The organism is Streptomyces sp. LARHCF249 (assembly GCF_052871255.1).
Map to the genome: position 1 here is coordinate 13438 of NZ_JBIXJQ010000001.1, position 57671 is coordinate 71108.

The 57671-nt window shown below is 67.3% G+C and carries 39 protein-coding genes and 10 pseudogenes; 11 read left to right on the forward strand and 38 right to left on the reverse strand.

The window, feature by feature from the left end; translation table 11 throughout:
* Both ACIPUC_RS00090 and ACIPUC_RS00095 read right to left on the reverse strand, forming a co-directional pair.
* Positions 1-447, reverse strand: a 447-nt coding sequence (locus tag ACIPUC_RS00090; protein WP_446585913.1) for a hypothetical protein, incomplete at its 3' end; no start/stop codon positions are given.
* Between the two features lie 750 nt (positions 448-1197).
* Entirely contained in the window at positions 1198-1338 is a 141-nt protein-coding gene (locus tag ACIPUC_RS00095; protein ID WP_446585914.1) for a hypothetical protein, read from the reverse strand.
* A gap of 146 nt (positions 1339-1484) precedes the next feature.
* Between ACIPUC_RS00095 and ACIPUC_RS00100 the strand changes: the two genes are divergently transcribed.
* Both ACIPUC_RS00100 and ACIPUC_RS00105 read left to right on the forward strand, forming a co-directional pair.
* A complete protein-coding gene (locus tag ACIPUC_RS00100; protein ID WP_446585915.1) occupies positions 1485-2513 on the forward strand; it encodes an AraC-like ligand-binding domain-containing protein in 1029 nt (342 codons plus the stop codon).
* Between the two features lie 192 nt (positions 2514-2705).
* Entirely contained in the window at positions 2706-3257 is a 552-nt protein-coding gene (locus ACIPUC_RS00105) for a hypothetical protein (protein ID WP_446585916.1), read from the forward strand.
* A gap of 255 nt (positions 3258-3512) precedes the next feature.
* On the opposite strand, the gene ACIPUC_RS00110 is transcribed toward ACIPUC_RS00105, so the two are convergent.
* The 10 genes from ACIPUC_RS00110 to ACIPUC_RS00155 all read right to left on the reverse strand — a co-directional run bounded on the left by ACIPUC_RS00110 (position 3513) and on the right by ACIPUC_RS00155 (position 16043).
* Entirely contained in the window at positions 3513-3998 is a 486-nt protein-coding gene (locus tag ACIPUC_RS00110; protein ID WP_446585917.1) for a hypothetical protein, read from the reverse strand.
* A complete protein-coding gene (locus ACIPUC_RS00115; RefSeq protein ID WP_446585918.1) occupies positions 3995-4495 on the reverse strand; it encodes an ATP-dependent DNA ligase in 501 nt (166 codons plus the stop codon). Before ACIPUC_RS00115 ends, ACIPUC_RS00110 begins: the two co-directional genes overlap by 4 nt.
* A gap of 27 nt (positions 4496-4522) precedes the next feature.
* Entirely contained in the window at positions 4523-5422 is a 900-nt protein-coding gene (locus ACIPUC_RS00120) for a site-specific integrase (protein ID WP_446585919.1), read from the reverse strand.
* A gap of 309 nt (positions 5423-5731) precedes the next feature.
* Positions 5732-6577 carry a hypothetical protein gene (locus tag ACIPUC_RS00125; RefSeq protein ID WP_446585920.1) on the reverse strand — a complete coding sequence of 282 codons (846 nt, stop codon included), beginning with the start codon at positions 6575-6577 and terminating at the stop codon, positions 5732-5734.
* Positions 6578-6593: 16 nt separating this feature from the next.
* On the reverse strand, positions 6594-7082 hold the full coding sequence (locus ACIPUC_RS00130) for a hypothetical protein (protein ID WP_446585921.1): 489 nt from the start codon (positions 7080-7082) through the stop codon (positions 6594-6596).
* 74 nt (positions 7083-7156) lie between these two features.
* The gene (locus ACIPUC_RS00135; protein WP_446585922.1) at positions 7157-7732 is read right to left on the reverse strand and encodes a DUF6262 family protein; all 576 of its coding nucleotides are present in this window, start codon (positions 7730-7732) and stop codon (positions 7157-7159) included.
* A complete protein-coding gene (locus ACIPUC_RS00140) occupies positions 7729-10341 on the reverse strand; it encodes a tyrosine-type recombinase/integrase (protein ID WP_446585923.1) in 2613 nt (870 codons plus the stop codon). The genes ACIPUC_RS00135 and ACIPUC_RS00140 overlap by 4 nt, the downstream gene beginning before the upstream one ends.
* The gene (locus ACIPUC_RS00145) at positions 10338-11516 is read right to left on the reverse strand and encodes a tyrosine-type recombinase/integrase (protein ID WP_446585924.1); all 1179 of its coding nucleotides are present in this window, start codon (positions 11514-11516) and stop codon (positions 10338-10340) included. Before ACIPUC_RS00145 ends, ACIPUC_RS00140 begins: the two co-directional genes overlap by 4 nt.
* Before the next feature lie 290 nt (positions 11517-11806).
* Entirely contained in the window at positions 11807-12649 is an 843-nt protein-coding gene (locus ACIPUC_RS00150) for a hypothetical protein (RefSeq protein WP_446585925.1), read from the reverse strand.
* 160 nt (positions 12650-12809) lie between these two features.
* Positions 12810-16043, reverse strand: a complete 3234-nt coding sequence (locus ACIPUC_RS00155; protein ID WP_446585926.1) for a DNRLRE domain-containing protein — start codon at positions 16041-16043, stop codon at positions 12810-12812.
* 463 nt (positions 16044-16506) lie between these two features.
* Here ACIPUC_RS00155 and ACIPUC_RS00160 point away from each other — a divergent pair, with 463 nt between their 5' ends.
* The 4 genes and pseudogenes from ACIPUC_RS00160 to ACIPUC_RS00175 form a co-directional block, all read left to right on the forward strand.
* A complete protein-coding gene (locus tag ACIPUC_RS00160) occupies positions 16507-23913 on the forward strand; it encodes a ricin-type beta-trefoil lectin domain protein (RefSeq protein WP_446585927.1) in 7407 nt (2468 codons plus the stop codon).
* A 56-nt stretch (positions 23914-23969) separates the two neighbouring features.
* A complete protein-coding gene (locus ACIPUC_RS00165; protein WP_446585928.1) occupies positions 23970-24566 on the forward strand; it encodes a hypothetical protein in 597 nt (198 codons plus the stop codon).
* Positions 24567-24856: 290 nt separating this feature from the next.
* Positions 24857-25105: pseudogene (locus ACIPUC_RS00170) on the forward strand (NF041680 family putative transposase); the annotation flags it as partial.
* A 624-nt stretch (positions 25106-25729) separates the two neighbouring features.
* Positions 25730-26146: pseudogene (locus ACIPUC_RS00175) on the forward strand (IS5 family transposase); the annotation flags it as partial.
* Between the two features lie 215 nt (positions 26147-26361).
* Here the strand turns inward: ACIPUC_RS00175 and ACIPUC_RS00180 are convergent.
* The 4 genes from ACIPUC_RS00180 to ACIPUC_RS00195 all read right to left on the reverse strand — a co-directional run bounded on the left by ACIPUC_RS00180 (position 26362) and on the right by ACIPUC_RS00195 (position 32903).
* On the reverse strand, positions 26362-27081 hold the full coding sequence (locus tag ACIPUC_RS00180) for a transposase family protein (protein ID WP_446585929.1): 720 nt from the start codon (positions 27079-27081) through the stop codon (positions 26362-26364).
* 639 nt (positions 27082-27720) lie between these two features.
* On the reverse strand, positions 27721-30825 hold the full coding sequence (locus ACIPUC_RS00185; RefSeq protein WP_446585930.1) for a lantibiotic dehydratase: 3105 nt from the start codon (positions 30823-30825) through the stop codon (positions 27721-27723).
* 47 nt (positions 30826-30872) lie between these two features.
* Positions 30873-32228, reverse strand: a complete 1356-nt coding sequence (locus ACIPUC_RS00190; RefSeq protein WP_446585931.1) for a lanthionine synthetase C family protein — start codon at positions 32226-32228, stop codon at positions 30873-30875.
* Positions 32229-32276: 48 nt separating this feature from the next.
* Positions 32277-32903 carry a hypothetical protein gene (locus ACIPUC_RS00195; RefSeq protein WP_446585932.1) on the reverse strand — a complete coding sequence of 209 codons (627 nt, stop codon included), beginning with the start codon at positions 32901-32903 and terminating at the stop codon, positions 32277-32279.
* Between the two features lie 187 nt (positions 32904-33090).
* Between ACIPUC_RS00195 and ACIPUC_RS00200 the strand changes: the two are divergent.
* The 3 genes and pseudogenes from ACIPUC_RS00200 (at position 33091) to ACIPUC_RS00210 (ending at position 35406) form a co-directional block, all read left to right on the forward strand.
* Positions 33091-33804 (forward strand): annotated as a pseudogene (locus ACIPUC_RS00200) (transposase family protein).
* A gap of 549 nt (positions 33805-34353) precedes the next feature.
* Entirely contained in the window at positions 34354-34935 is a 582-nt protein-coding gene (locus ACIPUC_RS00205) for a dienelactone hydrolase family protein (RefSeq protein WP_446585933.1), read from the forward strand.
* 336 nt (positions 34936-35271) lie between these two features.
* Positions 35272-35406, forward strand: coding sequence for a hypothetical protein (locus ACIPUC_RS00210; RefSeq protein WP_446585934.1), 135 nt, complete (start codon positions 35272-35274; stop codon positions 35404-35406).
* A 292-nt stretch (positions 35407-35698) separates the two neighbouring features.
* Here ACIPUC_RS00210 and ACIPUC_RS00215 read toward each other — a convergent pair whose 3' ends face one another.
* Positions 35699-35947: a hypothetical protein gene (locus ACIPUC_RS00215; RefSeq protein ID WP_446585935.1), complete on the reverse strand. Its 249-nt coding sequence runs from the start codon at positions 35945-35947 to the stop codon at positions 35699-35701.
* A 173-nt stretch (positions 35948-36120) separates the two neighbouring features.
* Positions 36121-36510, reverse strand: coding sequence for a hypothetical protein (locus ACIPUC_RS00220; protein ID WP_079403197.1), 390 nt, complete (start codon positions 36508-36510; stop codon positions 36121-36123).
* Positions 36511-36685: 175 nt separating this feature from the next.
* Here ACIPUC_RS00220 and ACIPUC_RS00225 point away from each other — a divergent pair.
* Positions 36686-37099, forward strand: a pseudogene (locus ACIPUC_RS00225) (helix-turn-helix domain-containing protein); the annotation flags it as partial.
* A 282-nt stretch (positions 37100-37381) separates the two neighbouring features.
* Here ACIPUC_RS00225 and ACIPUC_RS00230 read toward each other — a convergent pair.
* Entirely contained in the window at positions 37382-37534 is a 153-nt protein-coding gene (locus tag ACIPUC_RS00230) for a hypothetical protein (RefSeq protein ID WP_446586794.1), read from the reverse strand.
* Between the two features lie 77 nt (positions 37535-37611).
* Between ACIPUC_RS00230 and ACIPUC_RS00235 the strand changes: the two are divergent.
* Positions 37612-38367, forward strand: a pseudogene (locus ACIPUC_RS00235) (transposase).
* A 77-nt stretch (positions 38368-38444) separates the two neighbouring features.
* Here ACIPUC_RS00235 and ACIPUC_RS00240 read toward each other — a convergent pair.
* The 19 genes and pseudogenes from ACIPUC_RS00240 to ACIPUC_RS00330 form a co-directional block, all read right to left on the reverse strand.
* Positions 38445-38951: a S1 RNA-binding domain-containing protein gene (locus tag ACIPUC_RS00240; RefSeq protein WP_446585936.1), complete on the reverse strand. Its 507-nt coding sequence runs from the start codon at positions 38949-38951 to the stop codon at positions 38445-38447.
* A gap of 63 nt (positions 38952-39014) precedes the next feature.
* A complete protein-coding gene (locus ACIPUC_RS00245; RefSeq protein ID WP_446585937.1) occupies positions 39015-43634 on the reverse strand; it encodes a putative T7SS-secreted protein in 4620 nt (1539 codons plus the stop codon).
* Complete coding sequence (locus ACIPUC_RS00250; protein WP_446585938.1) at positions 43634-44203, reverse strand: hypothetical protein; 570 nt, start codon at positions 44201-44203, stop codon at positions 43634-43636. Before ACIPUC_RS00250 ends, ACIPUC_RS00245 begins: the two co-directional genes overlap by 1 nt.
* 268 nt (positions 44204-44471) lie before the next feature.
* Positions 44472-44846, reverse strand: a complete 375-nt coding sequence (locus ACIPUC_RS00255) for a hypothetical protein (protein ID WP_446586746.1) — start codon at positions 44844-44846, stop codon at positions 44472-44474.
* A 36-nt stretch (positions 44847-44882) separates the two neighbouring features.
* Positions 44883-44981: pseudogene (locus tag ACIPUC_RS00260) on the reverse strand (ATP-binding protein); the annotation flags it as partial.
* A gap of 840 nt (positions 44982-45821) precedes the next feature.
* Positions 45822-46658 carry a hypothetical protein gene (locus tag ACIPUC_RS00265; protein ID WP_446585939.1) on the reverse strand — a complete coding sequence of 279 codons (837 nt, stop codon included), beginning with the start codon at positions 46656-46658 and terminating at the stop codon, positions 45822-45824.
* 86 nt (positions 46659-46744) lie between these two features.
* Positions 46745-47272: a SigE family RNA polymerase sigma factor gene (locus ACIPUC_RS00270; RefSeq protein ID WP_446585940.1), complete on the reverse strand. Its 528-nt coding sequence runs from the start codon at positions 47270-47272 to the stop codon at positions 46745-46747.
* A gap of 568 nt (positions 47273-47840) precedes the next feature.
* A complete protein-coding gene (locus ACIPUC_RS00275) occupies positions 47841-48095 on the reverse strand; it encodes a hypothetical protein (protein ID WP_446585941.1) in 255 nt (84 codons plus the stop codon).
* Positions 48096-48755: 660 nt separating this feature from the next.
* Positions 48756-49757, reverse strand: a pseudogene (locus tag ACIPUC_RS00280) (IS110 family transposase); the annotation flags it as partial.
* Positions 49756-50067 (reverse strand): annotated as a pseudogene (locus tag ACIPUC_RS00285) (DUF3618 domain-containing protein); the annotation flags it as partial. The pseudogenes ACIPUC_RS00280 and ACIPUC_RS00285, both read right to left, overlap by 2 nt.
* Positions 50064-50480 carry a phage holin family protein gene (locus tag ACIPUC_RS00290; protein WP_446585942.1) on the reverse strand — a complete coding sequence of 139 codons (417 nt, stop codon included), beginning with the start codon at positions 50478-50480 and terminating at the stop codon, positions 50064-50066. The gene ACIPUC_RS00290 and the pseudogene ACIPUC_RS00285, both read right to left, overlap by 4 nt.
* Before the next feature lie 89 nt (positions 50481-50569).
* Positions 50570-50764 carry a YegP family protein gene (locus ACIPUC_RS00295; RefSeq protein ID WP_446585943.1) on the reverse strand — a complete coding sequence of 65 codons (195 nt, stop codon included), beginning with the start codon at positions 50762-50764 and terminating at the stop codon, positions 50570-50572.
* Between the two features lie 84 nt (positions 50765-50848).
* Complete coding sequence (locus tag ACIPUC_RS00300; RefSeq protein ID WP_446585944.1) at positions 50849-51376, reverse strand: phosphatase PAP2 family protein; 528 nt, start codon at positions 51374-51376, stop codon at positions 50849-50851.
* A gap of 65 nt (positions 51377-51441) precedes the next feature.
* A complete protein-coding gene (locus ACIPUC_RS00305; protein WP_446585945.1) occupies positions 51442-52476 on the reverse strand; it encodes a YihY/virulence factor BrkB family protein in 1035 nt (344 codons plus the stop codon).
* A gap of 648 nt (positions 52477-53124) precedes the next feature.
* Positions 53125-53632: pseudogene (locus tag ACIPUC_RS00310) on the reverse strand (transposase); the annotation flags it as partial.
* 1442 nt (positions 53633-55074) lie between these two features.
* Entirely contained in the window at positions 55075-55407 is a 333-nt protein-coding gene (locus ACIPUC_RS00315; RefSeq protein ID WP_446586747.1) for a Ku protein, read from the reverse strand.
* A 386-nt stretch (positions 55408-55793) separates the two neighbouring features.
* A complete protein-coding gene (locus ACIPUC_RS00320; protein ID WP_446586748.1) occupies positions 55794-56210 on the reverse strand; it encodes a heat shock protein transcriptional repressor HspR in 417 nt (138 codons plus the stop codon).
* Between the two features lie 273 nt (positions 56211-56483).
* A pseudogene (locus tag ACIPUC_RS00325) lies at positions 56484-56924 on the reverse strand (heat shock protein transcriptional repressor HspR); the annotation flags it as partial.
* Positions 56921-57538 carry an RNA polymerase sigma factor gene (locus tag ACIPUC_RS00330; protein ID WP_446585946.1) on the reverse strand — a complete coding sequence of 206 codons (618 nt, stop codon included), beginning with the start codon at positions 57536-57538 and terminating at the stop codon, positions 56921-56923. The pseudogene ACIPUC_RS00325 and the gene ACIPUC_RS00330, both read right to left, overlap by 4 nt.
* Positions 57539-57671 lie beyond the last annotated feature (133 nt).

Consider the following 57671-nt stretch of genomic DNA (forward strand, 5'->3'; position numbering starts at 1 on the left):
GTACAGATGGGAGATCCGCACCACCTTGCCCGGGAGGTCCTGCAACCGGGGATGGCTGACCGGACCGCGGACCGCCGCGTTGGCAGGGTCGTCCTCGGAGGGGTCCGGCTCTGGTTCCGACACTACGAACAGCGTGCTGGGGTCTGCACTCCAGTTGCCGCTCGCGGCCTGGCCGACGGCTTGGCGCAGCGAGCTGGCCGGGGCGTCCGGCATCTCGGCCGTGAGGGCCTTTAGCTCATCCTCGACAGTGGTGACGTCGCGGCAGGCGAGGACTCGGCGCAGGATACCGACCGCCTCGTAGGCGTGGTCGGGGTCCTTGCAGGTCAGGACAGCGGTCAGGGAGCTAGGGCCGTTGTCGTGAGCCAGCAGGGCCATCACACGGCTCTTGCTCAGCGTGTGTTCGCACAGGAAGTCGATAGCCCGGGCAGCGGAAAGCGATGAAGCCATCGCGGGACTCCTAGGGGGGAGTGCTCGGCGCGCACCGAAGAAGAGGCACCACCGAGACAGCAGGGAAGCCCGCTGGTGGACACGGTACGAACGTGTCCCCGGACGGTGACAAGAAGTTTTGAGGGGCCAGCTGGTGCCTCCGCTACGAACGAAGACCGGGCGGGAGTTTCGCACGGTCCCGACAGAGGTGCACTGGATCCACGCGACGAGTCGGCAGCCCCAACGCACCCTGCGAGTTAGCGAGTTAGCAAGGTGCCTTCATGGTCGCACAATGAGCGCCAAGTTCTCACCTGTTTGCCCAAAATGATCACGGCCTGTCCGGTCTCGCTGAAGGTGGGCCAGTCTCACTCAACCTGAGCCACCTCCAAGTTGACTGAGACACCGCAGGTCACGAGGCTGACCCAACTCCGGATTTCGGTGAGATGCCTCAACTTGAGTGCGTGCCTGCTCCGCATCCCCGGGTTGTGGCGGCCGCTGAGCCGACCGTCGCGGACATCGTGCGGGCCTGTCTGGCATTTGGAAGCGGTATGCCGGTGGTGTACATGTCCAGTCTTCCAGCGTTCCGCGGCTACTGTCGGGCTGCCACTGGGCGTGGGTGTAACCGCATAGTCTGCGGCCCGTGACCTGATGTCTTAGCCTGCTCGCTTCACCCGGGGTTGGACTGGATCGTGATCGGAAAGCGAAAGCCCCTTCTGAGCTGGGACGAGAGGCTCGTCCAAGGTCACCGTCGTACCAGCAGGAAGGCACTTTCTACGGCACGACCCGGTCCCGCCCACGCTTGTCGCCGGCGCCGACGATCACGATGGTCCGGAGCTGGTCGTTATGCAGTCCGAGGCGGTGGCCCACTGCAATGCTCACTGCCTCCAGCAGGATGTCCAGTTCTCGACGCATGGTCGGTGACGTCGGGTCCGGCCGTACAACCCTGCAGCACCTTCTGGTGTCAAGAATGGAGCTTCATGCCAGCGGTCCGATAGTTCCTGCGCCACGAGCCGGTCCGCTGGCTCACGGGGTGTCCGTCAATACCGGGGGGCCAAACAATGGTGGATCTGTTGCTGCGGACTGAGGACCTGCCGCCGAAGGAGCGCTTCGAGTTCTGGCACGAGACCGTTCAGCAGTCGATCGTGCCCATCGAGGTTCGCAGTGAACACACGGCGGACTTCAGGGCGCGCATGCGTGTAGTGGACCTCGGCGCGGTCCAGGTATCGCATGTGACGCACCCGTCCTTGGTGGCGCACCGAACGGCCCGGCTGATCCGCGCGTCGGATCCCGATCTCCTTCACTTCGGGCTGAACCTCCGCGGGCACGTCGATATGTCGCAAGGCTCGATCGACCATCGACTGGAGGCGGGTGGCTTAGTCCTCTACGACAACTCGCATCCCTATCGGATGGCTGCCCATGGGAAGGGAGACCGTCACGCGGGCGTGATGTTGGCGTTTCCCCGGACACTCCTCCCGCTTCGGGCGGCCGAGGTGGAGAAGCTGCGCATGGTGCCGTTACCCGGCTCACACGGGCTGGGTCGGCTGATATCACGGCATGTGCGGGAATTGGCCAAGGGAAGCAGCCACTACCGCCCGGCCGACGGGACGCGGCTGGCCACCGTGACCCTGGATTTGGTCGCGGCTCTGCTCGCCCACCATGTGGAAGCAGACAGCCGGATGCCGCCCGAGTCCCATCAGCGGGTTCTGTTGGCCCGCATCCATGCCTTCATCCACGAGCACTTGGGAGACCCGGGCCTGTCCCCGGACGTGATCGCGGCCGCGAACAGGGTGTCCACCCGGACCCTGCACCGGCTGTTCCGTGCCAACGACGCGACCGTTGCCGGATGGATACGCGCGCGCCGACTGGATCGCTGCCGGCGTGACCTGGGCGATCCGGCTCTACGGACCCGCCCTGTTCATGCCATCGCGACACGATGGGGGTTCCCGGACCCTGCCCAATTCAGCCGGGCGTTCAAAGCCGCCTACGGGATCAGCCCGCTGGCCTGTCGCGTACGGCTGCAGGCGACCGCGCGGGAGCAGTCCGAAGATGGCGCGCAGTGTCAAGCGCCTGGCACTGACCGTCAATGACTTTCTGTGCCGGTGAAGGTCACACTCGGGGAACCCGGGGAACTCACCTGCACACGCGCATCGTCTGCAACGTCCCCCGGGAGCGTCCGCGCCGCGGATGCTGTCCACTCGTCCAACGAGTGTCATGTCGGTGGGGGCGCTTGGTGGTACGGGTAGGTCCACCGGCTCTCGGATTGAAACGGGGAAGTAGCGTTGAAAGTCAGAAACCCGATAGCTGGAACGGTTCTTGCAGCTTTACTGATGGTCGGGATGATGCTGGTGGCGTCACCCGCGACAGCGGCGGCCTCGGCACAGCCACGCGTGGCGGCGGCCGCAGGCGATGTTCACGTGGAGAACATCGCCGCCTTCGAGCTAAGGAACAGCGACGGGCGCCTTGAGCAGTTTGCCATCGGCCCCGGGAACGCGTTGTTCCACCGATGGCAACTCTCACCCGGCGGCAACTGGAGCGGATGGGCGAGCCTCGGCGGCTGGGTGACCAGCATCGATGGCGCGCGCAATGCCGACGGTCGGCTTGAAGTCTTCGCCCGCGGGGGAGGCAACGCCTTGTACAACATCTGGCAGGTCTCGGCCGGCGGAGGCTGGAGCGGATGGGGAGGCCTGGGCGGAGTCCTCACGGACGGACCGTATGTGTCGGTCCTCTCCAACGGCGCGCTGTCGGTTGGCGGCGTTGGGACCACCGGCTACTGGTACCGGAACTACCAGACGTCGCCCGGCTGCTGCTGGAGCGGCTGGGCCCTCGGGTAGCCGCTGATCTGCGCTTTCGGCTGGGGTTGGCCGGATCGTGGTCGGGAACGAGGAAGTGCCTTCTTAAGACGACGCCCGTCGGCCGTCTCACTCAAGTTGAACCACCGCAGGTCAGGGCATGATCGTGAGTCACGTTGATTGAGACCGGACACCCATAACGGCGTTATCGCTGGCGGCGGCCTAACGGCTTCAGAAACGCAAAAGGCGGCCCCCGCCACCCGGATCGAGCCGGATGGCGGGGGCCGCTTCGGGTGCTCAGGCGCTCAGATCGATGCCGAGTGGGTGGTCGGGCCCGTCGACGGCGGCGGCCAGGCGTGCGGCGGAGTCGCTCTCGTACGGGTCGCTGTAGCTTTCGAGGTCGCTGAAGTCGAACGGCACAGCCGACGCCGCGAGCACTTGCGTACCCGGGGCGGCATGTGTCAGCTGTGCGTTGAGTTGGTCGACATCGCGGTCGGTGTGGGCGCACTGGGTGAACGGGCCGAGGCGGAGCAGGGGGTGCCGGGTGCCGTCGGGGCGCCGGGCTTCGACATGGACGGAGTAGTGCGCTGGCCTCATGCCCCCGCCGAACCGAGGCACGTCCTCGACGCTCACGTCCAGGCGCAGGCGCACGTGCCGCACCGGGTGCCGGTACACGCCCCCGCGGTCGATCGCGACGTCGGCACTGATCTCCGCAACGAGGTCGGGGCGAACAAGGACCGCGTCGAGGGCCTCGCGGCTCCCCCACGCCGAGGAGAACTTCACCCCGGTCCAGGGATGTTCCGGGCCGGCAGCGGTGAGGTGCTCGGCGACCTGCTGGGCCGCGTCCGGGCGCAGCGGTACCGTCCGGCCAACGGCGCGGAGGCGGCCGTGGTGGTCATGGCGGCCGAGGACGAGGAGCTGGGCCGGGCGAGGGCGCTGGTGATGGCGCCGATGATGGCCTCGGTGGTGTCGCGGCGTCTGATCTTGTACCAGGCTCTCGATCCGGGGAGGTAGCGCTGGTTCATTCCCTTCACCAAGATCCCCTCCACTCCGGAGACGTCGGTCCACGTCTCCAGCCACTCCCTTGCCTTGGCGAGGTCGGTGGTCATCGGGCACAGCGTCCACGGCGGGCTCAGCTGGTGGGTGTCGAAGAGGTCCTCGAGGATGCGCCGGCGCTCACGGTAGGGACGGGCGAGGAGGTCGGTGCCGTCCTGCTCACAACCACAACGGCTCCGGCCCCCGCGGTCCTTCCGTGTAGAACAGCATGCGTTCCCTGGCACCGGCCCGGCTGAGCGCGGTCTCGCCCTTCATGCCGTTGTGGCCGCGCCAGTGCACGACCCGGCGCGGGCCGCCCGTGACCATGGTGACCAGCCGCACCCCCGGCACCATGTCGTACCGGCCCATGGCCTGAGCCTGCGGATCACCGCAGCGCGGGCCGCCTCCCTATAGTTCTCGATCTCCCCGACGACATCAGCCGAGACGTAGAACGTCCGCGACTTCTTCGACCGAGTCACCGCGGCCGCAAGGCGCCCCACGTAGTACCGGCCGCCCTCCAGCTGCAGCGAGGGCACCTCGAAGGTGAGCAGCGACGCCCCTTCCAGCCGGCGCATCCCTGAGCTGTAGAGCAGGTGCGCGAAGGCGACATTGCGGTCCTCCAACCGGCCTGTATGCCGCGTCGGCGGCAGTCCGGCCCGGCCATAGCCGCGCAGCCCCACATCCACCCACCGACGGAAAGCTCTCGGCGTGAGCCAGTGCACGTTGCTGCCCTTGGCATCCTTCGCCCTCAGCGCAGCCGCCCTCACCAGCCCTCCGTATCGTCCGAGGACCGGCTGGGTCTCGATGGGGCTGTCCGTGATGAAGCCGTGGGATCGCCTGGTCGCCCACGTGTAGAGGCTGGAGAGAGCGGCCAGCTCGCGGTTCCACTTCGATCCACCGACCCGACGCGGGTTACTGGGCGCTTCCTGCCGCCAGTACTGGTAGTCGTGTACGTCAACCTCTGTGGCCTGTGTCCAGTCCTTCTTTCGCGACCACAGGAAGTTGAAGAACAAGCAGAGATCGGTGGCGTAATTCCGCTTGGTCTCCAGCTCGTAACCGCAAAACGGACGACTGGAGACGTACAGGGCGAGCCGCTCATCAACGCCGTAGTCCGGCCTCAGCAGGATCGGAGTGCCCGGCCGGATCCCCACCGAGGCCTCGCGCTCCGGCAAGTCCTGCCATCCAGCCAGATTCGGTGGGTCCGTCGGATCTCCCGACGGCACACAGAACTGTCGCCACCCCGATATCGCACTCCCTGCTAGACCGGCTTCAACACACCAATCCAACAGGGAAGGTGGAGTAGAGGGGGACCGTGGTCACCCCGCCCTCCCGCTTGTAGTCGACGTCCGCCGAGCCGACCGGGGACAGCCACCCGAGCCGCACCACCTGGTCAAAGTCGACTTTACCGACCACAAGGGTTCACGGATTGGACGTGACCTGGGGCAATACGTCGCGTAGATGTCAGGGACGCGGGGCTGGGGCTAGCTTTCCGCAGCGGCGATGATGGTCTGCGCGATCTTGCGCATGGCGTCCCATCGGTCGTCCAGCGATGACCCGCCGGCCTCGGCGCTGGTGAGCATCTGGTCGATCCGTTCCTGAACGGTCTTCTTGTCGCGCGGGACAAGTTCACCCTGATACTCGTTGATGGCGTTGTTGTAGCCGGTCCAGCGGACTGGGAACGGATCGCCAGAAGCTGTCAGCAGGCAGTCGAGGCCGAAGTAGAACTCCACGGAACACGCGCGACCGTTGATGTCGTATCGGGTGTCACCCGTGGGTCCGAGGGTCGGGTAGTCCTTGACGTAATCGAGATCGGGCAGCAGGCAGACCTTGAACCGTCCGGGCAACGGGGCGCTCGACAGTGTATTCACGGCCTGACGTCCTGCGGCGTCATTGTCGACCAGTGCTATGACGCGGTTCATGATCCCGGCGGCTGCAAAGGCCCGCAGGCTCTTCACCAGCTCAGGGGCGCCACCTGCGGCTTTCGCGTCGGGATCGAGGAACGTGAAGTAGCCCGCGAGGTCGGGGGCGACGATCTGCAGTCCCCGCTTGAGGAACCGGGCGTCGGTCGTCCCCTCGGTCATGACAATGATCGGTCCGCTGCTTGCCATTTCCACCGCCAGCTCCTGGAGCGCGACCTCTGAGACAGTGTCGTGCCGGGTGAAGTAGCCGGCTGACAGGAGATCGTGCAGGTCGAGGCGGACAATTGTGTCGGTCGCCTGGCCGTCGAGGAGTGCGGCGAGCAGTGTCCGGGGGTCCTCGTCGTGTTCCCGGAACAGCTCAAGGGCGTCCAGGCAGGCTGCCTCCAGGCCCGTCAGGGGCTCCTTCACCTCCGTCGACTTGAAGCTAGTGATCAACGCGTGCAGGCCGATCTCGACCGCTTCCTCGCAGTCGATCGTGTGGCGAACGTGCTCGGTCGCCCCCCGGCTCCCGGACGTAGATGGCGTCGTCGCCGTCGAACTCGCGAAGCTCCCGGAGGCAACTGCTCATCTCCTGCTTGGAGCGGTGCGGTGTGAACCCCATCAGGCTCAGTCGCTTCGCCACCGTCTCCACCGTGGCCGAGTAGCCGAAGGCTCTGCTCATGTCACCCTCGACGGCCTCCACGTACTCCTCCCACCCTGGCATGCCCTCGTATGCCTCCGGTGGAGCCCCGGTCTCATCAAGCGGGTCAATCAGGTTGACGTCCCTTGCGTTGATCGCGTCGACCTGGCTCGCCCACTCCTCGTCCATGTACTTGTCATGCTCTTGGAAGATGGTCATGAGCTTCGCTGGGATGTGGTTCTTCCCCGCACTGATCTTGTTTTCTCCGAGGAAGAGGCCCCACTTGTCGCCCACGCAACTCTCCGATCAGCGCTCCACGAATCTGCCTGGCGATCATCACAGTTTCACGCCCCGGCAGGCAATGGACTTCAACGCTGACGGGCTTCGAGGAGTTCAGCCTCAAGTGCGGCGATCCGCTTGTCGGAGAAACGCAGGTTGGAGCGGGCGCCTTCGAGTCGTTCTTGCAGGGCTCGGTGTTCCTGGGACAGCTGCTGGACGCGGCGCTTGAGGGTGGTGTTCTCGGTGGTGATCCGTTGGACGGATTCGCCGGGAACCATCTGTTCGAAGTCTCTGAGCTGTCCCATCAGTTCCCCGATCCGCTGCCGTTGAGCGAGGATCTCGTTGTGGGAGATGGTCAGTTGCTCCTCGGCGTTGAGCGCTCGCTCCCGCCACGATGCCTCGATGCGCTCGTGCTCGTCCTGGGTGATTCGGTCGTGGCGGCTTTTGCTGTCGGTGACGGCGGCCTGGACGAGGCCGCGGGCATCGGCGTTCTCGTAGAGGAACGTGGCGGAGACGCCTGCGCGCTGGGCGATCGCGCGGACGGCGAGCCGGCTGCGCTCGCGCCGGAGCTGGCTGATGGCCTTCTCGACGCGCACGAGTTTGTCCTGGGCCTGGCGTCGGCGGGCGGCCGTCGCTGCTGCGGTTTGGTCGGGGGCGGAGGTCATGATGCATCCGTGCCGTGGTCTTCGTGGAGAACGTCGGTGTCCTCGTGGTCTTCGTGGCGGGCGAGCTCGTGTGCGCGGAAGGCGGTGGACCAGACGCGTCCGAAGTAGTCCTGTGGTCGGCGGAGGTCGAGGGCGAGGGCCTCGTCCAGGAGGCCGACGGCGGACAGGGCCTTCTCCAGGCCGTCGATCGCGCGGGCTGTGGGCTCGAAGACCTGGTGCAGGTAGTCGGCGGTGGCGCCGTTTGGGGCACGTTCGGCGAGCATGCGCCACTGCTCTCGCTTGCGGTGCCAGTAAACGAGGTCGGCCCCGGACAGGACGAACTTGTCGCAGTTGTGGCAGTCCATGTTCCAGGGGCAGGCCTCGCCGTCGACGACGGGTTGGAAGGTGCAGAAGCCGCCTTCGGCCGGGGTGGATTTGCGGGTGAGGTCGATGGCTAGGGCTTCGGCTTGCTCTCGCGTCATGGGTTCGCTGTCGGACAGGAGGAGGCCCGGCTCGGATGCTCCGGGGCCGGCGACCCAGACCGCGTTCAGCGCGTCGTTCAGACGGGGGTCGGTGTTGGCCAGGTGGACGTAGTGCTCGGCCATCTTCTCGGAGACCTGGCCGAGGTAGCGCTTGACGTGCGTGAGGTTGGCGCCGTTGCGCAGCAGATTGGTGGCCAGGGTGTGCCGGGCCTGGTGGGCGACATAGTGCCCGAGGTCGAGGGTGTCCACCCAGTTGCGGAAGCAGCAGCCGAACCAGGCGTGGGTCACGCTGTGCTTCCCGCTGGCGTTGGCTGACCGCCGCGGGAAGAGGGCGAGCTCGTGTCGTTCCTGACTGGTCGGCTGTCGTCCGTGGTGCTGGACGAACCGGGAGATAGTCTTGGCCTGACGGCGTTGGATCCGTTCGTAGAGCCGCTCGGGGATGCGGATGGCCTGGTCGAAGTTGCCGACCTTGGTTTGGTCGTGCCAGAACAGCGGGATGCGGTTGACCTTGCTGACGCACTCCAGCCGGACACTGGAGACTTCGCGGCCGCGACGGCCGGTGAAGACGAGGGCCTCCCAGATATCGCGGATCCCGCGGTCGTCCGGGTCGAAGTCCTCGAGCCGTCTCAGGTTGTCCTCGTTGGCCAGGGCGCGTGCGACGTCGTCAGGGAACGGACGGCGCCGGCCCGACTTCGCAGGGGACAAGGGGATGGCGATGATGAACTCTCGCGCCAGGCCGATAGGTTCGGCGTCGCCGGATTCCAGGGCCGTCCTCAGAACATCGCGGGCGCCGCTGAAGGTGGTCGCCAGGGTGCTTTTGGTGACCGGACGCTGTTCGAATCTGCTGCCGTTCTCGTAGAGGCCGAGGGACTTCAGCCCGTGCTGCTTGCGGTGCCGCTGGTCGTTCACGAAATCCACCGCGTGGTCTTTGGCCAGCAGTCGGGGGTCGTGACCGCCGTCGGGGGCCTGTGCTTCGAGGAAGGCGCTGAGCTCGACGCATCCTCGCCGGGGACGGGTGAGAGTGCTGTTGCTGCGGGGCGGATCGGCGGTGAGCCGGGCGTCCAGTAGGTCCCAGAGGAGGTCGCGGAGCCAGCGCTGCGTGACGGCGGACAGATCGACCACCGTGCCGCGGTCACGGATGCGGACGCCGTAGAACTCGGTGTCGATGAAGCCGGCGTCCTTGGTGTCCTTGCGGGTGAAGTAGACGTGCCGCAGGTAGCCGAGCATGATCTTGACGATGTGCCCAGTGTGCGGTCTTGCCTGAGACAGATCGAAGTCCGCGAGGGAGTTGACGTTCTGCTCCCGACATTCGTCAGCGACGTGCTGAAGCCAGGAGATCGACCAGTTCCGCCCGACGTCTGGCCGTTGCGTGTGACGGAACATCGTCCACTTGATCTCCGCCCTCACCAAAGGGCGCAGGCCCAGCAGGGAGAGCTCGTTCATCCGGGAGACTGGGCGGGTGGCCGCGCACCACGAGCGGAAAGCGGCCTCGTGCGTGTAGGTGACCACCGGCAGGTCGCCTCGCTCAAGGTCCCGCGGTGTCCAGACCGGCGGGAGCGCGGCGCCGCCGGGCTTGCCCGCATTGACGTAACGATGGTGGTGCTGGCGGCAGAGGCCGAGCGGGTGGTCGGCGACCGACGGACAGGGCACGACCTGGCACTTCCCGAACCCCGGGAATGGTCTTTGAGTGGCCAGCCAGGTCTGGAAGTCGGCTTGCCGGCCCTTGTCTCGCCGGATCTTGCGGTAGCTGATCCAGCGTTCCGTGTGCAGGTAGCACATGCCTTCCTGGCCCTTGGCGGGCACGTCCGGACAGAGGAGGCACGACTGGGCGACCAGCCATCTCACCGACATGAGCGGCTTGGCGGACTGGAGAAAGTCACCGATGTGCCCGCCGTTCTTCAGGCAGGCGAGCCACTCGCAGTCGTGGACGTGGCAGAACTGCTTGCCGGTCATCTTCGACCGTCCGCAGTCCGGAACCCGGCACGACCAGCCGTAGGCCGCGTGCGCCGACGGGACACGGATGGCGTCCGGACGGAGCAGCGGGTCGAAGTCCGGTGCGTGGATCAGCGCCTGCAGCATCTCGAGCCGGTCGGTGACCGTGCGCTTCGCATGTGGGCTGCCGGCGGGCACCAACGGCAGGGCGGTCACTCCTCCTCACCCCAGACCGTTCGCAGGGCGTGGATGAACTCCGATGAGTGCTGATCCGGGTGACCGTAGACCTCGTCGACGGTCTGCGCCGAGGCCCAGTTGCCGGCCTCCTTCGCAACGAATGAGTCGTTGCCGGAGGCGTCGAGGATCGCCGAGGTGAAAGTGAGCCGGAAGGCATGCGGCTTGATCCGTCCGGGCAGGCCCGCCCGGCGGCCGGCTCGTCGGAGCATGCCGCGGGCTGCGTCCGCTGACCAGGGCTCGCCGAGGTTCGGACCGGACAACTGGATGAGGAGCATGCCGTGCCCGGCGGCGTACTTCGCGTACTCCGTCGTCATGTACTCGAAGTAGCTGCTGATCATCGCGGGGCTCACCCGGTAGATCTCACCACCGCTGATCACACCACTGGTCATGCGCCAGTCAGGCTTCGTCTTTGCCGCCGCCCGGTTGGGGTTCCCCCATCGGTGGCAGACGTGCAGATGCGGACTCCGGCACTCTCCGCAGGCCGCGTTCTCCCGCAGGTGTAGATCGACCAGGTGCAGCCCCGTCAGGCCCCCGATCCGCAGGCTCGTGTCGGACAGCCAGGTGACGACCATCCTGTCCCGCGCGGTGTTCACGACCGGCAACAACTCCGGGCGTGCCCCGTCCGGAAGCATCTTCGGGTGCCGGCGACGGGTGCCCTGGCGCGGTGCCAGCGGATTCGATGGCACCGAGGCGATCACGTGTCCGAGCAAAGCGCGGTCCCGGTCCCTCTGTATAGGCAGCTCACGCACGTCCAGAGCTGATCGAAGCTCTGGATTGGCCCCGGACCCACATTGATGCAGGTAGAAGCGTTTCAAGCACGAGGCTGCCAACTGGAGGGCTGAGGATCCGTACGGGCGCTTCGGCGGTGTCCGCCATGGCTCACCGAAGGGCATTGCCACCCTGGCGCCGACCGCCCCCATGTAGCGGTGCAGGTCACGCAGCGACACGGCCTCGGTCGCCAGACGCTCCCGAGCCCGCCACCGTAGGTGGTCCACCAGGTAGTACGCATAGGTCTTCTGCGTACCCCGCCCCTCGTACGACCGCAGGAAGCTGTCCGCCTCCTCGTCGACGGAGCCGTCGGGCCGCACGATCGTGTACGACCAGCCCCCGCCCGCCCGCCTCATCGGCTGTACCCGAAGGTCCCCCAGGACCATCCCGCTCCGCACGCCGTCGCCTCCTCGTCCCGTACACCGAGCAGGCAACTGAGCCGGTCAGTAAATGGACACGGGACGACGCCAACAGCGACCCCAACGAGCGAAGCGAACGCCCACAACGCGGTCGGTAAAGTCGACACGGCGGATGCCCAGGCGGCGGGCGGCCTGGTCCGGGCCTAGGGGTACGTGCCGGTCGACCAGGGTCCGGCAGGTCCCGGCGGCGGCCGAGGACGGCCACCTGGTCCGCGTGCCCGTCGGTTGGCCCTCGGGGTCCCGATTACGGCGTTGGCTCAGAGCTCGCCGGCGTCCACGACCTCGCTGGCAGCGGGGGGCCGGATTTGCGTGACGGTTTCGAAGTCATACCACGTGAACTCGGTCGGCTGCCGGCCCGTCTCGGTCCGCTTGAGCAGGTAGGGGCGGCCCTGCGTTGCCACGTAGTCGGTGACGGTGCCGCCGTTGGTACCTGGGTAGGTGAGCATGATCGCGGGCTGGCCGTCGACGGTGGCGGAACCACCCCGGGAGATCTCAGGGGACTCCTTTTCCAGAAGGATGCTCGGGTCGCGCAGCTGGCAGCTGAAGGCGATGGTCTTCGCGTCCGAGTGCTCGGCATCCAGCTTGATCCAACGGTTGCCGATGCGGTTGACCACGACGTCTTCCTGGGCCTTCGTGGCCTTCAGGGTGGCCCGCCACGCCTCCGGGTCGCGCTTGACATGGAGGACCTTGGGCGTGGCATGGATCTCCGTCTTGCCCAAGCCTTCGCCGCTGACCGTGCCTGCGCAATCCACGTTCACGAACGTGAGCTGCATTGTGCCGGTCATCCCGTCGCCAGACGCATGACCTCGGAACTTCTTGAACGTGGCAGTCCGGGTCTCCTCGTATGCGAGCTGTTGGATCTCCTCGGGAGTCTTGCCCGCGAAGGGCTCCGCGGCAGAGCTGCTCGGCGAGGCGGAAGCCGGCCAGCTCGCGCCGTCTGTTGCCGGCTCTGCGGGATCACAGGCCGTGAGGACGAGACAACCAGCAAGCACTACGGCCGAAACGGTGGCGGAACGAGCGAACAAGAAATTTCCTTCGGGTGGTGTGCGCAGGTAGGGAGTGGTGCGCACATGTGGGATGGCATCTGCCGGCGTCGACATGGGACAACCCTCGTCGCCACGAACTCCGCCGCGCGACCTCGTGGGGGCGCACCCCCAGGTGGCGGGGCGGGCCGTGTATGGCGCGATGATGGTTGAGCGATAGCGCCCGGCGGGGGTGTCCTGCCCCGCCGGGCGCTTGCTCGTGCTGCTGTGGTGTGGACTATCCAATGGTGAGGAAGGTGTTCCAGCCGTCTTCGTCGCGGCCGGAGGCGGGGCCGAGGGTGGCGGTGCCGCCTTGGTAGAGCCACTGGTTGCCGAGGGTGTCGACGGCCCAGATGTCGGGGATGCCGTCGCCGGTTGCGTCGGGCGTGCCGAGGATCATGGGGATGGTGGTGCGGCCCCAGCCGGTGGTGGCGTAGGTGTAGTCCACCCCGCCCACGGCGTTGGCTGAGGCGGAGAGGGAGGCGAGGTCGACTCCGCCGTTGGCGCCGGGCTTGCCCTTGCGCAGGAGGAGTCCGCGGCTTGCGTTGGCGTTGTCGCGGAAGAGGAGGTCGGGGACGTTGTCTCCGGAGACGTCGCGGACCCCGATGAGGTCGCGGGGTGCCCAGACGACGCCGGCCATCTTCGTGTGGCTGGTGAAGCTGGATCCGGTGTAGCCGGAGAAGGACCACAGGCTGTCCGCGTCGAGGGCGAACATGTCGGCCAGCCCGTCACCGTTGATGTCCTCCGTGACGATGATCTGCCGGAAAGTCGCTGGGTCGGGTGCGCCGGCAGGGAGGAGGATTTCCATGCGCCGGGCGACGTCGAACTGTCCGGTCCCGATGCCCGGGTAGACGTACAGCTTGCCATCGGGCATGCGGGCGATGAGGTCGGTCAGCCCGTCGCCGGGGAACCAGTCGGTGGAGTGGCCGATGAGCGCACGCCTACCGTTCGCGTCGGTGTTCCAGTGCCCGGTGGCGGGTATCCCGTCAAGGATGGCGCCGGGGATGGACGCGTCGGTGTCTCCGACGGCGTCGCCCGGGTAGGTGCGTAGGCTTCCGGTCGCGTCGATGGCGAAGAGGTCGGGGTGGCCGTCGCCGTTGGCGTCACCGGGCTTGTCCAGGCCGTCTCTGGGGCTGACGAGGAAATCGTAAATGGTCTGGGGCGAGATGTTTCCGTACTTGTTGACCGTGCGGACGTAGAGCTTGTTGGGGCCGGCCGTGTCGACCTGGAGTTTCGCGTAGGCCTTGTCTGCGCTGAGGGGGGTCGGCGAGGTCTTCTTGTCGAAGAGGGGCCGGTTCAGGCTGTACTGGTATTCGTGGATGTCCTCGGCCTTGGCGCCGTTGCCGCTGAACGTGAACACCTGGTCGGGGGTGCCGGCCGGCTTCGCGCTCCACTCGGTGTAGTTCTGGCCGGGTTCCGGGAAGTCGGTCGAGGAGACGGCCGGGTTTTGCGGGACGACGTGGCTGACGGTGAAGGTGCACCAGCCGCCGCCTCCGGAGTCGTACGGTCCGCTGCCGGAACCCGCGTTGTCCTTATCTCGGACGCGGGAGAGCCAGTGATACGTGGTGCCCGAGGTGAATGCGCCCATGGGCACTTCGTGGAAGACGACGCCGTCGCTGTTGGGTGGCAGCCACTCGTTGTAGACCTGGGCTCCCGTGGCGCCGTTCCAGACCTCGATCTGGACCTTGTCGATGGTGTTGGTGCCGTCGCGGTCGCTGGCCTTGACCTGGAACGTCACGTTCGTCTTGCCGATACCGGTACCGGGGCTGGTGGTCAGGCATCGGCCGCCGGGGAAGGTCTGCATGTTCGCCGCGGTAGGGGTGTCCGGCGGATGGTTGTACGTGACCTCGATGTACGGGGCGGTCTCGCCGTTGGCGATGAACTTCTTCCAGTACCACGCGTTCGACTCGTTCGGCGCGGCGAATCCGAGGGACAGTGCGCCCCATCCGCTGGCGGCGGCGTCGGCGACCAGGCCCCTGATGTCGGGGGCGATCCAGTTGTCCGGGCAGGAGCTGTTGTAGCCGTAGCCCGCGTACTCGGTGGCGACCTTCCGGCTCCAGTAGGTCGAGTTGTTCGTGTTGTTCCACGTACTCGAGGAAGTGATGTACGGGGTGGAGTAGATGTCCATCGGCTTCTGCTCGCACGACCACGAATACGTCTGCAGCGCCCGCACGCTGGCGGAGATGATGCCGGCGCCGTGGAGCTGGCTGCCGAAGTCGAAGTTGAAGATGGAGCGGGATGTGCCGCCGGTGGTGGACTCGTAGCCGACGCGGGCTTCGTTGGTGCCGCTCGCGTTGTAGTTCTGCCCGTTGTAGAAGCTCGAGTTGCCCTCGGTCTTGTAGAGCAGGGTCCAGGAGTGCTTGTGGCCCTTGAAGGAGGGGTCGATGAACACCGGGTACACCGTCTCCGGCGCATTCAGCAGACCGCTGTCCGGGGTGATGGACAAGATGTTGTCGGCGAGGGCCGGCGTGGCGGGCTTCAGGCGCGCGCCTTCCGCCCCGGCCAGACCTGACAGGCCGAGACTGGGGTGCTGCGCCGCCTTGTCGGTGGGCTTCCAGGCGGGCTCGTTGTCGGTGGTGGCGACCTTGCCGCTGGAGTCCCACATCATCGGCGTGGGAGAGCCGGCGACCTCCTCGTCCTGCGCGTTGCGGGCGCTGACCGCGCCCGACTCCGCGCCGAGGCGGAAAGCCAGGTCGGGTGAGGCGAGGCGGTACTTCAGCTGGCCGAGCAGCGGGTCGGCGGCGGCCTGGCGGTCCTTGACGACCAGGACGTGCGAGTAGCCGCCGTCCTGCGCGGTCATCACCAGGTCGATGCCGGGGGCCACGTTCTCGTACAGGGCGCGCGGGCCGTCGATCACGGGTTCCGGGAGGGTGCCCGGCCAGGAGACGACGATGTCGTGGCCGTCGGTGTTCAGCCGGACCAGCTCACTCCACCCCTCACCGGGCGTGTCCTGCCGCAGCGCGACGCGGGTGACGGAGCGCGAAGACCGCTCCCCACCGGCGGCGGCGTGCTGCTTGGATCCGGCGCTGAAGACGACACGGCCGTTGACCGCCTTCGCCGCATACCCGGCCTCCACCCTCTCCAGCTGGGTGTCGATCGGCTTCCACACTCCGTCGACCTGCGCGCGGAACGCGGAGCTGAAGACCTGCTTGCGGTACGTTCCGTCAGGCCGCGCCCAGGTCGTGGTGTTCGCACTGCGGGCGGCGGTGACCTCGACCTCCTTGCCGGAGGCCGCGGCCAGGCGCCGGGCTTCCGGCTCCGCGATCGGCGCCCGCTCGCCCTGACGGACCTTCGGCTTCTTGTCCCCCGCTACGTGAACGCCGACCGGCAGCGCGACCGCTACTGCGAGGAGAGCGGCCAGACCGCCCAGCGTCCGGCGTCGCCTGAACCATCGCTGTACCGGAACTGCGGCAACTTCCTTTTCCGCAGAAGCTGTTGGCGGACTTTCGTCCACGGATTCACTGACAGACACAGGTGTACTTCTCCCCCCTCGGGCGCACACACGAGCAGCCCTCGGTACTCACAAATGATCCGGCCACAGGCCGGGAAATACATGAAAAGCCCACTCCCCCGCACGCCTTCACACACACGGGTGCGAGCCGAGCATGAACCATCCCACCGACATCTTCACCCCCCGCCCCAGCCCGCTGACCAGGCACTTCACGACTGTTTGCGGCTATTGCCCCACCCTATGCGGCAGGTAAAGTGATAAAGCACACACCGGATCTCGGAACCATAGGTTTTCCGGCCCTCCGGCCGCAGAATCAGCTGGCTAATTGTCATTTTCCTGCCGGCCGTGCGCCCTCGGCCGCGGCGGCAGAGCGTGGGGGGTCCACATGTCGCCGTTCACGGCGAATTTCCGCCTGCCCGGAAACAGAAAGGCACGCGCGAAACGCGCGCGCCTCGCCGGGCGCACCGGCATCACACTCTCCGTGGTGCTGACCGCAACACTCCTGCCCGTCCAGGCCTGGGCCGCGCCACCAGGCGACCGCACCGGCGTCACCCTGCCCGGCCTGCAAGAGGACCGGAAGGCGGAGCGTGACCAGGTTGCGTCCGCGCAGCTCGAGGGCTGGTTTGGCGACCCGCCCACGCCGCCGGCTCCCTATGCGCCGACGGCGGTGGCGCTGCCTGCTGGTGGCTCTGCCAGCGTGACGCCTACCCCTGGTGTCGAGTTCACGCAGGTGGGCGCGCTGCCCGTCAGTATCGGCAAGGTCGAGAACACGGGTACCGCTCCGTCGGGGGTCTGGTCGGCGGCGGTCTCGGAACGCGCCAAGACCGAGGCCGCGGGCGTTGACGGCGCCATGGTCAAGATCACGCCTCCGGCCGACGCGGTGAATCCGGTCGACGTCGCGCTGGACTACTCGAAGTTCGAGGACCTGTACGGCACGGAGTGGTCCTCACGCCTGAAGCTGCGACAGTTCCCCGCCTGCTTCCTCGACGTTCCCCGGCCGGATGGGTGCGACGTCTCCACGGACGTTCCCAGTGTGAACGATCCCAGGCAGAAGCGGGTCATAGCGACCGTCAATCCAGCCGCTGCGCCCGTTCAGGGCATGCACACGATGACGGCCGGCAGCAGTGAGACGGTGCTGGTCGCCTCCGACGGGGCCGCGGGCGCCGGCGGTACGTACAAGGCCACGTCCCTGTCGCCGTCGGGCTCCTGGACGGCGGGCGGCAGCGGGGGCGGGTTCTCCTGGACCTACCCGCTGACGGTGCCGCCGGCCCCTGCAGGTCCCACCCCCTCGATCGCGTTCTCGTACTCGTCCCAGGCGGTGGACGGCAAGACGTCGGTGACCAACGGGCAGGCGTCCTGGATCGGTGACGGCTGGGACTACAACCCGGGCTTCATCGAGCGCCGCTACCGCACCTGCTCTGACGACCTGAAGGCGACAACCACCGGCAAGCCGAACAACGACAACGAGACCGACAAGAAAAAGGGCGACCTGTGCTGGGCGGGTGACAACGTCGTCCTCTCCCTGGGCGGCTCGACGACCGAACTCGTCCGCGACACCGCCACCGGGAAGTGGGTTCCCGCCTCCGACGACGGCTCCAGGGTCGAGCTCAAGACGGGCAGCGGCAGCGGCGCGAAGGACGGCGAGTACTGGGTCGTCACCACCCGCGACGGCATGCGCTACCACTACGGCCGCCACAGCGTAGGCACCCACGGCGACGGCACCTCCCCGCAGAACACCACCGATTCCGTCTTCACCGTCCCGGTCTTCGGCAACCATGTCGGCGAGCCCTGCTACACCACGGTGTACGCGAACTCGTCCTGCCGGCAGGCCTGGCGCTGGAACCTCGACTACGTCGAGGACGTCCACGGCAATGCCATGGTCATCGACTGGAAGCCGGAAGAGAACCGCTACGCCAAGAACGAGAAGTACGAGGAGAAGGACGCCAGCAAGATCGCCGTTTACACGCGCGGCGGCTACCCGATCCGCATCCTCTACGGCCTACGCGCAGGCAACCTCGCCGGCGCCCCCGCTGGGCGAGTCGAGTTCGGCGTGGATGAGCGGTGTTTCGCCGACCAGGAAACCAACTGCGACAAGTCCCAATTCGGTACCAAGAACGCGGTCGGATGGTGGGACACCCCCAGCGCGCTGCACTGCAAGATGGACGCGGCTCTCTGCGTCAACGCGTCGCCGACGTTCTGGTCGCGCATGCGCCTGGCCAGAGTCACCACCTACGGTCAGCGCACCGAGGGCTCCACGGCCCTCACAAAGGTCGACCAATGGGCACTGAAGCAGTCCCTGCCGAAGCACCGCAGCGACACCAGCCCCCCACTGTGGCTGGACTCCATCACACGCACCGGCTACAGCCCCACGAACAGCGAGCACGGCGAAGTGCTGCCCCCGGTCTCCTTCATCGCCAACGGAAAGGACATGCCCAACCGTGTCGTCAAGCCCAACGACCCGGTATCCGGCAAGCCCGACGCCGCCCCGGACTTCGACCGGCTCCGGGTAGAGACGATCCGCACCGAGACCGGCGGCGACATCCACGTCACCTACTCCGCCCCCTGCGCTCTCGGCACGACCATCCCCGATCAGACGAAGAACACCTCCCGCTGCTTCCCCGTCCGCTGGTCTCCGGATCCCGACCTGGCGCCGGAGAAGACACCGACCGAGGTGTTCAACAAGTACGTCGTGGAAAGCGTGGCCGAGAAGGACCGCGTAGCGCAGCGGCCCGACGTCGTCACCGCCTACACCTATGAAGGCGGCGCGGCCTGGGTGAAGGAGGACGACGAGCTCAGCAAGCCCGAGCTGCGCACCTACAGCCAGTGGCGCGGCTACGGCAGCGTCGTCACCACCACGGGCGAGACGGAGAACGCGGGCACGTCGACCGCGACCGAGAAGTCCCAGATCCGCACCCGCTACTTCCGCGGCCTGTCCACCACCGCGGCCCCGGTCACCGTCAAGGACTCCACCGGCACCGTGGACCTCGGCGAGGACAAGCCCCGCTATCAGGGCCAGACCGCCGAGAACATCACCTACACCAAGGCCGGCGGCGACGACGACATCGAGAACCGGCACCTCACCCGGCCCTGGGACTCCGGCACGCCCACCGCGAGCCGCCCCAGAATCGACGACGCCACGAAAAAGGTCGAGGCGTACCGCAAGGGCGTCGACCACACCGAGGAGATCCAGACTGTCAGCGGCGGCAAGTCCCGCATGGTGCGAGCCGCCCACACCTACGACAGCGTCTACGGCCTGCCCAAGACCACCCACACCGAGGTTAAGGAGCACAACGGCACCGGCTGGACCACGGTCAAGCAGTCCTGCAGCAAGCCCGCCTACGTCCACAACACCGCGAGCAACCTGATCGGCCTGCCCGCGGAAGTCCGCGAGACGACCGGTGACTGCACCGAAGCCGGCACCGCAGGCGGAACCGTCCTCAGCTCCGCCCGTATGTCCTACGACGCCGTCAACGCCTTTGGTACCGCCCCCACCCGGGGCCTGCCCTACCAGGTCGACAGCCTGGATGCCGCGGGCACCGGCTGGATCACCTCCGGGCGCAGCGAGTACGACGCGCTCGGCCGGACGGTCAAGACGTACGACGCGCTCGGCAACCCGTCGACCACCGCATTCGATCCGCCGACCGGGCCCGCGTTCACGGTCACCGCGACCAACGCGCTCGGGCACACGGTGATCACGAAGGTGGATCCCGCCCGCGGCAGTGTCCTGGAGGCGACCGACGCGAACGACCGCAAGGTCACCACTGCCTACGACGCGCTCGGCCGCAGCACCAAGGTCTGGACCCCCTCGCAGAAGCTGACGGACAAGCCCGCCTACACGTTCGACTACCAGATCGACGAGGAGAAGACTCCAGCCGTCACCAGCCGTGCGCTGAAGGACGACGGCACCTACAGCACCTCGATCGCGATCTACGACGGACTCCTGCGGCCCCGCCAGACGCAGACCGAAGGCCCGGGCGGCGCGCTCCTCGTCACCGACACCCTCTACTCGGCGAACGGGACCGTCGCCGAGACCAACAACGGCTACCTCGCCGACGACCACATAAAAACGGAACTTTTTGTTCCGAAATCGATGACCGAGGTCCACAACTCCACCCGGACCGCCTACGACGGCCTCGGCCGTGCCGTACGCACCACCACGGTGGAGAACGGCACGGCAAAGCATTCCGCCATCACCCAGTACGGCGGCGACTGGACCCTGACGCGCAGCGCCATGTCCCCCACCGGGGCGACGCCGCTGCCCGGAAGCCGCGCCGTCAAGACCAGCACCGACGCCCTCAACCGCACGACGATGGTCGAGCACTACACCTCCACGGGCGCCGAGGCTGTCGACCCGGCGGTGGTCGACAATCCCGCGACGACGAAGACCAGGTACGAGTACGACGTCCGGGGCAAGCTCGCCAAGGTCACCGACCCGGCCGGCAACAACTGGACCTACGCCTACGACGCCCGCGGCCGGATGACCTCATCCACGGACCCGGACATGGGCACGTCGACGTTTACATACAACAACCTCGACCAGCAGACCTCGGCGACGAACATGTCGGGGTACGCCCAGCACACCAAGTACGACGTCCTCGGCCGTAAGACCGAACTGCGCAACGACGACCCCAATACCGGGTGGCTCGTCGCGTCCTGGACCTACGACACTCTTCCCGGTGCCAAGGGTCAGCCCGTCTCCGCCACCCGCAACTGGGGCGAAGGCCGCTTCTACAGCAGCGAGGTCACCGGCTACGACAGCGAGTACCGGCCCACCGGATCGAAGATCACCATCCCGGACCTGCCGAACGCCCAGACCACCAAGGGACTGGTCGGCACCTACGCCTACAGCACCACCTACACGCCCACCGGCAAGGTCCAGTCGACGACCCTCCCCGCCACCGTCGGCGGCCTCGCCGCCGAGAAACTGATCACCCGCTACAACAAAGACGGCATGGTGCAGACCATGTCCGGGCTGACCTGGTACACCGCAGACACCATCTACAGCCCCTTCGGCGAAGTCCTGCGCACCGCCACCGGCAACGCACCCCACCGCGTGTGGACCAACAACATCCACGACCCCCACACCGGCCGGGTCACCACAGCCGAAAGCCACCGCGAAACCCGCGACCCCTACTCCACGTCCACCCTGCTGTCTTCCCTCACCTACACCTACGACACGGTCGGCAACCCGACCTCCATCACCGACGCCCAGCCCGACACCCGGCCCACCGCCACCAAGGACTCCCCACTCCTGGTGGACCGCCAGTGCTACACGTACGACAACATCGGGCAGCTCACCAGAGCCTGGACCGGCAAGACCGCAGGGTGCCCCACGAGCCCAGCAGGCCCCGCGCGCTCCGAAGTGGGCTCGGCCCTGGCGGGTGACGCCTACTGGCAGGACTACGCGTTCGACGCGATCGGCAACCGCACCAAACTCACCGAACACGACCCCACCGACGCCACGCTCGACGACGTAACCGACTACGCCTACGGCGTGGACATCGGCGGGCCCCAGCCGTCCCTGAAGAAGCAGCCCCACGCCCTGACCAAGGTCAACAAGGCCACCAAGACCGCCGGCTCCGTCGTCGACTCGCTGTCCACGTACACCTACGACCAGGCCGGCAACACCAAGACCCGCACCATCGACGGCGACACCCAGACCCTGAACTGGGACCGCAGTAACAAACTCCAGTCCGCCACCAGCCCCGGCATCGGCTCCGTCGCCGTCACCGGCCTCGCCGGGAAATGCCTCGACGTCCAGGACGGCCAGACCGCTGACGGCACCCCCGTCCAGCTCCTGACGTGCAACGAGACCAAGCCCCAGCAATGGCGCATCAACGGCGACAGCGTCCAGGCTCTTGGCAAATGCCTCACCGCAGAAGGCGGCAAGGCCCGCCTGAAGACCTGCGACCCCAACAGCGCCGGGCAGAAGTTCACCTACAACGCCACCCACAAGTCTCTGGTCACCGGCACCAACCAGTGCCTGACCGTCCCCAACGACAACCCGGCCGACGGCAACGACCTCGACCTGTACACCTGCGCCAGCCCCGCCCCTACCGCGGCACAGCAGTGGAGCTTCGGCAACCTCACCAGCTACCTCTACGACGCCTCCGGCAACCGCGTCATCCAGGAAACCGGCAGCTCCCGCACCCTCTACCTCGGTGAATCCGAGGTCACGGTCAACAAGGCCGGCCAGGCCATCGACGCCGTCCGCTACTACAGCAGCCCCGGCGCCCCCACCACCATCCGCCGCACCAACGGCAAAACCACCGGCCACACCCTCTCCCAGCAGCTGGCCGACCACCACAACACCGCCGCGATCAGCGTCGAGCAAAAGGACGGCCAGGCGGTCACACGGCGGAAGTCCGACCCGTACGGAAACCCCCGCGGCACCCAGCCCTCCAACTGGCCCGGAAACCGCACCTTCCTCGGCGTCGGCACCGACGACAACACCACCGCGCTCACCCACATCGGCGCCCGCGAATACGAACCCCAAACCGGCCGCTTCATCAGTGTCGACCCCATCATCGACATCACCGACCCCCTCCAGATGAACGGCTACACCTACGCCAACGGAAACCCCATCACCGGCAGTGACCCCAGCGGTCTGAAGAGCGAAGAATGCGGCACGCTCTACAACTGCAACGGCAACACTGTCATCACCGCATCCAATTCTCACGAAATCACCTATGTAAACGAAAGGAGGCAGCGCCGCTACTACCAGACCTACGCGACATCCCGATTCAACCGCGACTCACGCGAACTGCAGATCCGAAAGAACAACGTCAGAGCCAAGCAAGACGAATGGAGAAACAAGCAGCGCCGTAAACCCACATTCACCAACTTCGCCACTGGCGTTGGACGGGGAATGGCGAGCGCAGACCAGGTGATGCCGCATGGCATGGCAATGTCCCTCCTCGGCATATCTGGACGCGATCAATACAATTGGCTGCTGGGGGTGCTGGGCATTGAGTCCGACGAGGGCGCCTGGGAGTCGACGGCTGGAGAATTGGTTGCCCCGATACCCTTCGTCGGCAAAGCAGCCAAGGGGGCGAAGGGAGTAATCGGAGCGTTTGCCCGATGCGACAGCTTCGTACCCGGCACCAAAGTCCAACTCGCAAACGGGGCCAGCAAGCCAATCGAGGAACTGTCGACCAACGACGAAGTACTCGCCACCGACCCCGAAACCGGCGAAACCAGCGCCAAGGCAGTCACCGCCACCATCTACACCGAAGACGACAAGAAGTACGTCGAACTGGGCATCCAGACAGACGACGGCATCAAAACCATCACCACAACAGCCCACCACCCCTTCTGGTCCGAAACCGACCAGGCCTGGAAGGACGCCGGAGAACTCAAGCCAGGCACAACCCTCCGCACCGACGACGGAACACCCGTGACCGTCGCCCAGACACGCACCTACCAAGCTACCAACGAGACCTACAACCTCACCGTTGCCGACCTCCACACGTACTATGTGCTGGCTGGCAGCGTCCCGATCTTGGTCCACAACAGCAACGGTGTGGGGATCTGCCCCGCTACGCCGGGGCTGAATCACGGCGACCTAGGTGAGTTCGCGACCCATCGTCGTCTCCAGGCAGAGGGTTACACGAACATCACCCCCGAGGTCTCATTCACGGCCGGTGACGGGACGCCATTCCGCGCAGACTTCGTGGCCCAGCATCCGGATGGACATTGGGTTGCTGCTGAATCAAAGGTGAACACAGGCGGCTTCACCGCCAATCAGGATATCGGCTATCCCGAGTTGATTACCATTGGAGGTAGGCTCGCAACAGATAAGCTGGCTCCGTACGGATTCGAGCACGGTGATAAGATAACCCTCCCCCTGCAAGTCGATCGATGGAGGTGCCCGGATTGCACTCCCCCGTAGAAGTGGCAGCTGTACAAGAGATCACCAATAGGCTCCAAGGTTCAGAATGGGCACGCGTGAATTCGACTGAACCGATCCTTGCCATCGAAGGGTTGCATGGGATTGCCTACCAGATCGCTCTCAACCCACAGGTCAAACCGGATCGTGTGATTTTCCACCCGAACCTCGGCCTGATGCATCTCGAGACCAGTCGCCTGGTAGCGGCCTTCACGGGGCGCCAGTTCCGAGGCCTGGCGGGCGCCTGCTCGATGGGTACGGGGCTGTCGGACCTCCTATACAAAGACGGGGTCGAAATGGCTCCGTACGTTCGCTGGACAGTTCGCTCGCAGGATAGGGTAGCGCGGGAACTCGACGCCCTATGGAGCGACCTGCAAGACTACGGCTTCCCCTATCTCAATTCTGTCGGGTCATTGCGGGACCTGATCGAGAGAATGCAATCGTCCGCGAGATACCAGGAGTTGAACGGCCATCTCGCTGTTGCGTGCGCACTTGAAGGAATGCATGCCGAGTCATTGCAAGCGCTCGAAGAGTACGCAATGAAGGCGCAGGGTCAACACGGAGACATCCTGAATAGATCACGATATTTCGTCAGCTCCTTCGTCTCCCACTTCCAATTTGGAGAATCCACCCTAAATCCCCGGATGAGTTCATAGCGAATTCCCCTGGATTACATACGGCCTGTTCGCTCGCCCACAGGACGGATGGTCCGTGATAATTGTTTAGGGCATCACCAACGGGAGGTCTCGCCGCGTATGCTTGCGGCGGGGCTTCTTTGGTGTCCAATGGCAGCCCACCCACTTCCGCTGGTCTCGTGCGAATTGGCCCTCGGTCTGCTTCCTGTCCACGTGGATGACCTTGGTGAGGCGGTTGTGGTCGGCGGCGCGGACCTCTCTGGAACCCAGTGGAAAGTCGTGAAGGATGCAGAGTCCCTCAAGCTGCCAAGCCGAAGCTCCGAACCCCGCAGGCCGCGGACCGGTGGACGTGGCTCATCATCGTCGCGCACACCCAGCTCCGTCTTGCCCGGCCGCTCGCCGAGGACGTCCGCCGCCCCTGGGAACGGCCAGCAGAACCGAACAAGCTCACCCCGGCCCGGGTCCGCCGAGGGTTCAGAAACCTCCGCCCGCACTTGCCGTGTCCGGCCCGTGCGCCGAAACCAACACGGCCGGGGGCGCCAGGCCCCCGGCCTTCTACCATTGCCCGCCTGGCTGGCAACGCGGGAGTTCACATGTCCTTCGAAATTGAGAGTCCGTGGACACCAGCACATCAGGCGGTCGAGTCCGAAGACTACGTAGAATTGGCCCGCCTACTCGATGCCGGGTCCGACCCCAATGAAATCTGCTGTGGCCTGACTCTCCTGATTCATGCGATTGACCTGGAAGGAGACTCTTCTCTTCAATCTGGAAATCCGGCAAACTCCGTCATGACTGCCATCATGTTGGCCTATGGTGCCGATCCAGGCGCTTCTGGTCCGGACGGGGAAACTCCACTCGCTACCGCAAAATCCTATGGACACGAAATGGCCGTGAGACTTCTACTGCGACACCAGTGTCGATAACGAACCCGAAGTCGCCATACACGACTTGGCCGCCGACTCGTCGCACGCCCCCGGCAATTCATTTCCTCGTTAGTGTTCAGCCCATATAGCTGCAGGCCCGGACCAGATGGTCCGGGCCTGGGACTGTAAATCGTTCGGCTCTGTCTCACATGTTACCTATTCAGGCCGCCTGAACTGGCCGTTACTTAGAACGCCTAACACAATGAGGTAGATCGGTCCTGGTGGCCGTGTCCGTTCGGCGGGTTGGGTGTTGTCCAGGCCATGGGGGCTTCACCGTGGATCGTGTCGGATGACCTGTGGGAGCGGATCGAGCCGCTATTACCGAAGAAGGAGCGACGGTTCAGGTACCCGGGCCGCAGGCCGGTACCGGACCGGCAGGTGCTGTGCGGGATCCTCTTCGTACTGCACACCGGCATCCAATGGGAACACTTGCCCCAGGAGCTCGGCTTCGGCTCGGGCATGACCTGCTGGAGACGGCTGCGGGATTGGAACGAGGCAGGTGTCTGGCATCGGCTGCACGAGGTGCTGCTGGCCGAGCTGAATGCTGCCGCTCGGCTCGACTGGTCGAGGGCAGTCGTCGACTCCAGCCACGTCAGGGCGTTAAAAGGGGGGCTCCAGACGGGCCCGTCGCCGGTCGACCGGGGACGAGCTGGCTCAAAGCATCACCTGATCACTGACGGCCCCTGACATGCCCGACCCCAACCCGAACAGGACACCGGCCAAAGCCCACTCCGCCGCCCTCGCGCGCGCAGCCGTCTGACGGCAACGCCGACGGCAACAGGGGTGCACAACACGGAACTTCCACGCACACCCACGGACTGGCCGAATTCCGCTGACTGCGGAAACTCAGATGACAGCACCTAACGAGCTCGTGCATGGTTGGCGGTGCGACGTCAAAAGGTGCAGGTCGGCCCGGTGGTCACTGTGGCTGACCGGGCCCGCGGATGGCGCTCTGTTGGTGCGAGAGCAGTCCGGCGATGGCTTGGATCGTGTCGCCCATGTGCTCGCGTCGGCCCAGGTAGCGGGCGAGCTCGCCAGTTCTTGAGGTGTGCGATGCCGTGCTCGACGCGGATGCGGCGTGAGGAGTGTGCCTCGCGCTGCCGCTCGTAGATCTCTTCGTACCAGTCCGGTGGGTTCTTCTTGAACTTGCGGTGTGGTGGAGTCACGACCCGGCCGCCGGTCTGGGCGCCCAGGCCCTGGTAGCCGGCGTCCGCAAGGATCTCCACGGCCGGGCCGTCGGTGAGGTGCTTGAACAGGCCTAACTGTCGGGCGTGGGTGATGTCGGCACAGCTTGCCAGCTGGGCTGGACTGCAGAACAACAGCCTGCCAGCAGAGTCGGTGAGGACCATGGCCTTCACGGTATCCTGCTTGTTCTTGCCGGAGATGAACTTGTCCCGGCCCTTGCGTCCCGCGGTCGGCCGCCGGACGGGGATCTCGGTGCCGTCGATGATTCCGGTCTCTCCGCTGGCGCCGAGGTGGTCGATGACCTCGGCGCGGGTGTGGAGCCGGATCCCGGTGGCGATGGTGCAGCCCCGCTCGGCGAGCAGCGGCCGCACCTCGCCGATCGCCCGGGTGATCGTGGAGCAGTCGACGCCGAACCAGCAGGCCAGCACATGGTGAGTGGCACCGTGGCGGAGGTGGACGAGCGTGGCCAGAGCCGGTCGATGAAGACCAGCCGGTGCTTTGCGCCGGCCCCGACGGCCCGCTTCCGCGGCCTGGACTCCAGTCCCGCCTGATGCCGTTCGTGCCATAACGGACCGACCTCGGCAACGAGTTCCGCGATCACATCGGCAGACAGCCCCGTGATCCTCCGGTCGCTGATGATCGCTGCTTCGGCGAGGCTGCCTGACACCGGAGCCCGCCGACCGCGATGGCGGGGGGTCGGCCTGGCCGCCGCGCCTCATCTCCAGCATGCGCCTGTCCGGCGACCGCGGCCCTGTGCCGGGCTCGACTTCTACCTTCCTCGCGCCTGGGTCGTGCGTCCTGACGACAGCGTGCTGGACCCGACCTGGGATGACGCGCCAGGCCGGGCCTACGTCAGCATTCCGGTCGCCGACTCGGGGCTGTGGCCCGTCGAGGGTGGAGGGCTGCTCCAGGACTTCGACCGAACAGTGCCCTTTCTGCGTGACGGCTTCCCGCGGAATGCGCTTGCTGACCTTGGTCGCCCGCTGGGCGCGGAAGGGCTCTCGTAGGCAACATGCACACCGCAGCGCGGCGGGCCCGGTGTCGCCTGCTCCGAAACAGGTGCTGCGTCACGCTGAAGCCAGGGGCGCGCGGGCGAGGCCGGCCCGTGTGCGGCGGAGCAGTTCCAGGGCCAGCGTCTCACCCGGCGCATCCGTTCCGAGAAGGCGGTTCGCGTGGAGGTGCACGTAGCTCTGGCACAGTTCCTCGCCGGACCGGCACAGCTCCCCGTTGAGGCGCAGTGAGGTGACCAGGTCGACGGCCGGCACGAGTGCCGAACCCCGCGTGCTCAGGAGTCGGGACACTTCGCCGCCGTCGTCGAAGGGCCGAGCCCCGCCCCCCAGCGCCTGGCGGAGCGCGTTCTTCCGCTTGCGGTATTCGGCGCCCCCGAGCCGTGAGACCGACGGGCTCCCGTAGGAGAAGCTCGCCCGTTGCTCCGCGGACAGGCCCAGGTGCGCAAGCAGGTCGTCGATGCTGATTACTGCCAGCTCCAGTAGGTCGATGCCGAGGCTGCCCTCGGCGTGCGCCCGCAGCATGCCGGCGACGCTGGGGCTGTCGGCCATGAAGAGCGCCTCGGCGGCCTTCATCCCGTGTTCTCCTCCGTACCGCTCGACTTCACGCTCATACGTCTCGAACGAGAACCGCCGGCACAGACCATCGGCCCTCAGCCCGCCGGCCCATGCACATGCCTGTTCCATCAACGGGCCGGTGAGCAGGGTCGGGTCGCCGTGGAAGCGGAGGCGCACATGGCTCTCCGGGTCCGCGTAGCGTACGAAGAACCAACCGGCACAGAGCCCCGACTCGACGGCGTACTGCCCGAAGTCGGACAGCGGACCGGCGATCACGTCCTCCTCCTGCTGAGGGTCGCAGTAGAGCTTCAGGTACAGCCAGTCGCTGCCTGGTGGGCGCAGCCGTGTTTTGGGCTCGACGACGTGGAGGACGGGAGGCGGCTCGCTTGCCGCCTGCTCAGTGGCCCGCCGGACGAGCGGTGCTACCAACTCGGACATGTGGCCGCCGTCCGGTCCCGGCAACCAGGCGTGTTCCGGTCCCGGCAGGGCTTCTTGGAGCAGTACGGTCCGGGGGACCCCGGCCGCGCTCAGCTCCTCCTGGAGGAGTTCGACGTCCTGTGCGTCGTCGAGGTTGAGTAGCAGGCGGTTGTCGGCGACCGCCAGGTAGACGTGACTGGGCACCTCCCACTTGGCCCGCCATCTCGACATCGCTGCCGCGAATGCGTCGTCTCGCGCGGGCCCGATGACCTGGACCGAGTCGAGCCGCCACTGCGCGAGGGCCACGACGGTCCGGCCCCGCTGCACCCGGGGCAGGTACGTGAGGCCGCTCGCCGGCCCCCATGAGAACGGGGCGAAGTGGCAGCGGCCCTCCTGGGCGACCTCGAGCAGGAAACGGACGGCGGCTGGAGCCCTGGCTGTGTTGAGCATGTGGCCCTGGCCCGCGACGACCTCTGCTCCGCCCGAAGGCCAACTGACCACGAAGCGCCCGTCCCGCTGGCCGAGAACGAGTTCGCTCAGCGGTATCGCACCCTCCTCGGGTACTCCGGGCCAGGCGTCGACCAAGATCTCGTGGCGGCGGATCGGCGGCCTCAGCGCCACGTTCGCGGAGCGGGCTGGGTCGGGTGCGTAGATCACTTCGGCGAGAAGCCTGCCGGGCTCGTGCGTCTGCTCGATGCGCGCGAGCTCCTCCAGTGCCGCATGCGCAGGCGGGCCCAAGAGTCCCGCAAACCGTCCCAGAGTCCGCCCCGCGGCCGATGCGCCGAGAGTTGGTCCGACAACGAGTTGGAACTCCCCTCTGTCGATGGCCGCTGGGGATACGGCCGCCAGGAGGAACGACAGGTCCAATGAGGGCGGGAGGCGGTCGGGCTCGGGGTCGGAAGGAGCCAGCCGGGCGAGGATCTCATCATCCAGCTCCACCGCCGTGCGGTGCTCCCGGTTCGCTTCCAGGGCGAGGTCGAGCAGCACTTGGTCGCGTGAGTCCTGGCTGAGAGCGCCTCCCGCGCTCGCACCGTGGCCGGAGGAGGGCGGCCCCAGGCCCACGGAGGGATCGAGGAGCTCCAGCAGGGGTACCTGGCAGTGCGTCCCGTAGCGGGCTTCGAAGGCCCTGTGGTAGTCCTCCATCCGCCGCGCTCCGTCGGCAAAGCGGCTCAGACGCAGGAGCAGCTCGGCGGCCGCGGCGGCTTCGGCGCCCACCGACGCGTGCACTCCCGTGGCCGTGAGGGAGAGCGCTGTGTCGGTCTGAAGGCGTTTCGGGCTGCCCGTGCCAGGGCCGCCACCGCTTCTAGTGCCGTCGGCCCTGTCCGTGCTCGTCGCGCCGGGGTGTATCTCCCCCATGCGGTCGAGCAGGGACGGCAGGTTCTTCGCCTTCCGGTCGAGAGGCAGCTTGTCCCATCGTGCGAACTCGTCGAGCAGGCGCGCCAACTCTTCGGCGACGGCGAGCGCTTGACGGGAACCAGTGGTCTCCAGGCACGTGCGCAACCGCGTAACCGGGTCGCCTCCGGTTGGCGCCGGGAACGACTCTGGGATCAGGAAGCCCTGCTCCGTCAGGTCGTTGACCAGCCGATCGGCCCTGTCGGGCGTCGCTCCGGGGATGTCCGAAATCGCCTCCTGCAGGTCGGCCCGCGCAGTGGCCCGGTGTGCCACGGCGAGCACGCGCTGCACGGCAGAGGTGGCGCGAATGGAGGTCCCGGCATCCGGGCCGTCAGGAAGGAAGGCGCGGCCGCTGCGAACGAGGATGCCCGGGGTGGCCATGAGGCGCAGGCACGGACCGATGTCCGGATCGCTGCGGATCTGCTCGGCCAGGTCATGCACCCATCCCATGTCGGCCCGTGTGTGCGTGCGTGATGCGGCCGGGGTGATCGCGACGTCGGTGGCTGGCGCCCATTGCGCCAGACCGACCCCGGCGAACAGGCCGAAGGGCGTCGGCCTGGTGGACATCCTGATCGCGTATCGCCTGAGTTTGCGCGCCAGCCGGGGGGCGGGTCGGTCCAGCGGACCGGTCCGTTCCAACGCGGCGGCCAGATCCGGACTCGCCACCCGGATGGCGAGGTCCAGCAGCGGATCGGGCGGGATCGCAAAGGAGTCCGAGACGGCCGGGCGAGCAGACGGACGCACGTCGGCCGGGACGAGTGGAGCCCGGAGCAGCACCCATCCGAGCGGCTCGTACAACGCGGGCCGGTGGTCATGGCCGCGCCCGTGCGTGCGAGGGGTTCCGGTCATGACAGAAGGAACATCCGGTCCCAGGCCGGCTCGACGCCGACAGCCGCAGCCATGAGGGCCATGGCGACACCGGCAGCACCGTCCAGCAGCCCGGCGCGGTCCACGGCGGCATCCCCGGCCTCCAAGGAGGCGTATCCGAACGGCAGCTCCGGGTCGTAATCGACGAGAAGCTGATCAACGAGCGCGGTGACCGCGTCTTCGAGAGGGTGCGACGCGGCTTCTCGGGCGAACCGCAGGACGACGTTGAGCAGCCCAGCCACGCCGTGGCAGTAGGTGGGAGAGCTGAGATACCGCAGTTCAACGGGGCGTCGCAGCACGCTCATCACCCCCTCGACCGCCGAGCGGCGCAGCTCGTCGTCGTCCAGGGCCTCACCGGCCAGCCACAGCGAACGAGCGACCCCCGGGGTTCCGTAGCACCATGCGCCTCGCGTCGCGACGGAGGTGCGCCGGGGCGCCGCCCGGCCGTCCGGTGTCAGCGGCACGGCGTCGGGCCAGCCCCCTCCCCACGCGTCGTCGACCCGGTGTGCCAGCAGCCATCGGGCGAGAGCGCGCACCGCGTCGGCCTGACCGGGAATTTCGTGGCCGGCGCTCATGGCGAGGGACAGCACTGCCAGGGGCCCGGGCATGCCGTGCGCCAACCCGCAGTTGAGTTGTCCTGACGGGTAGGCGCGGCGCAGGGACTCGGAGGCCAGCATCTCCGGCGGGGTAGCCCATCGAGGTGCGCCGTGGGGATCTGGCTCGGAGCGGCGGACCAGGGCGGTCAGAATCCGCGGAAGCGCCCCGAACGGATCGCGCCTCAGCAAATAGGCCGCCACGCCGCTCGCCCCGTAGACGGTGTCGAACGCGGTCGTCGGCATGCCGTCCGTGCCCATGCCCAACCTCGCCGCGACTGCGAACGCCTGTGGGGCGAGCATCTCGTCGACGGCCCTGAGCATGCGCTGATAGCGGTCGCCGTTCCGGCTCAGCGAGTCCACCGCGAAGGCGAAACCGCTGAGCCCGTCGAAGAGTCCGGGGTGCGTCGGCCTCCTGCGGCCCAGGGCATCCGCCCCCTCTGCGAGGAATCCGTGGCCGATCGCGTCCCATCCCTCCCCAGGAAGGCACTGATCGAGATATGAGCACATCAGCGCGATCCCGGCGCTGCCCCCGGAGAGCCCCCACGGGCTCCAGCGAACCGACTCCGGATAGCGCGTCTGACTGCGGGCGAGCGGAAGCGACTGAGCGATCCGGTTCCTGTCAGCAGCACGCACGGCGACATCGCGCGCGACAAACAGCGCCGCGCTTCGCCGAGGTCCGTCGAGACCGCTGAGCCGGGACGGGGGAAGTCCCCGATCACGTGTGCTGGACTCCGGCATCTGGCCTCCCAGAGGCGGATCAGGGTGGTGCGACGGCACCGTACGGCCTCAGCAGGCCGGGCTGCAGGCCGTCTCGATGCAGCTGATGGTCCTGTCTTCGCATCCGTCGGATGGAAGGCACCCCCCGCACGTCGTCGGCTCGCAGGTGGGTACACAGGAACCGAGCGTGTCGTAGCAGGTGCAGGTCCAGAACTGCTGCGAGTGGCACTCGAACATGAAGTCGGTGTTCGTCCATTGGTCATGCGCGCACCGCCACGTTCGGAGGCCATCATCGTCCGCCCTGTAGCGCCGAGAGGGCGGGCGCCGTGGGCGTTGCCGACGCCGGAGATCCAGATCGAACTCGTCCGGCGGACGTACCGACGTGCTGTGCGTGTACGAGATCTCGGCGCCCTTCCGAAACGTGACCCGGGTGGCCTCGATGCCGGGGAACGGCGCCTTCTCAGCAGGAATCCGTGAGCTGTCCAGGACGTCGTCGACGGAGAACTCGACGAAGTAGTCGAGCTTCGTCGTGAGGTAGAGCCTTCGGCGGCCAGATCGATCGCTGTCGCCCAGGAACCCGTGCATCGTCAGCCCCGCTTCAGGCAGCCGCGAGGGGTCGGGGCGGAGCCTTTCGACGAGTGGGTCCTGCGGTCCTTCGATGTCTCTGGAACCGCTCTTGTCCACGGGGTCAGTCATGTCGTGCTCCCCATGTGATGGGACGCTTCCATTTTCCCCCGGCTTCGCGCCCCATGCCAACAGATGCTTCGCCCCCAGCAGTGCGCGCCCCGCTCGCCTCATGTCGGTCATGGGGCGAGCGGGGCGGGTGGGGCGTGCTGGTGGCTAAGGGTGTTGCAGAAGGCTCAGTTTTGGGCCTTTTGCCTGTATGGGTGGGGTGTTGCGGGCTGAGTCGGTGTGGGTGGAAACGTTCACCGGGTTGCGGATGGATCGGTTCGCGAAGCTGGTGAAGGTGGTGCGGGAGCGAGGCGGAAACGGACCCGGTCGGTGGCCGCCCCTGGTGCCTGCCACTGCCCGACCGGGTCCTGCTGGTGGCGGTGTACTACCGCACGAACCTCACCATGCGCCAGCTCGCCCCGCTCTTCGGGATCTCACCGGCCACCGTCTGCCGGGTCATCCAGCGTCTGCGGCCGCTCCTCGCGCTGGAGCCGGCCCCGCGGCCCGTTGCCGAGGTCGAGCGGTTGTGGATCGTAGACGGCACACTCGTTCCGGTCCGCGACCGGAAGATCCGCGCCTCCTCCCGAAACTACCGGTTCTCGGCGAACGTACAGGTCATCATCGACGCGGACACCCGCCTGGTCGTCGCCTCGGCCGGCCGGCGCCCGGGAACAAGGCCGATGCCCACGTCTGGCGGGAGTCGGACCTGCCGGCCGCGGCGGCCGGGACGACGGTGATCGCGGACGGCGCCTATGCGATCGCGTTCAAGTTCCAGACCGGATCGCAACGGGTCCACTTGCCCGAGAGATACGGCAACTGGCGTGGCGTTTACAACCGGCTTCGGATGTGGGCCGTCGATGGCACGTGGGAGCGCGTGTTCACCACGCTAGTGGCCCAGGCTGACGCCGACGAGGACCTGAACTGAGCGGTCTCGGTGGACTCCACGGCCGTTCGTGCCCATCAGCACGCGGCCGGGGCCCACAAAAGGGGCCCCGGCTGGCGAGCCCGGTGACCATGCCATCGGCCGGTCCCGCGGTGGACTGACCACGAGCCCGTGGATGTTCACGGGAAATAGCAGCACGGTCACCGAAAAAGGACTGCCGTTGCGCCTGAGTCGACAGGCAACGGTGCCACTTGTCAGCTTTGCCTCGTTGAAGCCGCCCATGCCGAGATCCTCACCCAGCGGACCCGCAGCGTGAACTCTTGGGCCGGATCCGCGACTCGCAGGCCGAATGGACCGGGGACGCCACCCAACGGAACGCCACCGAGAACACAACATTCAAGCGACGAGCGGCTGAAGGCCGCCCGCTCGAACCTGCGCTTCCGAGACCGGCGAGTCGCCGTCCTCGAAGTCCGCCTCACCGAACAGGGACCACCGGCCTGCTCCTGTCCGGCCGAGGCCAGTGGATGTCAGTGCTGCGGTCCATACTCGTGCCGCGGCGCCACCCGGGCACCGCAGTACGAGGGGAGCAACATGGCTGAGGTGCTGGTCTTCCACCATGGACACGGGCTGACCGCCGGCGTTCGTAGTTTCGCCGAGCAATTGCGACGGGCCGGACACACCGTCCACGCTCCAGATCTGTACCAAGGGCAGGTATTCGACAGCCTCGAGGAGGGCGCCGCCTATGCCGAGAGCGTCGGGTTCGACACCATCATCGCGCGCGGAGCCGTCGCCGCCGAGGGGATGCCTGCGGAGCTCATCTATGTTGGCTTCTCGCTCGGCGTCCTGCCGGCGCAGAAGCTGGCCCAGACTCGCCCCGGAGCAAAGGGTGCACTGTTGCTCGAGGCGTGTGTCCCGGTCTCGGAGTTCGGCGCGGCCTGGCCCCAGGACGTCCCCGTTCAGATCCACGGCATGGACGCAGATCCGTTCTTCGTCGGGGATGGTGATGCGGACGCCGCCCGCGCGGTCGTCGAGACGGTGACGGATGCGGAGCTGTTCCTCTACCCCGGCGACAGGCACCTGTTCACCGACAGCAGCCTGCCGTCCTACGACGAACAGGCCGCGATGCAGGTCAACCATCGGGTGCTCGGCTTCCTCGACCGCATTAAGAGGTGAGAAATGGAGGTGAAGAATCTGATGAGGCCATGAAGTCCGCCCCGGGTGCGGACACCGAGGCGGACACCGAGGCGGGCGTCGGCCACGGAAGCGTACGCGCCGGCTGCCGCTCTCGGCCTGTGGGTGCCGATGGTCTTCTGACCGGCCCGGGCCGTCGAGGCAGTGTGCTGCCGCGTGGCGGCCGGCCGCGTAAGTGCTGGGCACGGTGGTGGCCGTGGGTGCGGTCGTGGCCGGGGTGGGTTCCTGGGCCGTGCCCGCCGCCCTGATGCCGGAGGGCGCCACAACCCGGGAAGGGCGGAGCCCATCAGGACGACGACCCCGACCGAGGAGGACCTCATGGCCTGCACCGACCCGCAGTGCGACGGCGGCATCATCGCCAACCGGCACTCGGACGACCCCGAGGCCCTCACCCTCTGCCCCGACTGCAATCACGGCTACGACGTCCGCAACCACCAGGACTACGCGGGCTGAGGACCCGGGCCCTGTCGCGGGCAGGGGCCGGGGCCACCTGCTGGTCCGTGGGCGACGCGCGATCACCTGGCGGTCATCTGAGCTGCCCGCTGGTGCTGACCGACAACAGGCCGTCGAGCTACCCGGCCGGCGGCTGAAGGGCCGCCCCGATCCGGCAATACGCGCGACGCACAGCCCTCTGTCGCCCTGGTCGAAGGTGGCTGGCAAACCGACCACAGGGTGCCGCTGACGGCCGCGAATGCGGCCCGGGGACCCTGCTCCCAAGGGTCCCCATATCCGAAGGCGCGCTCTCTCAGTCCTCGATTGACTCGCTCCCCGCCTCGGACATCACAGCGAAGCCGGGCTGAGTCTCCCCCGCCGGACCCAACGCGCCCGAACCGAGGTTCGGGGCGCCGGACAGGGCGTGGAGGACCTTCTCCCTGACCAGGTCGACGATACCGTTGGTGTTCGCCTCGTCCTTATTGACGTCGTGCAGGGTGATCTGCTGGCGCTCGCCGTCTGCGTGGTCGACTCCGGCGGGACCGTCTCCGGCGTCGGCCACGGCAGGCGCGGCAACGACAAGGGCCGCGGCGAGTCCGACTGCTACGGCAGCAAGTTGCTTTTTCATACCCAGCTAACGATCTTGCGCCTGCCCTGTCACGCGCGTGGCCTCAGACCAAGGTTCAGAAACAGGCACTCTGCGCAGCACTCAACCGACACCAGAAGGCTGCGCGGTCAGCGCCGGCCGCCGCCGATGCGGCGGTCGTCGGCCAGTGCCGTCAGCGGGCCGAACTCGCGGGCAAGCTGGTTCCACGTCAGAACCTCGCCACAGCGGGCCGGGAACTCCTTCGGGTTGAACTCGGGCATGGTCCAGGTGCCAGTGCCCCGGTCCCGCAGCCACAGGTCCCCGTCACCGTCGACCACAGTCGGCGGGACCGGTACGGGCTCGGCCTGATCGGTGGGCTCCCAGGTGACCCGGCCCGGGTGGGAAACGCGGCGCAGCTCCGTGGTGGCCAGCCGCGCAGCCAAGTCACGGGTGGACTCTTCGGCGTCCTTGACCGACGCGAGTCGGAATGCGTCGTCAAGTACGGGCAGGGCTGGATTCTTGCTGCGCTTTGAACTCATACGCTGACTACCTCCGGTGGGGGGCGCACATCCGTTATGGCACCCCGTAGAGGAACACGGTATCCGAGGCGGGAGCCGGGCCGGCTACGACGACTGTCCAGGTGGAGGCGCTGGCACACCGGGCGGTGCGGCTAAAGGGTGTTGCAGAAGGCTCGTCTCCGGGCATTTTTCCTGTATGGGTGGGGTGTTGAGGGCTGAGTCGGTGTGGGTGGAGACGTTCACGGGTTTGCGGATGGACCGGTTCGCGAAGCTGGTGAAGGTGGTCCGGGAACGAGGCGGGAACGGCCCGGGTGGTGGCCGGCCGTGGTGTCTGCCGCTGGCGGACCGGGTGCTGCTGGTGGCCGTGTACTACCGCACCAACCTCACCATGCGGCAGCTCGCCCCGTTGTTCGGGATCTCTTCGGCGACGGTCTGTCGGGTCATCCAGCGGCTGCGGCCGCTGCTGGCGCTGGAGCCTGCCCCACGGCCTGTTGCCGACGTCGAGCGCTTGTGGATCGTAGATGGCACCCTCATCCCCGTCCGCGACCGCGCCGTGGGCGCCTCCTCCCGCAACTACCGGTTCTCGGCGAACGTGCAGGTCATCATCGATGTCAAGGGGCTGTCCCGTAACTGCGGGAGCGTGACGACCTACCCCGGCTTCGCGGACATCAGAGGAAGAGAAGTTCGACGTCCTTCGCGACGCAGAGCCGCAGAACGACCGTCAGCTGTTGGGCCGCGTCGATGTGTGTCTGAGGGGCGCCGACCTCATTCCGCCACTGGTCGACGATCGCCTCGAGCCGGGGCAGGAGCGCCGCGCATTCGGTGGGCGAGGGCTTGCCTCCACCGTCATCGGGGCGATCGAGGAGTGGTTCGAGCGAGGTGGATACATCACTCAGGGTCGCTCCCCGCCGAAGCCCGACATCTCGTCGAGATCGAACCCCTCGGCTCGCGCCAGCTGCCGCCGGAACGCGGGGAAGCCGCTGTAGGACCAGTCGACGTCGGGACTGTTGGTATCTCCGTCTCCCGGGAACAGAGTCAGCCCCACGTCGTTCTCCCTCGGATCGTCGAATACGCAAAGGATCAGTTGGAACCAGCGACGTCTGCAACTGAGCTGATCCAGCGGTGGCTGGTGTGATCACGGCGTCTGAGCCGTCTTGGATAGCCCCGTTCGCCGGGCTGAGCCCGCGCAACTTCGGCAAGCTCGTAACCGTTCTGCGGCGCGAGGGTGCGGATGAGGTCCGCAAGGGTCGGCCGTGGAGCCTTCCGCTGGAGGATCGGGCACTGCTGGTGGCGGTGTACTGGCGCAAGAACTTGACGCTGCGCCAGCTCGCTCTCTGTTCGGGGTCTCGAAGTCGGCGGCGGACCGCATCGACCACCTCGGGCCAATGCTTGCGCTTCAGCCGCGCAAGCGGTTCGCCAAGGACACCGTGCTCATCGTGGACGGCACGCTCGTGCCCACCCGAGACCACAGCGTGGCCGAGCTACCGCTACTCCACCGCTCACCAGGTGGTCATCGACGCGGTCACCCGCCTTGTCGTGGTGATCGGCCGGCCGCTGCCGGGCAACCGGCACGACTCCCGCGGCTGGGAGGAAACCGGCGCCAAGGCCGCCGTCGGAAACACCACCACGATCGCCGACGGCGGCTACCAGGGCACCGGCCTGGTGATCCCGCACCGCCGCGAGCGCGGCCAGGCCGGCCTCCCGGACTGGAAAGAAGGACACAACCGGTCCCACAAGCAGGTCAGCGCCCGCGTCGAGCACGTCTTCGCCCGTATGAAGACCTGGAAGATCCTCCGCGACTGCCGCCTCAACGGCAACAGCGTCCACCGCGCCATGCTGGGCATCGCACGGATGCACAACCTCGCCCTCGGCGGATAGGCGAGCGGCCCCACGAGACGGCCGACCCCACCCGAGACAACTCGGAGATCATTTGTGGGACAGCCCTGAAACACGGCCTAGCTCGGATGTGCCTGCTGTTCTTCATTTGCGCCATTGACCAGCGAAACACGCACTTGTCGGCGCTGGAGGTTGATGTAGTCGACCCTGACTGCAACTTCATCACCGATTTCAGCGTGCCCGACCCCCACATCAGCCGGACTAGAACCTGACAGAAGGCCTTCGATTCCCGAATGGAGGCGCACAAAAAATCCGATGGGAGTGATTTTAGCGACCTGCCCGAGGCAGGTCTCACCCAGCTGTGTACGTGCAAATTCGACGAAAGGGTCGACAGTAAGATCTTTAATGGAAAGAGAGATATCATTTCGGTCGGGGTCGAAACTCATGAAGACGACCGCGACTTCTTCCCCGACGCTACCGACTTGCGACGGATGATCTACTCTTTTCCATGAAAGGTTGGCCGCAGAGACCCTCCCATGCATCCCTCCGTCGAGAGTGACAGTCAAACAGGAATCATCCACGCCGGAAATTACCCCCCTACACACCTGACCAGGGTCAAGGTCCATGTTCACCTCCACAAAAATCAACGACTTGAAGACAGACGGTAGTACTTTACATCACGCGTGCCATCAATCTTCCCAACGATACCCTTGATAGAAGTTGATCCATTTCTTGTCCTGGATGAACGAATTGAAGTGAGGGATATCCGCCTGATTGATGACCCACTGCCATTCATCCGATCGACCGTCATGCGGGATCCTAAGCTTGGGCCCGTCGGGATGACCACCCGGCGGGAACGCCTCCAAAAATCCCGGCCTCATCACCCACTCATAGTATCCATCTTCCATGATTCCCTGTTCAGCGTATCTCTGTACGACCTTTTCGCTCTCGGCCAGATAGGCCGTTCCAGGGCCACCCTCGGCGGTTGGTGGGTGAAGAGAAGGCTCGAGTCCGTCCGCCTCTAGAGCCTTGTTTCCTCTGTGGGGGGAGCGGTACAGCGTGACTGGCTCCGGGGGGCAATCCTCGGGAGCGAGACCAAGTGGGTCGGCCCAGCTGTGGGGGTTGTGGACGTAGGTGGCCGGGTTGGGGGCCGGATTGAGGCCTAGCGGGTCTGGGGTGAGATAGCGGGCCGTTTCAGGGTCGTACGTGCGGAAGAAGTTTTGGTGGAGGCCCGTTTCGGAATCGAAGTACTGGCCGGGAAAGCGAAGCGGGGTGTAGGCGGTAGCGTCGCGGGTCCAGGTGGTGGACCCCCAGAGGGTGGAGCGGGCACGCCAGGCGATTTGGCCAGACTCGTCGATCAACTCCTTCGGGGTACCTATGAGGTCGGTGACGATGACGAAGAAGCGGTCGTCGGTGGTGCCGAGGTGCCGTTCCGCCTGGGTGAGGGGGTGCAGACCGTCGTGGGTCCAGGTGAGGGTGACCTGACCAGTGGTCTCCTCGCAGAGGGTGGTGCTGTCCCAAGTGAAGAGGGTCTCTTCGAGCACTTCGCCGGTCGGTGCGAGGCGTTGTTTGGCGGTGCGGCGGGAGAGGGCGTCGTAGCGGTAGCGCCAGTGTGTGCCGTCGGGGGTGGTGACAGCCGCCAGGCGGTCCTCCGCGTCCCAGATATAGCGCCACGTGTCCGGCTTGCGGGAGAGACGGGTCTTCTGGCGTAGAAGGGTGCGGCCGAGTGCGTCGTGCTCGTAGCGGACGGTGCCAGCGCGGGTGATCCGCGTGCCGGAGTAGGTGCGAGCGCCGTGGGCTTCGGCGCCGGGGTGGCGGGTAGGCCAGGAGGCACTGGTCTGGTTGCCGGCGTCGTCGTAGGCGTAGTCCTCCGACCAGTTGGCGGCATTCACAGCAGTTACACGGGAGGCTGAGTCTAGGGCGAAGGTGCGCGGGCCGGTGAGTGCGTCGTCGATGGCGGTGACCGCTCCGTCGGCACGGTAGCTGTAGCCGCGGCGCTGGAGGGTACGGCCGTCGTGATGTATGACGTGCTGTTCGGTGGTCCGGCCAAGGGGGTCGTATGCGTGGGTGACTGAGAGGGAATCGTTGAGGGTGCGGGTGAGTTCGCGGCCGGCGGCGTCGCGGGTGAACTGGAGGGTGCGGCCCGAGGTCGTGAGTTCGGCGCGGCGGCCTGTGGCGTCGTACGTCCACCGCGATTCTGCCCCGCTGGGGGTTATGCGGCCCATACGGCGGCCGAGGGCGTCGTACGTGTAGGAGAGGGTGCGGCCGTCCACGGTTTCCGCAAGGAGGCGTCCGTGGGGGTCGCGATGGCGGGTGAGGGTCGTGCCGTCCGAGGAGACGGCTCGGGACATCTCGTCGAACAGGTCGTAGGAGTAGGAGGTGGTGCCATCGGGCGTGTTCTTGCGCAAGAGCTGGGAGAGGGTGTTGTGCTCGTACGTGGTGGTCGCGCCTAGGGCGTTCGTGCGAGTTATCAGGCGGCTGGCCGCGTCGTAGCCATAGGTGAGAGTGCGGTCGTCGAAGTCGGTCTCGGAGGCGAGGCGGCCTGCTGGGTCGTAGGCATACGTCCACGTCAGGCCCTGGGGATTGGTGACGCGCGTGAGGCGTAGTTCGGTGTCGTGGCTGAAGGTGTGGCGGGCGCCGTCTGGGCCGGTGCGGGCGGTGAGGAGGTCGAATTCGCCGTACTCGGAGACCGTTACCCCGCCCGCTGCATCGGTGTGGGTCAGACAGTTGCCCTCGCCGTCGTAGACCCAGGACTCGGTGCTGCCGTCTGGGTTCTGCCGCTGGAGGAGGCGGCCCTCGGTGCTCCAGGTGAGCCGCGTGGTGTAGCCGAGGGGGTCGGTGACGGCGATGGGCCGGCCGAAGGAGTCGCGGGTCCATCGGGTTGTCGCGCCTGTGGGGCCGACAGTCTGAAGAAGCAGACCCGCCGGGTCGCAGAGGATCGTGGTGGTGTGGCCGAGGGCGTCTGTCACTGTGGCGAGGTGACCGCGGGCGTCGTAGGTGAAGTTCGTCGTCGTGCCGTCGGGTGCGGTGACGGATGTGCGCTTTCTTGTCAGGGTGTCGAACGCCTGCTGCGTCACTCTGCCGTCCGTGGCGGTCAGCTTCACCGGGAAGCCCGTTTCGTTGTACTCCGCGCGCGAGAACCGGCCGTCCGGGCGGATAACGGTGGTGAGGCGCCCCTGCTCGTCGTAAGTGAAACGGGTCGTGTGGCCGAGAGGGTCGGTACGGCTCAGCAGGCGGTTGTAGCTGTCGTGGGTGAAGTGGGTTGTGGCTCCGACTGGGTCGATCTCCGCAACGACCTGAGCCTTGTCATTGATCACGTACTGCGTACGGTGGCCGAGGGAGTCGGTGTGGGTGGTAACGCCGTCTTCGTAAGTGAAGCGGACGTTGAGGTGGCCGTTGGTGCCGGACTGGGCGATGCAGCGGTGACGCTCGTCGTAGACGTAGTCGAAGTGGCGGTCGTTGGTGTCGGTCCAGGATGTGATCCGGCCCAGTACGTCGTACCCGAAGCGCAGGGGGCGGCCGGAGGAGTTGGTGACCTCGGTGAGGTGGCCGTCCGTGTAGCCGTAGCGCAGGATCTGGGTGCCGTCGGCGAGGGAGAGGCCGGTTATTCGGCCTTCCGCGGAGGTCATGCGCAGTTCGTAGCCCCCGCTGTGGGAGACCGCGAGGGGAGCGCCCGTGTGCTCGTCGTAGGTGAAGGCGATCCAGGAGCCCGTCCGGTCGTCGATCTGCGAGAGGAGGCCGTCTTCCGAGAAATGGCGGACGAGGCCGGCTTCCGGGTCGGTGACGGTGTACCAGCCGTCGGCGTCGCGGCTCATGGGCAGGCGCCGGCCCATGGCGGGGAGGACGGGTGCGCCGGCCGGTTCGGGGTGCGGGTACTCCAGCAGGCTGCCGTCGGGCTGGACGAGGATGACGCCCTGCGCGTCGATCTCCAGGCGCTGATCGACGGTGGAGGCCCAGGTGGGGCCGAACCAGCGGCCCGAGCGGTACGAGGACTCGAAGGTCCGGCTGAAGACGAGGGAGAGTGAGCCCGGGAGGACCAGATCCGTCTGGGGCAGGAGCATCCGGCCTGTCGCGACGTCGACCGGGTCGTCGAGGCAGGTCTTGCAGTCCTGCTCACGGGAGTTGCCTGCCCTGTCTTCGTTGAGGTTCTCCCGTGTGGTGGGTTTGTGGTCGGGGGCATCGGGCAGATGGGGCGGTTTCGGCAGCTCGCCGTTGGCCAGGCGCCCCAGGGTCGCGCCCCTCCTGAGGGCGCTCGCGCCCGCTCCCAGGCCCTTCGAGGTGGCGGCCTCGAAGATGAACTTCCCGACGCCTTCCTCGGGATCCTTCATGAACGCCTCGTACATGCGGGAGCCCGCAGTCGCGGGGTCGTTCACGGTCGTCATGAGGCCGACCCCCAAACCGCTCAGCTGCATCTTGTACTCGGTCGGATGCATGCGGTTGTATGGGTCGTCGGGGTCGACAGCGCGGAAGAAACTGATCGCTCCCGCCGCGCCCTTCACGATGCCGCCGCCGACGTGTTCGAGGCCGACACCCATACGGAACGCCTCGGACATCAGCTGCGTCTTCGCCGACGGCATCGGCGGGGCGGCATCCCTTACCGTCTCCAGCGCCTGAACCACCGACCGGACCGCCTCATCGCGCTGCCGACGGGCCTCGGCCAGCTTCTCGCGAGCCGCCTTGATGCCCTCCGTGCCGGGGTCGGTAAAGCCCATGGGGCGGGCCGGCAGGGGTTCCTGCTTGGACCGGACCGCGGTCTCGTACGAGTCGACCCACTTGCTGTACGCCTCGTGCGCCGCCTGCGAGGTCTTCACCGCGGTCTTGTACTCGTCGAGTGCCTCTTGGGCGCGGCCCTGCGCCCAATCCACGGTGTCCGCGAAGCGGTTCAGTGCACCGGCCGCGGTCTCAAAGGCGTCCGCGGCCGCGAACCACCGCGGGGGCTGCTTGTGGATCGTGGTCCGGAAGGCTTCTGCGGATGCGCCCTGGATGCCGTCGTCGTCCAGGCCCTTGAGGCCTTGTCCGGTCAGGTCGAAGGCTGCCTGGAAGTCGGTCAGGTGGGAGGCTGTGGCGCGGAGCTTGGAGGCACTGCCGTGGATCAGCTTCTTCGGGTCATCGGTCTGGCCGAGCTCGGATTCGCCGACATCTACTCCGAGGCGGTTCGCGATGGCGTTCGCCCCGGTGCGGACGCCGTTGGCGCCGTCGTGCCAGCCAACGTTCTCCAGGCCGTCCGCGGTCTTGTCGCCCAGCCATTCCAGGCCGTCTCCCAGGGCCTCGCCGCCGGCCTCGAGCCACTCGCCGAGGTCGCGTCCCATCAGTTCCCACCCTCAGTCGCCTGGGCCCGGGCGCGGTCGAGGGCCTCACGGTCCATCCCGGCGTAGTCGGCCGCTCCCTCGACGATCTGGCCGCTGAGGCCCTTGGTCAGCGAGTCCCGCTTGGCCTGGTCCCAGATCTGCTGGAAATCGTCGCGGGCCTTCTGCGCCTCTTCCGTCGCCTCCGGCCGCAACGGCGCCCTGAGTTCGTCCCAGGACTTCTGCTCGGTCTCGTCCTCGCCTGCGTGCGGATTGCCGACCACGGAATTGAGAGCGACCTTGAAGGTTCCTTCGCGGTACTGGTCCTCCTCCCACACCATCCCAGCCGAAAGGTTGAGGTCGGCCGCCAGAGCGCTGGCACCGAGGACAAGCCCGCGCACACCCCACTCCCAGCGCGTGCAGAGCTCCTCGAACACCCCGGCCACCTGACCGTGACCGGCCTCCATGCCGGTCATGGCCAACTTCCCGAAGCCGCCACCGATCGCCGCGGTCCCCGCCGCACTGAACTCACGCAACTCACCGATCGCGGCACGCAGACCGTCCGTGAGGTTCTTGACCGCAACCGGATCCATCTCCAGGTCACTGCCACTGGTTCCCGACAAACTCCCACCCCCAAGATCATCCGCAAGGATACGTAACTTCTCGGAGGAGGTCAGGCACGTAATAGGTCAACGAGCTACATAACCAGTCCCCTACGATCGCACGGTCTCGGCCACGCACTGGGCCCCCGCATCGGACAAGACGAACCGACAGGCCGCCACGGCGGCGACAGGCCCGATTGTGGACGGTCACTCATTTCCCCAGGTCTAACTTCACGTAATTCCCCAGGTGCTGGCCTCGTCAGCGGTCGATCGACCACGCCGCGTCTGCGGGTGGGGCACCCGTTGTGAGGATGTGGGTGACGATCCGCATCGCTTCTGCGAGAGGCACGGTGTCCTCGTCGGGATACTCGTCGTGCTGTCCGTTCGCCAGGACGAAACCGCTGCTCGAGCTGCTGGCGCCGGGACTGAGGGCGTGCTCGCCGGGATCGGCCTCGTCATCGAGGAGCATGACCATCGCGCGGTCGGTGTTGCTGACGATGGCCAGGGAACGGCCGCGCGAGCTCGTCAGCCAGGTCTCGAGCTGCCCAGCTGCGATCCGTTCTTGAAGCACGTCCAGCGCCGTGGCGGCCGAAGCGGGCACGGCGCTGTCAGTGAAGACCCAGGACTCGACCATGCGCACGACCCTCTCACACAGTCTGAGATGGTCGTTCTAGCTGGTCGGCAGCTTGTCCGCCGGGTTCTTGGGGCGCTTGTTCGGGCGGTAGCTGGGGCCGTTCATGATGACCTGGTGGCTGGTGTTGATCATCCGTCGTCGGCCTCCTCATCGCGCTCCGGTTCCTGGCCCTGCGCGGCGTCCCCAAGGCGGACCTGAAGGCCGGCACCCGGCTGCCACCGAGACCCGGCCCCGCCGCCCTCGCCCAGCAGCTCACCTCGCTACTGGGTGCAGTAGCAGTCATCAGCAAGGGTGCTGTGAATGTACGGCGTGGCAGCTCCACGGAAGCCCGACTCTCTGACCGGTCCCCCGGTCCCCCGGTCCCCGGCCCGCGGTCGCGTCGAAGCGGCCTCGGTCCGCAGGCCCGCCGCGACGTTACGGGGGAGGGCCTGCTGGCCGGGGCACCGGTGCGGTGCAACACCACCTTCACCGACCCCGGGCCCAAGTGCGTCGGAGAGCGCCGTACGGTCGTGCCTACTGACGACGCCCGGACGGTGACGCCGGGTCAGGTGGGCTGCCCCCGCGCAGCCCCTGGCCGAGCTCCCCGACAACCTGCCCCGCTTCGCAACACACTTGGAACTCCGCCGCGGGCTGATGTCGCCCGATCCGGCAACAGTGCGGGAGGCATCGCCCGCACCACTGCGGCCGTGGATGCACTGCCGGCCGAAAAGCGCAGCCTGACCCTACCCGCGCTGGTCGCCGAATCCGGGCCTGGCGCCCCCGACCGAGGCGCCGGCCACCCCTACCGGCGCGAGGCGCGACGCGCAGATCTCCACCAGGGCTTGCTCGAACTGGCCTGCAACCTCATATGCCTTCGCCGCCCGCGAACCTCATTCTGAAAACGATCAGTGAGTAGTCCAGTTCATGCCAATCGGGGTGGTAGTCGATGCTCTGCAGCTGCTCCGCTGCCTTCAGATCCCGCAGCGCGTTCGGGGATCAGGGCGTCCGGCCCGGCCGTTCCTGCACGGCCGGGGGCATGTCGTTCAGCGCCGGTTGCCACTTGTCCGAGATGACCACCGCCCTCAACTGGGCCGGGCTCAATGGCGGGTTGGGGCGAGAGGACGTCGTGGTCTCCATCGGCGGAGCGTTCTTTTCGGACAGCTCGACCAGGAACCCCTGCGGGGTCACGAGCGCGGCCCGCCATTCCTTGATGTCTATGGCGGGGTTCTGGGCCGCGTAGCCCTGCTGGGTCAGCAGCATGGAGCCGTCGGCCAGCTGCTCCGTCGTGCAGGCGTCGTCCGGCCGCATATCCTTCTTCGTACAAAGCGTTGCGGTGTTGGCCAGGCTGCCGTTCGGGTCCACCCGGGTCAGGACGAGCCTGATCGCCACTCCGCCCTTGCCGTCGTCGTACACGCCGGCGACTCCCGCGCCTGTGCCGTCGGTACCGTTCGCGTGCTCTACGGACAGAGTCCCTCCCGGCAGCAGCCCCTTGAACACCTCGACCAGCTGTGCGGCGGAGACCGCGCCGGTACCCGTGGGCGGCAGCGGCAGCCCCGGGGCGCCGCCCCCGCCCCCGCCGGACCCTCCGCCCGACGGTTCCGGCGGCGCCGCGATCTCGACCCGGCCCGTTCCGTCCAGCAGCCCCCCGGCGTAGGCACCGACCGCGCCGATCAGGGCCAGAGACAGCACCGATCCGCCGATCACGGCGGCCCGGCGGCGGGCCACGAGCCGCCGTCCGCGCCGCTCACCGGCTTCCACCAGGGCGTGCCGGTCGGCCGTGAAACCGTCCCCCGCACGCCGGAGGGCTTCGCCGAGCTCGTCTTCAAAGGGCATGGGGAACCAAACCTTCCGTTCTCAGGGGGAGTGCAGAGGACCACACCGGCACGGGGCCGCCCACCGGCGGCCTGCCATTTCCGTTCTCAAAGGCCCGCGAACTCACTGATGCTGCCGCCCAGTTGCTCCCTGAGCCGGCCGAGCGCCCGCGAGGTCCTGGTACGGACCGCCGCCGAGCTGGTGTTCATCGCATCGGCGGTCGCCTCGATGCTGCGGTCCTCCCAGTACCGCAGCACGAGCACCGCCCGGTCCTTGGGCGCGAGCCGCCCCAGGGCCTCCAGCAGCGTCAGCCGCAACGCCGGATCGCCGGACCCGGACCCGGATCCGGCGGCAGCCGCACCCGACTCGGGGAACTCCCCGACCGGGCGCTCTCCCGCGGACCGCCGGCGCTGGTGGGTCAGGAAGGCCCGTACCAGCACGGTCTGTGCGTACGCCGCCGGATTGTCGATACGCGAAACACGCCCCCAGAGCAGGTACATCCTGCCCAGGGTCTCCTGCACGAGGTCCTCCGCGAGATGGGTGTCCCCGCTGGTCAGCAGACAGGCCGACCGGTACAGGTGCCCCGATCTGCCCTCCGCGAACTCACGGAACCCGTCTCCGCGACCCTGCCGCATCTACTCCCCCTCGCGTCGTCTCACCCCATCGACGCGACGGAGACCGAGAAATGTTTCACCGGAGTTCGTGGAAGTAGTCGCGGAACTCCTCGCGCACGAAGCCCTCCGCCTCGTACAACCCCTGCGCGACCGTGTTGTCGTACGCGGTCTCCAGCTGCACCCCGGCCACCCCGGCCTCCCTGGATGCCACGCAGACCGGACAGGGGCCGGCCGGTACCGCGGATTCCCTCGCCGCCCGCTACGACATCAGCACCCGCACCGCCGAACGCCTCATCGCCAAAGCCCGCGCCGCCCACACCGCTTGACCTCCCGCAGCCATACACCCGCCCGCCGCCACCCCGGCCAGCTGAGCTGGGCTTGAAGGTCGCCAGTGACTCCCGAGTCTGGCTCTGTTCACGAGAACCGGCTCTGGCTCAGTTTGCCTTGTCTGTGAGGGCGTCTACGAGTTGGTCTGGGTCATGGTGGAGCGGCCGGGCACGTGGGCGGCTGCGGCCTTCTTGTAGAGCTCCGCCTTCGTCAGGGACTGAAGTGACTCGGCCTTGGAGCTGACGCGCTTCTTCGCCGCAGGCTACTTCCTCTGCGGCCTTGCCGTGGTAGTGGCCTTCTCGCGGGTGTGCTTGGGGCTGCGGGCCCGCTCAACGCTGGCGCGCAGGGCTTCCATGAGGTCGACGGCGCCGGTGGCCTTGGCCGGGGGCTCGGCCTTCTCGACGCTCTCGCCGGCCTTCTTCGCCTCGATGAGCCCGGCGACCTTCTCCTGGAAGGTGTCGTGGAAGGTCTCGGGGTCCCAGTCCATTGCGAGGGCGCTGATCAGCTGCTCGGCCATTTTCATCTCCTGCTCGGAGACCTTCGTGGCTCTGGGAAGGTTGGGGATTTCCTTGCGGGGGTCCCGCATCTCGTCCGCCCAGTGCAGACTCCTCAATGCCGATGTCAAACCGCAGCGGGTGCTGACGAACAGGGTTACGCAGCTGACTCAACGCTCACCGCGATGGCTCGTCTCCGAAGGTGAACCGCCAGGACCTCCATCTCGACGAGCGTGCCGATGAGTCCGCTCCCGGCGAGTTCCTCGGCCTGCGCGCGTGCTTCCCCCAGGTCGCGTGCTTCCCCCAGGTACAGTTCTCGAGCACTGCGGAGGGCCTGCAGCACGGGAACGAGGTTCGGCACGTCTCCAGACAGGCGAAGCCTCGCGGGCCCATGCGCTTTCAGCAGAGCTTGCCGAATGTGCTCGGGCGTGACGGGACCGCTGTCTTGCTCGCACCACCCATGAGGGCAGTCCGCGCATCGGCCTTCGGTGCCCCAGCGGAGCATGCCACGGTCGAAGAATTGACCGATGTCGAAGGTCGTGATACCTCCGCAGGCGCTGCAGCGGCCTGTGACCTGTACTCCTTGCGTGATCACAGGGGGCTCCTCAGGGTCATTGGTCCATGCTGATGCGATCCTCCCGGAGAAGCCGGTTTTCGTCGACCAGATTGACGAGCGGCGAGCCCTAATGGGCAGTCCCTGCTGGTGGCGTGAGTTCGTAGTGCCGCTGGTCTCGGAGAAGTGCCCACAGTACGTTGACTCGTCGCCGGGCCAGCGCCAGGACTGCTTGGGAGTGCCTCTTGCCCTCGGCTCGTTTGCGGTCGTAGTACCGGCGTGATTCCGAGCAGCAGGTGATGCTGCTCATGGCTGCCAGGAACAGGGCGCGTCGCAGACGTCGGTGGTATCGCTTGGGGCGGTGACGATTGCCGCTGACCTTGCCTGAGTCTCGGGGAGCCGGTGCCAGTCCGGCGTAGGTCGCCAGGCGATCAGGGCTGCCGAAGAGATCCATGTCGCCACCGATGGCGGCCAGGATCTCGGCTCCGAGCAGGTTGCCGATCCCGGGCATGCTGGCGCCGATGGCGGCTTGCTTGTGGGCGCGGAAGGAAGCCTCGATCTGCCGGTCGATCTCGCTGATCTTCTCGTTGAGCACGATCACTTCACGGGCGAGCGTGGCGACCATCACTGCGACCGTCTTCTCTCCGGCAACGCTGGTGTGCTGCCGCTCGGAGGCCTCCATGGCGGTGCGGGCCAGGGCCCCGCACCAGCGGAGCTTTCGGTTCCGGAGCCACTGTTCGAGGCGGCTGGCGCCGAGCCGGCGGATGGCGGCTGGTGTCTGGTAGCCGGTGAGGAGCACCAGGGGACCGTGGTTGCCCAGGTCGAGGGCGCGCTCGAAAGCAGGGAAGATGCCGGTCAGGAGGCCACGAAGGCGGTTGACCGCTCGGGTTCGGTCGCAGACCAGGTCGGCACGGCGGCCGGTGAACAGCTGGAGCTCGATGATGGCTTCGTCGCCGGGCCTGATCGGCTGCAGATCGCGGCACATGCGGGCTTGGTCGGCGATGACGTGTGCGTCGCGGGCATCGGTCTTGCCCTCCCCGCGGTAGCCGGCCGTGGCCCGGTTCACGGTCCGGCCGGGGATGTAGAGCACCTGCTGGTCGTGGTTCAGCAGGAGAGCGATGACGAGAGCGGGCGCGTGCCGCGCTGTAGCGGACTTGGGCCGCGGCATGGGCTGCCTTGTCGAGGACCGGGTCGGGGGTCTTGTCCTTCACCAGCTGCGCGGCCTGCGCTGCCTTCTCCCGGAGCTGGTCGGTTACGTGGGTGGCCTTCTCGGCGGCCTGCCCCTTGAGCTCGGCTGCCTTCTCCTTGGCCTGGGCCTTGACGTCGGGCTTGGCGGCCAGCGCCTCCACGGTCTGGCCGAGCTCGTAACGGGTGTGCTCGACCTGCTCGCGCAGTTCCTCAGGGGTGGGCGCGGATTCCTCGCCTTGGGGGTGATTGGTCATCGGTGTGTCTTCTCCTTGATCTCGGCGACGTCGGCCCTGACGCTGTCGACGGCCTGCTCGGGTGCAGGTGTACCGGCCTTGGCGATCTGCTTCTTCCCGACGGCAGCCATGACTGCGGCGACCGCCGCCAGCAGGGCGGCGATGATCAGAGCCGAGGCCCACACCGGCAGGAGCAGGGCGAGGACGGCGATCACGGCGCCGACCAAGGCCTGCGCGGCGAGGAAGCCGACCAGGCCGGCGCCGCCGAACAGGCCGCCCCCCATACCGAAACGCTTGCCCTTCTGAGTCATCTCCGCCCGGGCCAGCTGCATCTCTTCTCGTACCAGTTCGGAGATCTGCTGCGACGCTCGTGAGACGAGATCGCCCACCGATTCCTCGGTACTGCTGTGACCCGGCCGTCCAACGGCGCTCATGGATCCTCACCTTCCTCCGGGCTGGGGCTCTTCGGAGCGATGGCTGCACGATGACGGCCACCGGTCTCGCTCCTGGGTTGCCGTGCCGGTCAGCGGTCCTGATCGGTACCGGTGGTGTCCTGGATGGGGGCGGCGGCGTTGCGTTTGACGGAGTCGATGCCGTTCCGGCAGGCACGATGGCTTTCGTAGTGCTCGCTCGTCGCGATGACCTGCCCGTTCGTTGCAATCAGAACGAAGTGATAGCCCTTGGCGGGCTGATGCCGGACCTCGAAACGAGCCGCCATGACAGACCCCTCTGCTGAAATGCGCACGCTGCTGTACGGCTCGCCTACCCCGCGACCTGCCGGTCACCCGCCTGCGACTCGTGATCATCCCACTGGGCGGATAAGGATGCGGGGCGCCACCCGGACCAAGCCGGCGGCCGCGACGCCGATCGCAGCGCCGACTGCGACGTCGGAGGGGTAGTGCGCGCCGCTGTGGACCCGCTCGAGGGCCACCAGCACGGTCGGTACAGCGCAGGCGGCACCTGCCCAGGGCCAGGAGGGCGCGACGGCCACGGTGAACGCCACACCGGCGGCGGTGTGCCCGGAGGGGAAGGAAGAGCTGTCAGGCCGGTCCTCGACGTCGTCGTGGGGGATCCACTCCTGCGGCGGCCGGCGCCGCTCGACGAGCTGCTTCGCGACCCCGTTGGACAGCTCCGCCACCGCCATCCCCGCGACACCAGCGGCCGCGGCCCTGCGGCCCCGCCAGCCACCTCCGGCCGCCGTGATCACGGCGGCCGCCCACCACAGCTTCGTGTGCTCGGCCGCTTCCTCGACCGGAGGCAGCAACCGGCGGGTCCAGGCAGAGTCCCAGGCGGCCATACGCCGGGTCAGCCGGTGATCACCGCCTCGCATCGCGGCCAGGATTCCCATGCTGTGGCCTTTTCCCGCCCGTCGCCCGGGGCCGTTCCACACGGTGCTCACTCCAGGCGGCGGCGGTCTTCATCACTCCACTTCCGCGTGTCCCGGGGCTCGACATAGGGCTCCTCGCCCTCGGGGTGGCCGCCGGCGATGGCGCGCTGGCGGACCGTCTCGGCGTCGAACTCCAGGCCCAGCAGGATGGCGAGATTGGTGATCCACAGCCACACCAGGAAGATGATCACTCCGGCGAGGGTGCCGTACGTCTTGTTGTAGGAGCCGAAGTTCGCGACGTAGAACGCGAAGCCGGCCGAGGCGATCATCCAGATCACCAGCGCCAGGAAGCTCCCGGGGGTGACCCACTTGAATCCGCGGCCCTTGGTGTTCGGAGCTGCCCAGTAAAGGATCGCGATCATGATGGTGACGAGCAGGGCCAGGACAGGCCACTTCGCGATCGACCACACCGTCATCGCCGTGTCACCCGCCCCGAGGGCGGCGCCGGCCTGGCGGGCCAGGCCGCCGCTGAAGACGACGATCAGCGCGCTGGCGACCGCGAGGACCATCAGTGTGACGGTCAGCGCCAGGCGCAGCGGCAGAACCTTCCACACCGGGCGCCCCTCGGGCATGTCGTAGACGGCATTCGAGGTGCGGATGAACGCGGCTATGTAGCCCGAGGCTGACCAGATCGCGACGGCCAGGCCGACGATCGCCAGGAGCGATCCGATACCTGCGTTGCCCTGGAGCTGCTGGATGGCATTGCTGATCACATCGCGGGCCGAGCCGGGAGTGAGCTTCTGGAGGTTGTCCAGCACCTGCTGGGTCGTTGTCTCACCCGCGATGCCCAGCAGTGACACCAGCACCAGCAGGGCCGGGAAGAGAGCCAGGATGCCGTAATACGTCAGCGCGGCAGCGCGGTCGGCGAGCTCATCGTCCTTGAATTCCTTGAGCGTGCCGCGTAGCACTGCCATCCATGACCGCCTGGGCATATCCGAGAGCTGATCCGGAGCCCGCTCTTCCACCTGCTCATCCGGACCCGCGCGCCCCGCACCCAGCGGCTCGCGATCGTCACCGTGCTCTGGCTTCGGTGTGCGTGTCATACCCGGCGGCTTTCCACTCACGCCCGTCTCATGCCCGACCTCGCGACTGGTGGTGTGGCGGGTTTCGTGTCGGCAAGGAGGTTCGTCCCCGTCTGCAGGGGTGCGAGCCACGCCGCTCACGCGGCCCCGGGTAACGGCATTCGCCCCACGACCACCCCAGGCCGTCGCCTGCCCTCCCCACTTCAGCGAGCCTCGCACCGGCCTCGGGGAGGGCCACGCAGGATGGAGGCCCGCAGGCACCGACGCGTGCGGGCGGCGGGAGGAACGCATTGATCACTGTCGAGGTTCAGCACTGCGGCAGCTCGGTCCTGGTCTGCGCTAGCGGGGAACTCGACGGGGAGGCGGACGAGACCGCTCCAGCAGGCGCTGGACGGTGTCACCGCCTGCGAGCGAGACCTCCTGGTGGACCTGCACGGTGTCACGGTCATGAACTCCGACGGCCTGCTGCACCTCCTGGGCCTGCACCGGCGCGCGGAGTGCCTGGGCCTGCGGGTCCTGGCCACCGGCTGGCAGCCCCATCCCCAGCAGCTCATGGCCGAGGTGGCCGGCATGCCGGGGTCCGGCTCGGCGACCGGAGAGCGGTACGCGCTCGCGGGCTTCCGCCGGCTCATCGAGGACCAGGCGCAGCGCGCCCGGGACCGTACGGGTGTGCTTGGGCGGGCGTCCGCCTTGAGGCGGGCAGATCCACGGCACCGGTACCGGCTTGCGCATCACCCGGTCCGAGCGCAGTCGGCCCAGCACCTCGACCGGCAGATCACTCAGGAGGTGGGCGATGCGGGGTGCGTCGTAGCCGGCGTCGAGGACCACCAAGATGTTCGGCGCCCCTGCCTGCCACTGGCAGGCTTCCACGAGGCGTTCGACGACGTCGCGGATCTGGTCGGCGGTGACCGCGGCCAAGTCGGCGCCGGGCACCGCCGGATCGCGTCCAGCAGGGCCGTCCATGAGGTCCGGCCCGTCTCCAAGACGGCGACGATCGAGTAGGGCCAGCCGGGCACCATCTGATGTTTGCCCAGGCGCCGAAGGTATGACAGAAGGAGCGGTCCGCGCACGCATCGGCATCCGGCCGCAGCCACGGGGAGACGTCCACAGCCAGCACCAGGCGGCCGTCACGCGCCCGGGGCAACGGCACGCTGGCCAGTGCACGACGTAGCCGAGAGCAGCCGGCCCACCGCCGCAGGCCGCACCCCCACCCGCACCGTCTCAGGAAGACCGCCGCCCAGCTCCCCCGCCGCCCCACACCAATCCGCCGGACCAGACCGCTACCAGGAACAAGCCTCACGGCCGGCACACCAGCCATAGATAAGAAGCACCGTTTCCATGGCAGCGAAGACCGAGGTGGTGTACCGCCCCATGACAGTGACAACCACCCGAACACCACTCACACGTCAGCAACTGCCAAGCCCCTGGCCAACCGACCAGCACAGACACACCCGCCTGACAACCCGTCACTGCCAACACCCACTGACACCAAACCGGCGCATCGCAGGCGCGTTTGTGTTCGTTCTGCTAGCGGATGTCGATGCACCAATAGGTTGATCTCTTCACAGGACACTCAAGGTGGTGAATCTACGGACCGATGTTGCCGAGGAAACGGAAATTCCTTTCGGAACGTCACTCGTTCCTCCTCAAGGAGCACCTATGGGCACGCTTGGTCCTCTCCCCCGAAAGGGGAAAAGGGTTGCCTGCGGCGCGATGGCATCGCTGTTTCTCGTGATGCTGGGCTTCAACAGTGCTGCGCTGGCGTCGACTCCGTACGAGTCGACGGCTGCGGTGAGCCAGGCAGACCCCGGACCCGAGGGCTGTCCGCCGTGGCGGCACAACTGTGAAGACGGGCCGGGCGCGATCGGCCCGACCGGGCCCACGGGCCCGACGGGTGCCACCGGCCCTCAGGGCGAGCCCGGCGAACAGGGTGAGCCGGGTCCGACCGGGGCAACGGGCCCGACCGGTCCCGCCGGTGGAGCAACCGGTGCCACTGGTCCGACGGGCCCTGCGGGCGCCACAGGTCCGACGGGGCCGACCGGGCCCCCGGGAATGGATGGCGCGGGCGCGACAGGCGCTACCGGCGCGACGGGCGCCACCGGAGCCACGGGCGCGACGGGCGGCAGCGGCCCTATCAGCACACACCAGGTAATCGGCAACGGCACAACGACACCGCCGGGCAATTTCGGGGCGGCTCGTGTCGTGTGTCCGGCCGGCGAGGTCGCGATTAGCGGCGGTTTCGTCACGGGGGCGGACGTCATTCCCATTGATTCTCGCCGGGGCACCACCAACGCGCCCGGCGACAGCTGGCTAATCGACTACCACAACGACAGCACTACCGTCAGGGGAGGCGCCGCCCGCGCGATTTGCTCACCCGACGCGACAGCAAGCGGTGATTCTTTTTGACGGCCTAACGTACCCCGCCGCGCTAAGCGGGCACTGAGTACGCTGAGGAGCCGGGGGCCCTCGCCGCGCGCCGGCCTCCCTGCCCGAGCCGCCCACGTGGCTGATCGAGCGGGGGGTCGGAGCGGGCTGGCTGCCAGTCCGCCCGCACGCCGGGGACTGCTGGGACGCTGGACGAACAGCAGATTCGGTAACGCGGGGGCCAGCTCCACAACCTCAGCGCCCATCCTGCCAGCCCACGACCCGGAGCAGCCCGAGCCGCTCACGGTCCCGCACCGCGAACTCGGCCACCACCACCTTGCTACTGCGCCCCAGGGCCTGACGCAGCAGCTCATACAGCTTGACGGTCGACTCGGAGGCCAGGTAGTAGCAGGCGCCGATCTGGATCGGGCCGACGGACGAGGCCGAGACGAACGCCACGGTCTCGAACGCCTTCGCCGTGGACAGCGGCAACGCGTCCAAGCCCTCATCACTGACCGGCACGATCGTGCCGACCGCGGCCTCATAGCCCCCGGTGGTCTCACCCTGGTCCAGCTCACGGCCGTCCAGCCTAGGTCAGCCCAGAACCGCCGTGCCCTTGGTGCAGAGAAGCGGTTCGCCATGCGCGCCCTCGGCCCCGCCGACCTCCTCGAATTCCTGCGGCGGGCCGGCCTGGACCCCGACACCGTCCGCCTGGACCACCCGCTGCTCAAGTCCCCTATCAGGACCGCGGTCAGCGCCAGGGAACAGTGTCCTGGTGTGGGACGTGCCGTCGGGTCGGCCTCTGGGCGAACCTCGTGGCCGTCTCGCCCCCTCCGGCAGCGCCGAACGGCTAACCCTCCTCGAGGACAAGCCCGGGAGCGAGCCGTAATCCTCACCGGCTCGCCATCGACGCAGGCCAAACCGGCGTCCTGACCCCTAGCCGCTCCCCTCGGCCGGGATCATGCGTACGCGGGCTAGGTCGACGGCCCGTTCTGCTGACGAGTGCCCCGTTCACCTGCCCTTTGTGCTTCCTGGTAGGGGGCCAGGTCCCGCCGGTAGGAGGCGTGGACTTGAGCCTCGCGCTGAGCCAACACCGCGGCAGCACCATCAACCGTCGCCGAAAGGTCGGCGACGTTGCGCTGGAGCCCCAACACCTGTTTCTCCAGCTCAATGATCCGCTTGATGCCGTCCAGGTTGATGCCCTCCTCCTTGGACAGCTGCTGAACCAGGCGCAGCAGTTCGACGTCGCGGGCCGAGTAGCGGCGCCCCCGACCGGTTGTCCGATCCGGAGACACCAAGCCCAGGCGGTCGTACTGGCGCAGTGTCTGCGGGTGGAGACCGGAAAGCTTCGCCGCTACCGAGATGACATACACGGGCGTCTCGTCAGTCAGGTTCGGCGGGGAGTCCCTTCGTTGATCCGTAGAGGGGTCCCCCTCGACTGCAGGAGCTGGTTTGCCGGCATGAGGAGCCGGTCCCCGCATCCGTGCAAGCAGTCGGCGCCTGTCTTCCTCTACCTCGTGACGAGGAGGCGGCGTCCCCTCTGCCTCGCCTAGCTCACGTAGCAAGGAGACAAGGTCGCCCTCAGGCGTGATCGGCACGTTTGCCCCATGCGCGGTGTGCGCCGCGTCCGAGATAGGTTGTTCGACGCTTTCGGTGCTGTCTTGTCTTTTGGCGCGCCATAGCAACGAGGCGCCGGTCGGACCGGATTCCCCGCTCGGGCTCTGCAGCGAGTCACTCACCTGTGAGGCGGGTACCTTAGCGTCGCGCTTCTGCAGCGCAACCCTGGCGCCCTCGACCGCTGCCTGGAGCTCGGCAACACGCTGCTGAAGGGCGGCTAGCTGCTTCTCTTGTTCTAGGATCCGCTTGATGCCGTCGAGGGCGATGCCCTCCTCCTGCGACAGCTCCTGGACCCGGCGCAGCAGTTCGATGTCGCGGGCCGAGTAGCGGCGCCCCCGACCGGTTGTCCGATCCGGAGACACCAGGCCCAGGCGGTCGTACTGGCGCAGTGTCTGCGGGTGGAGACCGGAAAGCTTCGCCGCTACCGAGACGATATAGACCGGCGCCTCATCGGCGACCCTGGGAGGTCCCTGCCTGCGCTCGCTCATGCCCGCCTCCTCTCCGCTGCTTCCCCATCGTCCTCGCCGTCTGGCGCGTTCGTCGAGCCCTTCAGCGGGAACGGCAGATGCACGCCTGCCTCTTCCCTCAATTGCTTGCGTGCGTGGGCTATATGTACCCGAACCGTTCCTTGTTTCATCTTCAGCACGTCGGCGATCTCGTTCGGCGGCATGTGTAACAGCAATGCCCTGGCCGCGACTGCGCGTCGCATCTCGGGCATACCGTTTATGACGGCCGCCACCTCCTCCAGGGCGAGGCGTGCCAGGACGATCTCCTCCGTGCTCGCGGCCTGCGTCTGGCTCAGCGCCGCTACCCGGGGGACGAGGGCACGAAGGCGGCCTTGACGTCGCAGCTCATCGATCCGCCGGCGCCAGCACACGACCCACAGCCATTTCAGTTGGGACTCGGTCTCCCAGGATCCGATCTCCTCCCACTTTTCGATGGCTGCCTCGAAGGCCTCCATCACAAGCTCCCGACCGGGGGTGACGCCCTCACCCGTTCCACGAGGGAGGCGGGAGGCAAGTCGGCGCAGCAGGTCGTATTGGTCGTCGAACAGAGCCGATATCCGGGCTTGGTCCTCAGGTGTCAGCCGCTGCTCGTCCATCGGTCACCGCCCCCTGCGCGTTGGTGGAGCATGACTGCCGACCTGGATACGTACGCGCGGCCCGCCGATCCCACCGTCTTGCTCCACGATGGTGCCGGGCGGGGCCTGTCGAAGAACAGACACCAAGGTGCAG

What these genes read in the sequence shown, in the direction of transcription:
- ACIPUC_RS00190 (WP_446585931.1), bottom strand. Translation starts at nt 32,228, where the DNA reads ATGCCGGAGTCCAGCACACGTGATCGGGGACTTCCCCCGTCCCGGCTC.
- ACIPUC_RS00150 (WP_446585925.1), bottom strand. Translation starts at nt 12,649, where the DNA reads ATGTCGACGCCGGCAGATGCCATCCCACATGTGCGCACCACTCCCTAC.
- ACIPUC_RS00305 (WP_446585945.1), bottom strand. Translation starts at nt 52,476, where the DNA reads ATGACACGCACACCGAAGCCAGAGCACGGTGACGATCGCGAGCCGCTG.
- ACIPUC_RS00220 (WP_079403197.1), bottom strand. Translation starts at nt 36,510, where the DNA reads ATGAGTTCAAAGCGCAGCAAGAATCCAGCCCTGCCCGTACTTGACGAC.
- ACIPUC_RS00295 (WP_446585943.1), bottom strand. Translation starts at nt 50,764, where the DNA reads ATGGCGGCTCGTTTCGAGGTCCGGCATCAGCCCGCCAAGGGCTATCAC.
- ACIPUC_RS00240 (WP_446585936.1), bottom strand. Translation starts at nt 38,951, where the DNA reads ATGGACCTTGACCCTGGTCAGGTGTGTAGGGGGGTAATTTCCGGCGTG.
- ACIPUC_RS00255 (WP_446586746.1), bottom strand. Translation starts at nt 44,846, where the DNA reads ATGGTCGAGTCCTGGGTCTTCACTGACAGCGCCGTGCCCGCTTCGGCC.
- ACIPUC_RS00135 (WP_446585922.1), bottom strand. Translation starts at nt 7,732, where the DNA reads ATGACCTCCGCCCCCGACCAAACCGCAGCAGCGACGGCCGCCCGCCGA.
- ACIPUC_RS00300 (WP_446585944.1), bottom strand. Translation starts at nt 51,376, where the DNA reads ATGCGAGGCGGTGATCACCGGCTGACCCGGCGTATGGCCGCCTGGGAC.
- ACIPUC_RS00210 (WP_446585934.1), top strand. Translation starts at nt 35,272, where the DNA reads ATGGCCTGCACCGACCCGCAGTGCGACGGCGGCATCATCGCCAACCGG.
- ACIPUC_RS00290 (WP_446585942.1), bottom strand. Translation starts at nt 50,480, where the DNA reads ATGAGCGCCGTTGGACGGCCGGGTCACAGCAGTACCGAGGAATCGGTG.
- ACIPUC_RS00275 (WP_446585941.1), bottom strand. Translation starts at nt 48,095, where the DNA reads ATGGCCGAGCAGCTGATCAGCGCCCTCGCAATGGACTGGGACCCCGAG.
- ACIPUC_RS00250 (WP_446585938.1), bottom strand. Translation starts at nt 44,203, where the DNA reads ATGGATCCGGTTGCGGTCAAGAACCTCACGGACGGTCTGCGTGCCGCG.
- ACIPUC_RS00245 (WP_446585937.1), bottom strand. Translation starts at nt 43,634, where the DNA reads ATGGGACGCGACCTCGGCGAGTGGCTCGAGGCCGGCGGCGAGGCCCTG.
- ACIPUC_RS00195 (WP_446585932.1), bottom strand. Translation starts at nt 32,903, where the DNA reads ATGACTGACCCCGTGGACAAGAGCGGTTCCAGAGACATCGAAGGACCG.
- ACIPUC_RS00270 (WP_446585940.1), bottom strand. Translation starts at nt 47,272, where the DNA reads ATGCGGCAGGGTCGCGGAGACGGGTTCCGTGAGTTCGCGGAGGGCAGA.
- ACIPUC_RS00145 (WP_446585924.1), bottom strand. Translation starts at nt 11,516, where the DNA reads ATGGTCCTGGGGGACCTTCGGGTACAGCCGATGAGGCGGGCGGGCGGG.
- ACIPUC_RS00095 (WP_446585914.1), bottom strand. Translation starts at nt 1,338, where the DNA reads ATGCGTCGAGAACTGGACATCCTGCTGGAGGCAGTGAGCATTGCAGTG.
- ACIPUC_RS00100 (WP_446585915.1), top strand. Translation starts at nt 1,485, where the DNA reads ATGGTGGATCTGTTGCTGCGGACTGAGGACCTGCCGCCGAAGGAGCGC.
- ACIPUC_RS00330 (WP_446585946.1), bottom strand. Translation starts at nt 57,538, where the DNA reads ATGGACGAGCAGCGGCTGACACCTGAGGACCAAGCCCGGATATCGGCT.
- ACIPUC_RS00205 (WP_446585933.1), top strand. Translation starts at nt 34,354, where the DNA reads ATGGCTGAGGTGCTGGTCTTCCACCATGGACACGGGCTGACCGCCGGC.
- ACIPUC_RS00265 (WP_446585939.1), bottom strand. Translation starts at nt 46,658, where the DNA reads ATGCCCTTTGAAGACGAGCTCGGCGAAGCCCTCCGGCGTGCGGGGGAC.